At 26.9% G+C, this 57,671-nt stretch carries 49 protein-coding genes, 1 tRNA gene, 4 pseudogenes and 1 other annotated feature (1 of these 55 running past the window's edge); of the genes and pseudogenes, 51 read left to right on the top strand and 3 right to left on the bottom strand.

Annotation, left to right across the window (positions count from 1 at the left end; translation table 11 throughout):
- The 14 genes and pseudogenes from CSGHG_RS03225 to CSGHG_RS03170 all read left to right on the top strand — a co-directional run.
- Window positions 1-715 carry the final stretch of a TIGR03960 family B12-binding radical SAM protein gene (locus CSGHG_RS03225; RefSeq protein ID WP_010292670.1) on the top strand. It extends 1,145 nt beyond the left edge of the window, so the window shows 715 of its 1,860 coding nt (coding positions 1,146-1,860); the start codon falls outside the window, past its left edge; the stop codon is at window positions 713-715.
- Complete coding sequence (locus CSGHG_RS03220) at window positions 684-1,388, top strand: TIGR03936 family radical SAM-associated protein (RefSeq protein ID WP_010292668.1); 705 nt, start codon at window positions 684-686, stop codon at window positions 1,386-1,388. Before CSGHG_RS03225 ends, CSGHG_RS03220 begins: the two co-directional genes overlap by 32 nt.
- Window positions 1,389-1,409: 21 nt before the next feature.
- On the top strand, window positions 1,410-2,297 hold the full coding sequence (locus CSGHG_RS24055; protein ID WP_010292665.1) for a ribonuclease E/G: 888 nt from the start codon (window positions 1,410-1,412) through the stop codon (window positions 2,295-2,297).
- Window positions 2,278-2,856: a ribonuclease E/G gene (locus tag CSGHG_RS24050; RefSeq protein WP_010292662.1), complete on the top strand. Its 579-nt coding sequence runs from the start codon at window positions 2,278-2,280 to the stop codon at window positions 2,854-2,856. The genes CSGHG_RS24055 and CSGHG_RS24050 overlap by 20 nt, the downstream gene beginning before the upstream one ends.
- 141 nt (window positions 2,857-2,997) lie before the next feature.
- Window positions 2,998-3,063 (top strand) — a sequence feature (ribosomal protein L21 leader region).
- A gap of 11 nt (window positions 3,064-3,074) precedes the next feature.
- Window positions 3,075-3,386, top strand: a complete 312-nt coding sequence (gene rplU, locus CSGHG_RS03210; protein WP_010292661.1) for a 50S ribosomal protein L21 — start codon at window positions 3,075-3,077, stop codon at window positions 3,384-3,386.
- Window positions 3,387-3,388: 2 nt separating this feature from the next.
- Complete coding sequence (locus CSGHG_RS03205) at window positions 3,389-3,736, top strand: ribosomal-processing cysteine protease Prp (RefSeq protein WP_010292659.1); 348 nt, start codon at window positions 3,389-3,391, stop codon at window positions 3,734-3,736.
- A 1-nt stretch (window position 3,737) separates the two neighbouring features.
- Entirely contained in the window at window positions 3,738-4,040 is a 303-nt protein-coding gene (rpmA, locus tag CSGHG_RS03200; RefSeq protein ID WP_010292658.1) for a 50S ribosomal protein L27, read from the top strand.
- Between the two features lie 412 nt (window positions 4,041-4,452).
- A complete protein-coding gene (gene obgE, locus CSGHG_RS03195) occupies window positions 4,453-5,730 on the top strand; it encodes a GTPase ObgE (RefSeq protein WP_010292657.1) in 1,278 nt (425 codons plus the stop codon).
- Between the two features lie 9 nt (window positions 5,731-5,739).
- Window positions 5,740-6,033 carry a ribosome assembly RNA-binding protein YhbY gene (yhbY, locus tag CSGHG_RS03190; protein ID WP_010292656.1) on the top strand — a complete coding sequence of 98 codons (294 nt, stop codon included), beginning with the start codon at window positions 5,740-5,742 and terminating at the stop codon, window positions 6,031-6,033.
- Window positions 6,034-6,160: 127 nt separating this feature from the next.
- Window positions 6,161-6,754, top strand: a pseudogene (gene nadD / locus CSGHG_RS19755) (nicotinate-nucleotide adenylyltransferase); the annotation flags it as partial.
- 18 nt (window positions 6,755-6,772) lie between these two features.
- Window positions 6,773-7,339 carry a bis(5'-nucleosyl)-tetraphosphatase (symmetrical) YqeK gene (gene yqeK / locus CSGHG_RS22450; RefSeq protein WP_081496266.1) on the top strand — a complete coding sequence of 189 codons (567 nt, stop codon included), beginning with the start codon at window positions 6,773-6,775 and terminating at the stop codon, window positions 7,337-7,339.
- Window positions 7,340-7,465: 126 nt separating this feature from the next.
- Entirely contained in the window at window positions 7,466-8,617 is a 1,152-nt protein-coding gene (locus CSGHG_RS03180; protein ID WP_010292652.1) for an LCP family protein, read from the top strand.
- 71 nt (window positions 8,618-8,688) lie between these two features.
- Complete coding sequence (locus CSGHG_RS03175; protein WP_010292649.1) at window positions 8,689-9,072, top strand: RidA family protein; 384 nt, start codon at window positions 8,689-8,691, stop codon at window positions 9,070-9,072.
- A gap of 275 nt (window positions 9,073-9,347) precedes the next feature.
- Window positions 9,348-10,256 carry an RluA family pseudouridine synthase gene (locus tag CSGHG_RS03170; protein ID WP_010292648.1) on the top strand — a complete coding sequence of 303 codons (909 nt, stop codon included), beginning with the start codon at window positions 9,348-9,350 and terminating at the stop codon, window positions 10,254-10,256.
- Window positions 10,257-10,271: 15 nt separating this feature from the next.
- Here the strand turns inward: CSGHG_RS03170 and CSGHG_RS19750 are convergent, their stop codons facing one another.
- Window positions 10,272-11,549 (bottom strand): serine hydrolase, encoded by a 1,278-nt coding sequence (locus tag CSGHG_RS19750; RefSeq protein WP_010292647.1) that lies wholly within the window; start codon window positions 11,547-11,549, stop codon window positions 10,272-10,274.
- Window positions 11,550-11,895: 346 nt separating this feature from the next.
- Between CSGHG_RS19750 and CSGHG_RS03160 the strand changes: the two genes are divergently transcribed.
- The 8 genes from CSGHG_RS03160 to holA all read left to right on the top strand — a co-directional run bounded on the left by CSGHG_RS03160 (window position 11,896) and on the right by holA (window position 21,573).
- The gene (locus tag CSGHG_RS03160; protein WP_010292645.1) at window positions 11,896-12,570 is read left to right on the top strand and encodes a helix-hairpin-helix domain-containing protein; all 675 of its coding nucleotides are present in this window, start codon (window positions 11,896-11,898) and stop codon (window positions 12,568-12,570) included.
- Window positions 12,571-12,697: 127 nt separating this feature from the next.
- Entirely contained in the window at window positions 12,698-13,726 is a 1,029-nt protein-coding gene (gene selD, locus CSGHG_RS03155) for a selenide, water dikinase SelD (RefSeq protein ID WP_081496219.1), read from the top strand.
- A gap of 66 nt (window positions 13,727-13,792) precedes the next feature.
- The gene (gene selA / locus CSGHG_RS03150) at window positions 13,793-15,178 is read left to right on the top strand and encodes an L-seryl-tRNA(Sec) selenium transferase (protein ID WP_010292643.1); all 1,386 of its coding nucleotides are present in this window, start codon (window positions 13,793-13,795) and stop codon (window positions 15,176-15,178) included.
- 95 nt (window positions 15,179-15,273) lie between these two features.
- Window positions 15,274-17,181 (top strand): selenocysteine-specific translation elongation factor, encoded by a 1,908-nt coding sequence (gene selB / locus CSGHG_RS03145; RefSeq protein ID WP_010292642.1) that lies wholly within the window; start codon window positions 15,274-15,276, stop codon window positions 17,179-17,181.
- Between the two features lie 111 nt (window positions 17,182-17,292).
- Window positions 17,293-17,389, top strand: a tRNA-Sec gene (locus CSGHG_RS23015).
- 852 nt (window positions 17,390-18,241) lie between these two features.
- Window positions 18,242-18,439: a PspC domain-containing protein gene (locus CSGHG_RS03135; protein ID WP_010292641.1), complete on the top strand. Its 198-nt coding sequence runs from the start codon at window positions 18,242-18,244 to the stop codon at window positions 18,437-18,439.
- Window positions 18,440-18,817: 378 nt separating this feature from the next.
- Window positions 18,818-20,359, top strand: coding sequence for a ComEC/Rec2 family competence protein (locus tag CSGHG_RS03125; protein ID WP_147582080.1), 1,542 nt, complete (start codon window positions 18,818-18,820; stop codon window positions 20,357-20,359).
- Between the two features lie 167 nt (window positions 20,360-20,526).
- Window positions 20,527-21,573, top strand: a complete 1,047-nt coding sequence (gene holA, locus CSGHG_RS03120; RefSeq protein WP_052314786.1) for a DNA polymerase III subunit delta — start codon at window positions 20,527-20,529, stop codon at window positions 21,571-21,573.
- 75 nt (window positions 21,574-21,648) lie between these two features.
- Here the strand turns inward: holA and rpsT are convergent, their stop codons facing one another.
- Entirely contained in the window at window positions 21,649-21,915 is a 267-nt protein-coding gene (gene rpsT, locus CSGHG_RS03115) for a 30S ribosomal protein S20 (protein ID WP_010292636.1), read from the bottom strand.
- Between the two features lie 400 nt (window positions 21,916-22,315).
- On the opposite strand from rpsT, the gene gpr reads away from it, so the two are divergent.
- The 26 genes and pseudogenes from gpr (at window position 22,316) to ppdK (ending at window position 50,951) form a co-directional block, all read left to right on the top strand.
- Window positions 22,316-23,296, top strand: a complete 981-nt coding sequence (gene gpr, locus CSGHG_RS03110; protein WP_010292633.1) for a GPR endopeptidase — start codon at window positions 22,316-22,318, stop codon at window positions 23,294-23,296.
- Between the two features lie 306 nt (window positions 23,297-23,602).
- Window positions 23,603-24,682 (top strand): stage II sporulation protein P, encoded by a 1,080-nt coding sequence (locus tag CSGHG_RS21695; RefSeq protein ID WP_010292631.1) that lies wholly within the window; start codon window positions 23,603-23,605, stop codon window positions 24,680-24,682.
- 148 nt (window positions 24,683-24,830) lie between these two features.
- A complete protein-coding gene (locus CSGHG_RS03100; RefSeq protein ID WP_010292628.1) occupies window positions 24,831-25,046 on the top strand; it encodes a hypothetical protein in 216 nt (71 codons plus the stop codon).
- A gap of 252 nt (window positions 25,047-25,298) precedes the next feature.
- Window positions 25,299-27,107 (top strand): translation elongation factor 4, encoded by a 1,809-nt coding sequence (gene lepA, locus CSGHG_RS03095; protein ID WP_010292625.1) that lies wholly within the window; start codon window positions 25,299-25,301, stop codon window positions 27,105-27,107.
- 31 nt (window positions 27,108-27,138) lie between these two features.
- A pseudogene (gene hemW / locus CSGHG_RS19740) lies at window positions 27,139-28,268 on the top strand (radical SAM family heme chaperone HemW).
- A gap of 98 nt (window positions 28,269-28,366) precedes the next feature.
- Complete coding sequence (gene hrcA, locus CSGHG_RS03085; protein ID WP_026022203.1) at window positions 28,367-29,401, top strand: heat-inducible transcriptional repressor HrcA; 1,035 nt, start codon at window positions 28,367-28,369, stop codon at window positions 29,399-29,401.
- A 6-nt stretch (window positions 29,402-29,407) separates the two neighbouring features.
- Window positions 29,408-30,010, top strand: coding sequence for a nucleotide exchange factor GrpE (gene grpE / locus CSGHG_RS03080; RefSeq protein ID WP_026022202.1), 603 nt, complete (start codon window positions 29,408-29,410; stop codon window positions 30,008-30,010).
- A 20-nt stretch (window positions 30,011-30,030) separates the two neighbouring features.
- Entirely contained in the window at window positions 30,031-31,857 is a 1,827-nt protein-coding gene (gene dnaK, locus CSGHG_RS03075) for a molecular chaperone DnaK (RefSeq protein ID WP_010292613.1), read from the top strand.
- 424 nt (window positions 31,858-32,281) lie between these two features.
- Window positions 32,282-33,406, top strand: a complete 1,125-nt coding sequence (gene dnaJ / locus CSGHG_RS03070; RefSeq protein WP_010292612.1) for a molecular chaperone DnaJ — start codon at window positions 32,282-32,284, stop codon at window positions 33,404-33,406.
- A gap of 255 nt (window positions 33,407-33,661) precedes the next feature.
- Window positions 33,662-34,599, top strand: a pseudogene (gene prmA, locus CSGHG_RS19735) (50S ribosomal protein L11 methyltransferase).
- Between the two features lie 357 nt (window positions 34,600-34,956).
- Window positions 34,957-35,706 carry a 16S rRNA (uracil(1498)-N(3))-methyltransferase gene (locus CSGHG_RS03060; protein WP_010292607.1) on the top strand — a complete coding sequence of 250 codons (750 nt, stop codon included), beginning with the start codon at window positions 34,957-34,959 and terminating at the stop codon, window positions 35,704-35,706.
- Window positions 35,706-37,010, top strand: a complete 1,305-nt coding sequence (mtaB, locus tag CSGHG_RS03055) for a tRNA (N(6)-L-threonylcarbamoyladenosine(37)-C(2))-methylthiotransferase MtaB (RefSeq protein ID WP_010292606.1) — start codon at window positions 35,706-35,708, stop codon at window positions 37,008-37,010. Before CSGHG_RS03060 ends, mtaB begins: the two co-directional genes overlap by 1 nt.
- Window positions 37,011-37,162: 152 nt before the next feature.
- Window positions 37,163-37,507, top strand: coding sequence for a histidine triad nucleotide-binding protein (locus tag CSGHG_RS03050; protein ID WP_010292603.1), 345 nt, complete (start codon window positions 37,163-37,165; stop codon window positions 37,505-37,507).
- Between the two features lie 125 nt (window positions 37,508-37,632).
- On the top strand, window positions 37,633-37,809 hold the full coding sequence (gene rpsU / locus CSGHG_RS03045; protein ID WP_010292600.1) for a 30S ribosomal protein S21: 177 nt from the start codon (window positions 37,633-37,635) through the stop codon (window positions 37,807-37,809).
- Between the two features lie 23 nt (window positions 37,810-37,832).
- The gene (locus tag CSGHG_RS03040) at window positions 37,833-38,279 is read left to right on the top strand and encodes a GatB/YqeY domain-containing protein (protein WP_010292598.1); all 447 of its coding nucleotides are present in this window, start codon (window positions 37,833-37,835) and stop codon (window positions 38,277-38,279) included.
- A gap of 350 nt (window positions 38,280-38,629) precedes the next feature.
- Complete coding sequence (yqfC, locus tag CSGHG_RS03035; protein WP_010292594.1) at window positions 38,630-38,914, top strand: sporulation protein YqfC; 285 nt, start codon at window positions 38,630-38,632, stop codon at window positions 38,912-38,914.
- Complete coding sequence (gene yqfD / locus CSGHG_RS03030) at window positions 38,874-40,079, top strand: sporulation protein YqfD (RefSeq protein WP_010292592.1); 1,206 nt, start codon at window positions 38,874-38,876, stop codon at window positions 40,077-40,079. The genes yqfC and yqfD overlap by 41 nt, the downstream gene beginning before the upstream one ends.
- A 53-nt stretch (window positions 40,080-40,132) precedes the next feature.
- Window positions 40,133-42,256, top strand: a complete 2,124-nt coding sequence (locus tag CSGHG_RS03025) for an HD family phosphohydrolase (protein ID WP_010292590.1) — start codon at window positions 40,133-40,135, stop codon at window positions 42,254-42,256.
- Window positions 42,228-42,729, top strand: a pseudogene (ybeY, locus tag CSGHG_RS19730) (rRNA maturation RNase YbeY). Before CSGHG_RS03025 ends, ybeY begins: the two are co-directional and overlap by 29 nt.
- 139 nt (window positions 42,730-42,868) lie before the next feature.
- Window positions 42,869-43,567, top strand: a complete 699-nt coding sequence (locus CSGHG_RS03015) for a diacylglycerol kinase (RefSeq protein WP_010292584.1) — start codon at window positions 42,869-42,871, stop codon at window positions 43,565-43,567.
- A 193-nt stretch (window positions 43,568-43,760) separates the two neighbouring features.
- A complete protein-coding gene (locus tag CSGHG_RS03010; protein ID WP_010292582.1) occupies window positions 43,761-44,159 on the top strand; it encodes a cytidine deaminase in 399 nt (132 codons plus the stop codon).
- Between the two features lie 15 nt (window positions 44,160-44,174).
- Window positions 44,175-45,059, top strand: coding sequence for a GTPase Era (era, locus tag CSGHG_RS03005; protein ID WP_010292578.1), 885 nt, complete (start codon window positions 44,175-44,177; stop codon window positions 45,057-45,059).
- 11 nt (window positions 45,060-45,070) lie between these two features.
- Window positions 45,071-45,814: a DNA repair protein RecO gene (gene recO, locus CSGHG_RS03000; RefSeq protein ID WP_010292575.1), complete on the top strand. Its 744-nt coding sequence runs from the start codon at window positions 45,071-45,073 to the stop codon at window positions 45,812-45,814.
- Window positions 45,815-45,868: 54 nt separating this feature from the next.
- Window positions 45,869-46,441 carry a DUF4342 domain-containing protein gene (locus CSGHG_RS19725; protein ID WP_010292573.1) on the top strand — a complete coding sequence of 191 codons (573 nt, stop codon included), beginning with the start codon at window positions 45,869-45,871 and terminating at the stop codon, window positions 46,439-46,441.
- Between the two features lie 1,174 nt (window positions 46,442-47,615).
- On the top strand, window positions 47,616-48,248 hold the full coding sequence (locus CSGHG_RS02990; protein WP_026022200.1) for a helix-turn-helix transcriptional regulator: 633 nt from the start codon (window positions 47,616-47,618) through the stop codon (window positions 48,246-48,248).
- 66 nt (window positions 48,249-48,314) lie between these two features.
- Window positions 48,315-50,951: a pyruvate, phosphate dikinase gene (gene ppdK / locus CSGHG_RS02985; RefSeq protein WP_010292570.1), complete on the top strand. Its 2,637-nt coding sequence runs from the start codon at window positions 48,315-48,317 to the stop codon at window positions 50,949-50,951.
- Window positions 50,952-51,004: 53 nt separating this feature from the next.
- Here the strand turns inward: ppdK and CSGHG_RS02980 are convergent, their stop codons facing one another.
- A complete protein-coding gene (locus CSGHG_RS02980; RefSeq protein ID WP_010292568.1) occupies window positions 51,005-52,072 on the bottom strand; it encodes a CotS family spore coat protein in 1,068 nt (355 codons plus the stop codon).
- Window positions 52,073-52,612: 540 nt separating this feature from the next.
- Here CSGHG_RS02980 and CSGHG_RS02975 point away from each other — a divergent pair.
- The 3 genes from CSGHG_RS02975 to rpoD all read left to right on the top strand — a co-directional run bounded on the left by CSGHG_RS02975 (window position 52,613) and on the right by rpoD (window position 56,836).
- On the top strand, window positions 52,613-53,647 hold the full coding sequence (locus CSGHG_RS02975; RefSeq protein ID WP_010292566.1) for a deoxyguanosinetriphosphate triphosphohydrolase: 1,035 nt from the start codon (window positions 52,613-52,615) through the stop codon (window positions 53,645-53,647).
- 338 nt (window positions 53,648-53,985) lie between these two features.
- A complete protein-coding gene (dnaG, locus tag CSGHG_RS02970) occupies window positions 53,986-55,752 on the top strand; it encodes a DNA primase (RefSeq protein ID WP_010292565.1) in 1,767 nt (588 codons plus the stop codon).
- A gap of 19 nt (window positions 55,753-55,771) precedes the next feature.
- Complete coding sequence (gene rpoD, locus CSGHG_RS02965) at window positions 55,772-56,836, top strand: RNA polymerase sigma factor RpoD (protein ID WP_010292564.1); 1,065 nt, start codon at window positions 55,772-55,774, stop codon at window positions 56,834-56,836.
- Window positions 56,837-57,671: the final 835 nt, after the last annotated feature.

Genomic DNA, 57,671 nt, shown 5'->3' with positions numbered 1-57,671 from the left:
TGAAGAAAATTTATTAAACTCTAGTAGAAGTGCTTTTGAAGCTGGATGGTCAACATTAAAGTTATACTTTATGATAGGGCTTCCTTATGAAACTATGGATGATGTTATAGGAATTGGAACTCTTGGAGAAAAAGTTGTAGAAGAATATTTTAAGGTTCCTAAAAATGTAAGAAAAAGAGGACTTAGAGTGACTTTAAGCACATCTATTTTTGTTCCTAAGGCATTCACTCCATTCCAATGGGCACCAATGGATACAATGGAAAGTGTTAAAGGTAAGATTGGAAGTTTAAGAGATTCTATAAAAAGTAAAGCTATAGTTTATAATTGGCATGAATCACCAGTAAGTTATATGGAAGCAGTATTTGCAAGAGGTGATAGAAGATTATGTGATGTCTTAATTAAAGCTTTTGAAAAAGGAGCAAGATTTGATGGTTGGGGTGAATACTTTAGCTTTGAAACTTGGCAGGAAGCGTTGCATGAATGTGGAGTAGATGGAGATTTCTATACATATAGAGAAAGAAGTTATGATGAGATACTTCCATGGGATTTTATCAATATAGGTGTTACAAAAGAATACTTGATAAAAGAAAATGAAAATGCAAAAAAAGCAAGCTTAACTCCAGATTGTAGAGAAAGATGTACTGGGTGTGGAGTAAATGTAAACTTTAAGGAGGGGAAGTGCTTTGAAGGTGCGTTATTTAATAAAATACACTAAAGAAAGTGAAATAAAATTTATATCACATTTAGATTTAATGAGAACAATACAAAGAACAATAAGAAGAGCAGATTTACCAATTGAATATTCAAAAGGATTTAATCCTCATATGACCATATCTATAGCCCAACCACTTTCGGTAGGCGTATATTCTAGTGGGGAATATATGGATGTTGTATTTAAAGAGGAGATGCCTTCAGAGGAAATAGTAAAATTATTAAATACAAATGCCCCAATTGGCATTAAATTTTTAGATGCTAAAAAAGTTGAAAAAGAAGAAAACACTAAATCTCCACAAGCAATGGCTATAATAGACGAAGCTAAATATAAAATAAAATTAAAAACTAATAATTTAGAAGAAGCTTTAGAAGGAATAAAAAAATTAAATAATATAAAAGAATGGAATACTATTAAAAAAAGTAAAAAAGGTGAAAAAGAGGTTAATATTAAACCTTTAATAAAAAAGATATCTTTTTCTAAAGAAGATAATTATATAGTATTAAATTCTACATTGGCATGTGGTAGTAGAGCAAATCTTTCTGCAAGTTTATTAGCTGACTTTATAAAAGAAAATGTATATGCTATAGAAAAAGATGCTTTTGTAGATATAGAGAGAATAGATATGTATGCATTAAAAGGGAAAAAGATGCTTCCACTTAATGAATATTTTTAAAGTAGTTTGGAGTGTTTCTAATTGAAAGAAATATTTATTGAAAGACATGAGAAAATTGTTAGAATAGCGGTAAAAACTAATGGACAATTATCAGAATGTTATATAGAAGAAGAGAATAATGAACCTAAGGTTTCTAATATATATAAGGGAGTGGTGCAAAATATAGTGCCATCCATAAAATCTGCATTTATAGATATAGGCACAAAAAAGAATGCTTATATGTATTTAAAAGGAGATTTAAATACTTTAAAAAAGGGCCAAGAGGTTCTAGTAGAGGTTATAAAAGAACAAAGTGGTAAAAAAGGTGCTAAGGTAACAGAAAATGTAAATTTCCCAGGAAATTATGTTGTTTTATCAAATGGTCATAAAGAAATAAGATTTTCACCAAAAATAAGAGATGACAAATTTAAAGAAAATGCTATGATAAACATACATAAACCTGAAAATATAGGGGTTGTCATAAGAACCAGTGCGTATGGGATTCAAATTGATGAGATAAACAGGGAAATTCAAACTATTTATTCTATTTATGAAAATGTTGCTAAAAAGTTTACTTATTCTAAAAATATAGGTCTATTATATGATAATGATGGAATAATAGGAAATATATTAAAAGGATTAAAACATGAAAATTATAAAGTGATAGTAAATAATTTGAAAGACTTCAATTTTTGTAAAGAAATTTTAGAATATAAATTTGAAAAAGTTAATTTAGAAATATATGAAGATGCTATAAGTCTATTTAATTATTTTGGTATAGAAAAAGAAATTTTAAGTTTGAGAAATAATAAAGTAAATTTACCAAGTGGAGGGAATATAGTTATAGAAAAAACAGAAGCAATGCATGTTATAGATGTAAATTCTGCTAAAAATACTAAAAAATTCCTCTATGAAAAAAACTGTGTTTGAAACTAATTTAGAAGCGGCTGAAATTATTGCAGATCAGATAAAACTTAGAAACATAAGTGGAATCGTAGTTGTAGATTTCATAGATATGAAGGAAATAGAAGAGAAAAAAACAATAATAGAAGAGTTAAAAAAACATTTTAAAAATGACAAAAACAAAGTAAGTATATATGACTTTACTGAATTAAATCTTGTGCAAATAGCAAGACGAAGAAGTGGAAAGTCTATTTTTGAATACATATTTGAAAATTGTACTTCTTGCAATGGTAAGGGAGTTAAAGTAAAACTTTCGTATATAGAAACAATGATTCAAAATAATATAGAACGTTTAAAAGTAGAACAAGATGTAAAGAATATATATATAGAAATAAATGATATCTATAAAAATGAAATAAAAAGTGATATATTATCTTTTGTGAAAAACATTCATGGTCTAGATAAAAATATATATATTAATTATGTGCATGGTATAGATACATTTAAAATAGAGCCACTTATTTTTAATAGTCAAATAAAAAATCTACATATATATAAGGTTTATCCTGAAGAGTATATTGATTAAAGTATATTTAATTAAATAATAGATTAAAATATACTGTATAATTACGGTAGATTATTTTATTTTACATGAGTAATTAAAAATAATTTTTAACAATAAAAATCTTTACAAAGATATTTTTATGTGCTAAAATGGCTTTTGTAGACCGCACGGAAAAGGTGTTAAAACTTATTTAATTAAGTACCTTAAAAGGCGAGACTGGATTGAGGAGGTGTATTTACATGTACGCAGTATTACTTACTGGAGGAAAACAATATAGAGTTCAAGAGGGAGACGTTTTATTCGTTGAAAAACTTGAAGCTGAAGTTGATTCAACTGTAGAATTCGATCAAGTATTAGCAGTTGGAAAAGAGGAAGGTTTAGTAATTGGTAAGCCTGTAGTTGATGGAGCTAAAGTTGTTGCTAAAGTTGTAGCACAAGGAAAAGCTAAAAAGGTTATAGTATTCAAATATAAGCCTAAAAAAGACTACAGAAAGAAACAAGGACACAGACAACCTTTCACTAAAATCGTAATTGAGAAAATAGAGGCTTAATTGTGATTAATATAAATTTTACAAAAAAATCTAGTGAGTTAGTATCGTTTCGTGTAAATGGTCATGCTGAATATTATGATCGACAAGAAAAAGTAACTGTTTATGATGATGTAGTTTGTGGATGTGTATCAAATTTAGCACAGGTAACAATCTTAGGATTAGTAGAAGTGTTAAAGTTAAATGCAACTTATGTTGCAGATGAAGGTGATATACAATTAGATATATCAAACTTATTACATAGTGAAATAGAGAGTGCACAGGTTCTGCTTGAAACGATGTTACTAGGGTTGCAAAATTTAGAAATAAGTTATGGAAAATACCTTAAAGTATTAGTAGAGGAGGTGCAGTGATATGTTACTAATAAACCTTCAGTTATGTGCTCACAAAAAAGGAGTAGGTAGCTCAAAAAACGGAAGAGATAGTGAATCTAAGAGACTTGGTGTTAAGCGTGCAGATGGACAATTTGTACTTGCTGGAAACATCTTAGTTAGACAAAGAGGAACAAAAATCCATCCAGGAAATAACGTTGGAATAGGTGGAGATGATACTCTTTTCGCTAAAATAGATGGTGTTGTAAGATACGAGAGAATGGGTAAAGACAAGAAAAAAGCTAGTATTTATCCAGTTGATGTAGAAGTTGCAATAGCTGAATAGTTTAAAGGCACCCTTTATAGGGGTGCTTTTTTAATTAAGAATTAGGAATTAAGAATTAGAAAAATAGAATCGTCATTTAGTTATTATAATTAAAAAAAATAGAAACACTTAAAGTTTTATAACTAAGAATTTATCATCAATGGTTTTTATAATTTAAATTCTAAACTTATAAAAACTTATTGTGTATAAGGATATAAATGCGTATTATTAATTATATATGGGCAAAACTTTATAATATAAAGTGGAGACAAAGAATTAATACAAAATGATTCTTAATTCCTAATTCTTAAGGCATATGAAAGCAAATAACAGAAGAAAATATATGTGTATTACTTAAAAAGACACGTTGAATTTCATTTGTAATTTAATTAAGTATGACTAAATATAATTTTAGAAAGTAAGGTGAAGATATATGTTTATAGATACAGCGAAGATATTTGTTAAATCAGGAACTGGTGGTAATGGATGTATTTCATTTAGAAGAGAAAAATATGTTCCACTTGGAGGACCAGATGGTGGAGACGGTGGAAACGGTGGAAGTATAATATTAAAAGCTGACCGTAATATGACAACGCTATTAGATTTTTCATATAATAGAAAATTTATAGCAAATGATGGAGGAAAAGGTGAAGGTTCCAAATGTTATGGAAGAGATGGTGAAGACCTTATAATAAATGTTCCAATGGGTACAGTTATAAGAGATGCTGAAACAAATAAAATAATGTGTGATTTATCACATGCTGACGATACATATGTAGTTTGTAAAGGTGGAAAAGGCGGAAAAGGAAACTGTAAGTTCTGTACACCAACAAGACAGGCTCCAACTTTTGCAGAACCAGGGATGCCAGGAGAAGAAAGATTTATTAAATTAGAACTAAAATTACTTGCTGATGTTGGTCTTTTAGGATTCCCTAATGTAGGTAAATCAACATTACTTTCTGTTGTATCAAAGGCAAGACCTAAAATAGCAAACTACCATTTTACAACATTAAAGCCTAATTTAGGTGTTGTAAGTTTAAAAGGAATACAAAACTTTGTTATTGCTGATATACCAGGAATAATAGAAGGAGCATCTGAAGGTGTAGGATTAGGACTTGATTTCTTAAGACATATAGAAAGAACAAGACTTCTTATACATGTAATAGATATTTCAGGCCTAGAAGGTAGAGATCCTATTGATGATTTCAAAAGAATAAATGAAGAATTAAAAAAATATAGTATTAAATTATGGGATAGACCACAAATAATTGCTGCAAATAAATCTGATATGTTATTTGATGAAGAAGTTTTTGAAAACTTTAAAAAAGAATTGAATAAAATGGGATATGATAAAGTGTTTAAAATCTCTGCAGCTACTAATAAAGGTGTAGATGAACTGATGAAAGAAGCAGCTGAAATGTTAACACACATACCAGTAGAAGATCTTCAAATAAGTGATGATGAAAAATATATACCAGAAGAAAAAAGATTTACGTACACTATAAAAGAAGAAGAAGAAGGTATATTTGTAGTAGAAGGATCTTTTGTTGATAGACTACTTAACAGTGTAAATGTTAATGATCCAGATTCATTAAGATATTTCCATAAAGTATTAAGAAATAAGGGAGTATTTGATGATTTAAAAGAAATGGGAGTACAAGACGGAGATATTATAAGGCTTAATGATTTTGAATTTGAGTTTTTACTATAGGAGGAAAATATGATAACAACTAAACAAAGAGGATACTTAAGAAAATTAGCAAATGATATGAACCCTATATTTCAAGTGGGTAAAGGTGGAATAGAAGAAAATTTCTTAGCACAAGTAGATACTGCTTTAGAAGCACGAGAGTTAATAAAAATAAAAACTCTTAACAATAGTGGAATTACTTCAAGAGAAGCATCTGATTATATATGCGAGAAATTAAACTGTGAAGGAATTCAAGCTATAGGTAGTAAGCTTGTATTATATAGAAAGTCAAAGAAAAAACCTAAAATAGAATTACCAAAGTAATATAAAGCAAATAAAAGTATCTTTTAGTTAAATCAAAATAACTAAAAGGGTAAATGAAATTTTAAATTTGGTAAATATTATTTTATGTGATATTATATATAATAGATTAAAAAGAGAAGGTTTTACTATGAAAAAAGCTATATTTGGAGGAACTTTTGACCCAATACATAATGGTCATATGAATATTGCATATGAAGCATTATATAAGTTAAAGTTGGATAAAATAATTTTTGTACCAAGTGGAAATCCACCACATAAAGATAAAAGGAATGTGACTGATGGAAGAATAAGGTATGACATTGTTAATGCTGCTATAAATGGTGAAAAGTATTTTGAAATAGATGATTATGAAATAGTAAGAGATGAAGCTAGTTACACATATAAAACCTTAGAGCATTTTAAAAAAATAGAATCTAATACAGATTGGTATTTTATTGTTGGTGCAGACAGTTTACTTGAAATAGAAAAATGGAAAAATGTAAAAGGACTATTAAAACTATGTAATCTCATAGTTTTTAATAGGCCTGGTTATGATATTCAAGATGTTAAACAACAAAAAAAATATATAGAAAAAAAATATAAAACGAAAATAATGTTTTTAAACGTTCCGTTAGTAGATATTTCATCAACTAATATAAAAAAGAAAATTTTAAAAGGTGAAAATATTAAGTACCTTATTCCAAATGAAGTTTTTCATAAAATACTTGAACTAAAGTTATATTCAAGAGGATGTGGAGAAATGGTCAATGAGACTGAAATATATCAGTACATTAGAGGAGCTTTAAAGCCTAAAAGATATACTCATACTTTAGGTGTTTTAGAAACTGCTGAGAATTTATGTGAAATTCATGGTTGTGATAAATATAAAACACGAATAGCTGCACTTTTACATGATTGTGCTAAAAATATGAGTAATGATGAATTAATTAAAATAACTAAAGAAAATAACTTAATAGAAATAGATGAGGTTATAGAGCATTCGCCTATGTTATTGCATGGATTTGTAGGGGCATATATAGCAGGTGAAAAATTTAATATAACTGATGTAGATATTATTAATTCAATTAAGTATCATACAACTGGAAGACCTAATATGAGTATTTTAGAAAAAATAATATATATATCAGATGGAATAGAACCTTCAAGAAAATTTGAAGGAGTAGAAGATATTAGAGAAGTAGCAATAAAAGATTTAGATAAAGCTTTACTTATGATGTATAATCAAACTATAAAGTATATAATATCTAAAAATCAATTACTTTATCCAAAAACGATAGAGGCTAGAAATTACCTACTAATAAAATAATTGAGGTATTAATATGGGAGAAAATAATAAAAAAACAAAGAAAAAAAGAAATAAAAAGTCATCATCACTAAAAAAATATTAATAATATTTTCCTTTTTAATATTTATGGTGGTTGGCGGTGGATATATGTATTTATCCACATTTAGTAATAACTCTGTAGATATTACTGGTAATGACAAAGATAGGAATCAAACTAAAGATGTAGAATCAGCAAATTTTTTAGTTATGGGTGTAGATTTAGGGTCAGGAGATGAGAATGATAAAAATGATCCTAAAAGAACAGATACTATAATGTTGGTTCATTATAATAAAGTTGATAAAAAGTATGATGTAATTTCAATTCCAAGAGACACTTTAGTAGAGTTGGAAGAAGGAACTCAGAAAATAAATGCAGCACATGCTATTGGTGGAGTTCAATATTTAGTTGATACAGTGGAAGATTTGTTAAATGTAAACATAGATTACTATGTAAAATTGGATACAATAGCGTTTAGAGAAATAATAGATGCTATTGGTGGTGTGGATATAGTTATAGATCAAGACATGTACTATGATGACCCAGTTCAAGACTTGCATATAAATTTTACTGCTAGTACAAAGCCTCAGCATTTAGATGGAAAGAAAGCAGAAGAGTTCTTTAGATGGAGAAAAAACAATGATGGTACAGGACTTGTAGAAGGTGATATAGGAAGAATAAAACAGCAACAAAAATTTTATAATGCCTTGTTATCTAAAGTTCAGAGTCCATCAATAATAACTAAAGCTCCAAAAATATTAGGTGTTTTTCCTAAATATTTAGAGACTAATTTAAATGCTATGGAAATTATGGATTATGGATTAAATGTGATTTCAACACCTAAAAATAATATAGCATTCCATACATTAAGTGGAGAAGATGCATGGATTGATGAAACATCGTATTATATATATAAAGAAGAAATGAATAGTGATATTATATCCATATTAAAGAACGAAGATCCAAGTACTATTAATAAATCAAAACTTAGAGTTAGTATTTTAAATGGTACTAATCAAGGTGGATTAGCAGAAACTTTCGCAAATGGAATACTTGCAAAAGGATATGAAAATTGTATATATGGAAATTATGATCAATCTTTAAAACCAGTTAGCGTATCTGAAATTAGATTATATGGTCTAGAAGAAAAAGATAAAGCTAGTATAGAAAAAGATTTTGGTATAAGTAATATTAAAATAATGAAAGAAGTAAATCCTGATTGTGAGATAGAAGTAATTTTAGGAGAAGATAAGACACAGTAATTTAATTAGCTAATAGATTCATTATAAATTGAATTTATAAATATACACACAATTTCAAGGAGGAATTTAAAATGGAAAAGAAAATAATACACACAGAAAAAGCACCTGCAGCTTTAGGACCATACTCTCAAGCTGTTAAAGCAGGAAACATGGTTTACACTTCAGGACAATTAGCAATAAACTCTGCAACTGGAGAATTAGTAAATGATGATATAAGAAAAGCTACAGAGCAATCTTTAAATAACGTTAAAGCTATATTAGAAGAAGCTGGAACTTCAATGGATAAAGTAGTTAAAACATTAGTTTTATTAAAAGATATAAATGATTTTGCTGCTATGAATGAAGTATATGGAACATTCTTTACATCAAATCCACCAGCAAGATCTTGTTTCCAAGTTGGAGCATTACCAAAAGATGCTTTAGTTGAAATAGAAGTAGTAGCAATAGCTGAATAATAAATTGAAACTCCGGAATATATTCTGGAGTTTTTTTTGTGTGAAAAAAAGTTTTTTGGTATAATTAAAATATTAAGAGGAATTTTAATATATTTTTATGTGATTTTATGAATACTGTAAGAGGACACATATTTATCTTGTGTGCCAGTTAATCCATACATATATTAGGTAGAAAAATAAATAAAAAATTTTTATAATAGTTCACAAATCAATTTCTGGTTATAAGAAACTATATATAGAATTTTATATGAAAAATAATAATAGGTGGTGAAATCTTGGATAGCAATTTAATATATAAAGTTGAATCAAAAGGTGAAGGTATGAAGGTTAGAGACTACATGAAAGATGTTTTAGAGCTTTCAGGTAGATTCATAAAAAAGGTTGGGTTAAGCGATAGAATAAAAATAAATGGTAATGTTGTAAGGCTAAACCATAAGTTAACAGAAGGAGATATATTAATAATTCAAGTAGAGAAAAAAAATGAGAGTCAAAATATAATACCAGAAAAAATGGATATTGATGTTGTGTATGAGGATATGGATTTAATAATAGTAAATAAACCAGTGAATATGGTGGTTCATCCAACTAAAAGTTATCCTACAGGAACTCTTTCAAATGGAGTTCTAAATTATTTTAGAGAGAATGGTGAGAATTGCATAGTAAGATTAGTTAGTAGATTAGATATGGATACCTCAGGGTTAATAATGATTGCTAAAAACCAATTTGCCCATATGAATTTAGCTAAAAGTATGGAAAATAACCTTATAACTAAAAAGTATCTTGCTATATGTCATAACGGTATATTAGAAGATAGTGGTACTATAAATGCTAATATAGGAATAATGAAAGAAGACAGTATAAAAAGATCTGTAATGGACAGTGGACAAAGAAGTATAACACATTTTAAAGTATTAGAAAGATTCAAAAAAGGTAGTTTAATAGAATTAAAGTTAGAGACTGGGAGAACTCATCAAATAAGAGTTCATCTTAGTTACTTAAATTGTTCTATATATGGTGATTCCTTATATGGTAAAGAAGAAAAAGAATATATAAAAAGGCAAGCATTGCATGCATATAAATTAATACTTCCTCATCCACGAACTGGTAAAATTATTGAAGTTGAGAAGGAAATGCCACAAGACATGAAAAGACTTGTACATATTTTAAAAGAAGATGAAAAATAAAAGACATTAGTACATCTAATGTCTTTTATTTTTTAAGAAAAACATATTTTTTTGATTCCTTTTTTTTATTGTTAAAAGAATAAAAACAATTATAAGCCCTAAAAATAGTGCACAAATACCTGTTAAAATTAAAGTAAAGTTATTTGTGGAGTCAGTTATTGTATTATTTATATATTCGTAAGTACTTACAGTTTTTATTGGATAATAGTCCCTACCGCTTATAAGAGGAATGTCTTTTTCTATATTATTATATTTAAAATGAGCAACCCCTACCTTTTGACCAGCTAAAATAGCGCTAGTATCTAAGGTTGTTATATCATAAGTAATCTTAGGCTCATCTGTAACTGTTTTGTCTTTAGTATAGTAAAAACTTTCACCAGCAACTAAAGGTATTTCTACACCAGTTGTAGTGCATTTATAATCAGTGACTTTACTATTTTTTTCATACAATTTTACAGTTTCAAAGTTATTAAAGGCCCATTCGAAAATCTCCTTACTATCTTTAAAATATGTTTTATTTTGGTCTCTTAAAAGTGAAACTATGAAAGTTTCATTTCCTTTTTTAGCTGAAGCAACAAAAGAATGTAAAGCTTCGTCTGTAAATCCTGTTTTAGCAGCTAAACAAGGCTCATAATAATATTCAGAAGAAGGTTGTATAAGTCGATTGTCATTCCAAAGAGGTCTTTGTTCTTTGAATTTGTTTGTTGGTTCTAAAAATGTATTTTTAGTTTGAGATATTTCTAAATATGTAGAGTTTTTTAATAACTCTTTTTCCATTAAAGCTAAATCATAAGCTGTAGTTTTATGCTGTTTTTCATATAATCCATGAGGATTAGTAAAATTAGTATTTTTACAACCTAATTTTTGGGCACGTTGATTCATCATTGTAGCAAAGTTATCTATATTGCCACCAATATGTTCAGCTAAAGCAGTAGCAGAATCATTTGCAGATACCATTATTAAAGAGTATAAAAGTTCTCTAACTGTAAGAACTTCATCGGTATCTAGATATATTTTAGAGCCTTCTATAGTAGGTGGTAAGGTGCTAATTTTTACTTGTTCGTTTAAATCACAGTTTTCTAGTGTTAGCAAAGCAGTCATAAGTTTAGTTGGGGATGCTGGAGCATATTGAATATTTTCATTTTTACCATAAATAACTTCACCAGTTGAAGCATTTATAACAGCAACCCCCTCTGCACTAGCATTTGGAGCTGTTGTTGCTGCCATTACTAGATTTGTATTAAGCGTTATAAGCGTAAATGCACAAATTAAAAGTTTCTTTAATGTATTCATAATCATCTCCTAGTAATTTCAATTTAATATTAATGATTTTAACCAATAAACTTGCTTTGTAATCAAGTTTCATATTGATATTCTTTTATAGGATTACAAATGTTTTAAAATTAGATTACTAAAATTAAAAATAAATATTTTTGTTTTTTATTAATATATAATAAAAAGCAACTTTTCCCTTATAAAGTTAAAAATATTTTATTTAAAGCAGTATATGTTTTAAATTATATCAGAAAAATACAGAAAAAGAAAATTAATAAATTATATTTGGCAATAATATGGATATAATTAAAGATTTAGTCCTAAAATGTAAGTTATTTCAATTATATAAGGAGTTGATAATTTTATGAAGGAAAAAGAAAAAATAATAGGTTCAATTTGTATGGTAATAATGTCAATAATTTTTGTTTTAGGGGGTTATTTTATTTCAAAAGATAACAAATCAATTGAATGTGATGAAATTTTTTTAAAAGAAAAGTCTCAAAATAAAAATAAAATAACTGAAAAAGATGTTTTTAATGAAATAGAAAATGACGATAAAATTGAAAATGTATCAGAAAAAAGATATATTGTTGTTGATATAAAAGGTCCGGTAAAAAATCCTAGAGAGTATGTTTTGTTAGAAGGTAGTAGAGTAAGGGATATAATAAATGAAGCAGGAGGATTAACTAAAGAGGCCAATGAAAATTTAATACATTTTTCTAAAAAACTAAATGATGAAGATTGTATAGTCATTCCTAAAATAGGAGAAAAATTAGAAGAAAATGATGAAGTTAAGGATTTAGTTGAGACAGAAAAAGGTGTAAAAAATACAGGAAAAGAAAATAATAAAATAAATATAAATAAAGCATCTATAGAACAACTAAAAACATTATCAGGAATAGGAGATAGTAAAGCAGAGGCCATATTAGATTATCGAGAAAGTAATGGTGGATTTAAAAGTATAGATGAACTTTCTAATATAGATGGTATAGGAAGTAAGACTTTAGAGAAATTAAGAGATAAGGTGGACATTAGATAGTTAATATTATAAAATTATTAGGGTAAAACAATATTGAGTTTTTATGAATTAACTAGATATTACTAAAAGAATACATGTAATAATATTCAATATTGTTGTAGAATAATAAAATTTAAGGAGGCTTAACATGGATAAGAGACTTACAGAGCTTTCAAAAACGTCAGGTTGAGCAGCAAAAATAGGGCCGGAGACCCTTTCAAAAATATTAGGTAAATTACCTAAAATGGAAAATGAAAACTTGATAGTTGGAATAGAAACTTCAGATGATGCGGCTGTTTATAAAATAAATGATGATATAGCAACAATACAAACTTTAGATTTCTTTACGCCAGTAGTAGATGATCCATATACTTTTGGTCAAATAGCAGCAGCAAATTCATTGAGTGATGTATATGCTATGGGAGGAAAACCAACTGTAGCCATGAATATAGTATGTTTCCCTAATTGTCTTAATATAGATGTTTTAGGAGAAATATTAAAAGGTGGAGCAGATAAAGTTATAGAAGCAGGGGCAGTTATTATAGGTGGACACAGTGTTTCTGATGATGAGCCTAAATATGGGCTTTCCGTAATGGGATTAGTTCATCCAGAGAAAATATTAAAAAATTATGGATCTAAGGTTGGAGATATTTTAATTTTAACCAAGCCATTAGGAACTGGAATACTTACAACTGCTATAAAGGCAGAAATGGCATCTAAGGATGCTTATAATGAAGGCGTAAAAGTTATGAGTACTTTAAATAAATATGCAGGGGAAATTATAACCAAATATAATATAACGGCATGTACAGATGTTACAGGTTTTAGCTTAATGGGACATAGTTATGAGATGGCAAGTGCATCAGAGGTAACATTTAAAATATTTAAAGATAAATTGCCTATAATAAATTCTGTAGAAGAATATGCAAAGATGGGTTTAGTTCCAGCAGGAACTTATAATAACAGAAATTATTTAAATGGGAAATATGAATTAAATAATGTTGATGATTTTATTTGCGATATATTATTTGATCCTCAAACTTCAGGTGGTTTATTAATATCAATATCTAAAGAGGAAGGCATTACGCTTTTTGAGGAATTAGAAAAATTGGATTTAAAAACTGCTATAATAGGAGAAGTTATAGAATTTAATGATAAGCATATAATTGTAGAATAATTGTAGGTTTTAATCAATTGATTTTTAAAAAATTAAAATAATTTATTAGGGTTTAGGAGAAGGCTTATGAACAAGGAATTATTAAGAAAACTTCCAAAAATTGATGAGTTATTAAAGGAGCCATTAATTCAAAAAGAAATAGATGTTACATATAGAGTATTAGTAGTAGATTCTTTAAGAGAAGCTATAGATAAGTTTAGAAAAAATATATTGGAAAATAAAATTAATGATTTTGAAAGTGAAGATGTTTTAAATTATGCACTAGGAATTTTAACTAGAAAAAAACAGCATAATTTAAGAAGAGTTATAAATGCTACTGGAACAGTTATACATACAAATTTAGGACGTTCTCTATTAAGTAGCGATGCAGTTAAAAATGCTATGGAAGTGGCAAGTAGATATAATAATTTAGAATATGATATAAAAGAAGGAAAACGAGGTTCTAGATATAGTCATATTGAAGAGTTAATAATAAAAATAACCGGTGCGGAGGCGGCTATAGTAGTTAATAATAATGCAGCAGCCATAATGTTAGTTTTAGATACTTTATCTAAAAATAAGGAAATTATAGTATCAAGAGGTCAGCTTGTTGAAATTGGTGGATCTTTTAGAGTTCCAGAAGTTATGAAATTTAGTGGAGCTAAATTAATAGAGGTAGGTACAACTAATAGAACTCATTTATATGATTATGAAGACAATATAAATGAAAATACAGGTATATTATTAAAGGTTCATACATCTAATTTTAAAATTTGTGGATTTACTGAAGAAGTAGAACTTGATGAATTGGTAAAATTGGGAGAAAAAAAAGAAATACCTGTAGTAGAAGATATCGGAAGTGGAGTTTTGGTTGATTTTACAAAGTATGGATTTACTCATGAACCTACTGTTCAAGATAGTATAAAAAAAGGGGTAGATATAGTTACTTTTAGTGGAGATAAAATGCTAGGAGGACCTCAAGCTGGAATAATAGTTGGAAAGAAAAAATATATACATGCAATGAAAAAAAATCAATTAACTCGTGCACTTAGAATAGATAAAATGACTTTAGCAGGATTAGAAGGAACATTAAGGCATTATTTAGATGAAAAAGATGCTATAAAAAACATTCCAACTTTAAATATGATATTAGCATCTAAAGATGAAATGAAGAAAAAAGCTATAAGATTTAGAAAAAAGCTTAGAAATGCAGTTAAAGATTTTAAATTTGATATAGAAGAAGATTATTCTATGGTTGGTGGAGGATCTATGCCAACAGAGAAAATACCTACATATGTTATAAAGGTTAAAAATGAAAGTATATCGGTAGCAGAAATAGAAAAAAATTTAAGATTAAATGAGGTTCCTATCATAGGTAGAGTTTTTGATAATGAATTTATAATAGATGTAAGAACTGTTTTTGAAGAGGATATAAAAGAAATTATAAAGGCTTTAAAACACATGGAAAACTAAGTTTACAAAAATAATAGTTTAGGGTTTATTGGTCTATTTTATTAAATAAGGTAGGCCAATGTCTTTTTAAAATTTAATTTGAAAGGATGTTAGTTATGAAACATGTTATTATAGGAACTGCAGGTCATATAGACCATGGAAAAACAACACTGATTAAGGCGTTAACAGGAAGAGAAACCGACACTTTAAAAGAAGAAAAGGATAGAGGAATTTCTATTAATTTAGGTTTTACATATTTTGACTTACCATCAGGAAAAAGAGCAGGAATAATTGATGTTCCAGGCCATGAAAAATTTATAAAAAATATGTTAGCAGGAATAAGTAGCATAGATGTTGTTTTATTGGTTATAGCAGCAGATGAAGGAATTATGCCACAAACTAGAGAACATTTAGAAATACTACAACTTTTAAATGTAAAAAAAGGAATAATTGTACTTACTAAAGCGGATTTAGTTGATGATGAATGGATAGATATGATAAAAGGAGATATAAAAAAAGAATTTGAGGGTACATTCCTTGAAAATGCTCCAATCCATGAAGTATCATCTAAAACAAAATCAGGATTTGAAGCTCTTACTGAAGATATAGAAAAGCTTACTAGTGAAGTAAATCCAAAAGATACAGAAGGACATTTTAGATTACCAGTAGATAGAGTATTTACGATAAAAGGATTTGGTACTGTTGTTACAGGAACAGTAATAAGTGGACGTGTTAAAGTTGGGGATAGTATAGAAATATACCCATCTAAAATAATAACTAAGGTACGAGGTATAAGAATTCACGATGAACCATGTGAAATAGGTGAAGCGGGACAAAGATGTGCAATAAACCTTGCTAATATAAAATTAGAAGAAGTGTCAAGAGGAAATGTTATAGCAAAGGAAAATATAATGGAACCTTCTTACAATATAGATTGTAATTTATATTATTTAAAAAGTGCAGAAAAACCATTGGTAAATAGACAAAGAGTTAGACTTTACCATGGTACAGAAGAAGTACTTTGTAGAGTAATTATATTAGACAAAGATGAGCTTAAACCAGGTGAAAGTGGATATGTTCAATTGAGATTAGAAAAGCAAATAACTGCACAACGTAATGATAGGTACGTACTTAGAAGCTATTCTCCTATGTTTACAATAGCAGGTGGATCAATAATAGAGCCAGTAGCTAAAAAAGCTAAAAGATTTGATGAAAAGTATATAGAAGAATTAAAAATTAAAGAGAGTGGAAAATCAGAAAGCATATTAGAAAATGTCATAAATCAATTAAGCAACACATATCCTAATAAAGCTAATATATTAAAATCACTTGGAAAAAATTTAGAAAATATTGATGAAAAAATAGAAGAACTAGTTGAAAATAAAATTATAATAGAACTTAAAGCATCAGAAAATAATATATATGTTCATAAAGAATTCTTAAAAAATAAGATAAATATAATAGAAGAAAAATTAGTAGAGTTTCATAAAATTAATCCTTTAAAATTTGGAATGTCAAAAGAGGAAATAAAAAGTAAGGTTTTTGGTAAAGCTTTAAAACAAAAAAATTATGATGAAATTTTAAATCTTTTACAAGATAGAAATATAATAAAAGTAAATTCTAAATTTATATCTTTGTTTAATTTTAAAGTTGAATATAATAAAGAACAACAAAAAATTAAGGAAACATTGATAAAGTCATATAAAGAAACAAAATATAATTGTCCCAAATATAGTGATTTAGCTTTAAATGAAAAAGATAAAAGTAACTTTAAAATGGTCTTTGAATCTTTACTTGATCAAGAATTGTTGGTAAAACTCAATGAAGAGTGTATAATAGAAAAGGGAAATTATGATAAAGCAAAAATTATGCTAAAAGAATATATCGAAAAAAATGGATCTATAAGTGCATCGTCAACAAGAGATTTATTTGAAACTAATAGAAAATATGCAGTTGCTATGTTAGAACATTTTGATGGCATAAAATTCACTAAAAGGATAGAAAACGACAGAATTCTATATTAAAATTATAAAAAGACACATAAATTATTAGAAACATAAAAAAAGTGTTGAATTATGTGAAAAATTTGATATAATAATAGATGTGTCAATAATTATTTGAAAAACAAATATTCTGGGAGTAGATAGGTGCTGGTGTGCCTGCCGGTCTTCAAAACCGTGTTGCCGTGCTAAGACCACGACGGGTGGGTTCGATTCCCACATATTCCCGCCAAATAAGTATATACAGACTTATATAATCTTAAGGTTATATAAGTCTTTTTATATTTATTTTAATTTTAGAAGTATTAATTTCTTATGAGATAGCAGATTTAGAATGAATTGTTTTAAAACCTGAAAATATGTACAAAGATGAATTGTAATATAATAAAACAGTTAGGTTATATAATGTATAAATAATTTAAAAAATTCTATGATGTAATATATTAGTATATATTCAAAATGTAACTTATTTATTAAAATCTTAATATAAAAAAGGAACTGAATCATTAACTTTGAAATATATACTAAGGTAACATATTATTTTTTATAAATTAAAGTTTAATTTAATGTACTTAAATTTAAAATCAAATGAAAAGTATTTTTAGTATTATTAAAAAAGTATAAAGTAATTAACAAACTATTTACTAAAATTTTGCTAAAAATATTAAAAAGTATGATTTATAAAATAAGTATTAGGAGTTGAAATTTATGAAAAGATTATTTAAAGATATGGCTGTAGAAATTAAAACAATTTTTAACAGAGTATTCACAGATACAGAATTTATTTGTTATACTTTTAGATTTAGAATTTAGTAAGAATGTAGGAAAACAACAGAAGATTTGACTTATAAATTGAGTGAAAATATATAAATAGTAATATTTAAGTTAATGTATAAAATTTTATATAAAAGATAATCTAAAACCTTATGTTTATTATATAAGGTTTATTTTTATAAAAAATAATGTAGAGAATATTTAGGGTACAATAGAAGAATAAAATAGTATAATAAAAGTAAGTATAAAGTATATAACACTACATAAATAAGGAGAAATCTAGAATTATGTATAACTGGAGGTGAAGATAATGGAGTTTTTCAAAAAACCTATATATAAATCTAGGGAAAATAAAAAGATAGATGGGGTATGTGCAGGTATAGCAAATTCATTAGAGGTGGATGCTAGTTGGATTCGAATTTTGTTTGCATTAACTATTTTATTAGGGGGATCTGGAATTATTGTGTATTTAATATTAGATATAGCACTAGAGAAAGAACCAGAGTAAAAAACAAGCTTAAAAGATATGGATTTATGAAAATTTATATTTTTTAAGCTTATTATATGTTTAAAAAGCATTTATTTACTCTAAACTAATTTAAAATTCCATTATGCTTTCTTATATGTTCAATAGAATGGATAAAATATCAATTATATGGCTATAATTTCTATAAAAATGATAATAGGTGATTATATTGGAAAGACCATTAATATTTTATGCTATATGTATATTTATAGGTAATTTTTCAGCATTACTTTTGTTGCAAAATAATTATTTTATATTTTGTATATTATTAATTTTTTAGTAATATCTTATATTGAATTAGAAAAGCAGTATTTTTTCTTTGTACTAGCTTTTATTTTTATAGGATTTGTTTCATATAATATGTATTTTGCTGCAGAACTAGGACAATCTGTTCAAGGTAGAATTATTGAAAATAATAATGGCAAAGTTATAGCTAAGGTAGAAAGAAGAAAAATATTCTTAGAAGGTAATAACCTGGATAATTTTAAATTAGGACAATTATTTAATGCAAAAGGATATTATATAAAAGATTTAGATTATAAAAATGGTACTTTAGGAGTTTATAAAGTAAGAAAAGTAGAAAAAGAACAGGATATTGTAACAAAAATTTATAATATAAAAACTAATTGTTATAATAAAATTGCAGAATATGATAAAGATTTAGCATCAATTGTTATGGCTATATCTTTAGGTGATAAATCCTATTTAGAATATGAAAAGAAAAATAGTATGAATACTTTAGGAGTTGTACATATACTTACAGTTTCAGGATTTCATATTGCGTTGATATATAAATGTATGGAAAAACTATTAGGATATAAAATTTCTATAGTAATTACATTTATGTATATAACAGTTATAGGTTATACAGCTTCTACACTTAGAGCTTTTATAATGATTTGTATTTTTGTATTATCAAAAAAAGTTTATAGAAATTATGATGGGATAAATAGTTTAGCATTAGCGTTTATAATAGTTATAACAATGAATCCATATTATATTTTAAGTCCAGCCTTTAATTTATCATTTTTATCAGTATTAGGTATCTTTGTAATGAATAAAAAATTTGATGAAACATTATACTTTTTGCCTAAGCTATTAAGACAATCAATAGTTGTTACATTATCAGCCTCTACTTTTACAATGTTATATATTGCTTTTAATTTTGGTACATTAAATTTAAATGGTATAGTAGGGAATTGTTTGCTAATTCCATTTTATACAATTTTAATAATAGTAAGCAATATGTTTCTATTTGCTATTTATATTCCTAAAGTAAATACTTTATTTTTAAGTTTTTTAAAAGGATTATTATTATGTATAAATACATTTGAAGGATTTTTAATAAAAGATTTTAATCAAATATATAATGTAGGATATATTGCATCTTTAACTATTTTATCTATGTACTGCTCTTATATATTCTATAAAAGTGGTTATAAAAACAGTAAGTATATACCTGTTATAATGCTTATGATAACAATTATAAGCCAATACTCCGTTTATCCTAATATACACTATATAAAGACTAAAAATGGAACTACTATAAATATTAATTATAAAATGAAAAATGTTATTTTAAGCAACAAGTTAGTAAAACTTTCAAAAATAAAAGAACCAATAGATGTATATAGAATTTATGATGAAATAGATTGTGAGGAAAGTTTAAAATTAGATGAGAAATATAAAATAAAAGCTATAAATAATTATGGGTATTTAGACTTAATAATATCTTATAAAAATAAAAATATATTTATAACTGAGAAAGAAAATTATAGTAAAGATAATATAGATAAATATAATATTGTAGAATTAGTTGAAGATGATAAATATAAACCAAAGGGAACTATATATGGAAAGTATAAGATTATAAATGATGATATAGTAAAAATATATTATTAAAGTAAAGAGTTATTGTAAAATAAAAAATAAATTATAATATATAGTTATAATAGGAAACAAGTCTCTATTTAAATTTGTTTTATGTAAAATATAGTATTGAATTTGAAGTGAGTTGAAGCATGTTTCACTATTTTAGGTATTTAAGCTTTAATTTATACATTCTTTCTATGAAAGGTAAGGGAAAAACGGTGATTAATTTAGTTCAATTTGAAACAAATATAAAAAAAGGTGTGTTGAAAAATTTATATGTATTTTGTGGTTCTGACGAAAATTTAATAAAACAGTCTATAGAAAAAATATCAAAAAGTTTAGTTGGAGAAGATTTTAAAGAATTCAATTTTATAAGATTAGATGGAAGAAAAGTAGATAATGATATTATAGTAAATGCCTGTGAAACTATGCCTTTTATGGGTGAGCAAAAAGTTGTTGAAATTTTTAGAGCAAATTTTTTAGATGATGCTAAATCTGTAGATGATGAAAAGACAATAGATTTTAATAAGCTTTTAAAATATACACAAAATTTACCACCATATACAACATTAATAATGTATTATATATTCAAAAGTGATAGAGATAAACCTAGTAGTAAAGTTAAAAAACTTGAAAAAAATGGTGTATTAATTAAGGTGGATAAAGTAAAGGGAAATAACTTATATTTTAAGGTAAAGGAAGTTTTTGAGAGCAAAGGTAAAAAAATAGATAAATCTGAGTTGAGTTTTTTTTGTAGTTTAGTAGAAGGTAATATGAATATTATAAATAATGAGGTAGAAAAACTTTGTTGTTATTGTGAAGGAAGAAACATAACTAAAGAAGACATTTTATTATTAATGTCTCAAAAAAATGAAAATGACATCTTTAATTTAGTAGATTATATTTCTCAAAAGAATATAAAAAAATCCATAGATGTATTAAATGAATTGATTTATAAAGGACAAGAGGTAACGGCTATATTATATATGATACAAAGACAATTTAGATTACTGTTGTCTGTAAGGGTAAGCAGTGAAAAAGGAGAATCTATTGAAAATATATCTAGAAAATTTAGATTACATCCATATATAGCTGAAAAAATGATAGGTCAAAGCAAGAAGTTTACTTTGGAAAAACTTAAGAAAAATTTAGAATTGGCATTAGAAGTTGAAGGTAATATAAAAAGTTTAACAACTAATAATAGAATACAGTTAGAATTCTTTATTATAAATTCTATGATATAAAAATAACTAATCTTTAAGGATTAGTTATTTTTTATATCAAGTAAAATAAAAAACCGGTAAAAACCGGTTCGTTTATTAAGCTGATAAATTGTTTAATTTAGTAGCTAATCTAGATTTCTTTCTAGCTGCTTTATTTTTATGTAGTATTCCTTTTGATGCAGCCATATCTAAAGCTTTAGCAACTACAGTATAGTTAGCTTGAGCTTCTTCTACATTTTTGTTAGCAACTGCAACTTCAAACTTTTTAATTCTAGTTTTAAGTGCAGATTTTATCATTGTATTTTTAAGAGTTTTAGCTTTAGTAACTTTTATTCTCTTTTTTGCTGACTTAATGTTTGCCATTTCACTTCACCCCCTTGTATTTTTATCACGTCTCAGCAGCTTTGGGGAAGTCTGCGTATGAGTTCTTTTTATTCAACAAGTGATATTATATCACTAATTTTTTTACACTTCAAGTAAATTTTATAAGTTAATTAGAAAAAATTACTGATTTTATGTATAAATACCCCTAAATCTTATTATAACAGCATTGATAATAAAAATACATAAAATTTTTAAACTTTATATTAATTGTTAAAAAAATACATTGTAAATTTAAATTATTTAATTGTAATTAAGAAACATTAATTAAAGAATATTAATATTTTATTTGGAAAAAATAAAATAACATATGATTTTAGAATAATAGACTATAAATACTAACTTTACAATTAAAAGTTAAAAGGTTAAGGGAGGAATATCAGTGAATAATATTAGAACGGATTTAGCATTAGAAGCTAGGGAGTATTATACTGAACAGAATAGTGAAGAACGTGAAATAGATGGTGTGGAAGTTGAAGAATATATTGATAAACAAGTTATGGTTTCTCATGTTAAAGTTATAAATGAGAATGGAGAAAAAATAATTGGAAAACCTAAAGGAAGTTATGTAACTTTAGAATTTGCTGACTTTGTTTATTATGATGTAGAAGCAAAAGAAGATTTAAGTCAAAGTTTAGCAAAAGAACTTTCAAAATTAGTAAAAATAAATGATAAAACTACTGCATTAGTAGTCGGTTTAGGGAATTGGAATATTACACCAGATGCGTTAGGTCCTAAAGTTACATCAAAGTTAATGGTGACAAGACATTTAAAAGAATATGTACCTGATAGTATAGATGAAGGTATAATACCAGTTTCTGCTATAGCGCCAGGCGTTCTTGGAATTACAGGTGTAGAAACTAGTGAAATAGTAAAAGGTGTTGTAGATAGGGTTAAACCTAATGTAGTAATATGTATAGATGCTTTAGCGTCAAGAAAAACTCAAAGAGTTAATAGGACAATACAAATTGGAAATACAGGTATATCACCAGGTGCGGGAATAGGAAATAATAGAATGGCATTAAATGAAAAAGAATTAGGTGTTCCTGTAATAGCTATAGGTGTTCCTACAGTTGTAGATGCAGCAACATTAGCTAATGATACTATAGAATTAGTAATAGAAGATTTAATGAAAGAAGCTAAAAGTGGTAGTGAATTTTATAATAGTTTGAATTCATTAGATAGAGATGAAAAAGAAGTGTTAATAGGTCAAGTTTTAGGTGAAAAAATGGCGACTATGGTTGTTACACCTAAAGATATAGATATGGTAGTGGACTGTCTATCAAAAATTATAGCCAATGGTATAAATATAGCATTACAGCCAGCTTTAACATTAGAGGATATTGATAGATATTTAAATTAAAAATATTAAAAATCTGCTTTGAAATAAAAAGTAAATTTTATTCAAGGCAGATTTTTTATGCTGTTATATTTTAAAGAACTTAAACATATATTATAGTGATTGAAACAAAGAAGGAATGTTACTTAGGACAAGTTATGCGATTATAAAGGTTATCTAAATAAAATAATTTAATACAAAATATAATAATTATTTTAGATTTTTACGGAGTTGAAGTAGTTTTTTCAATTAAATAATTTGAAAACAAATTTAAATATTATAAAAGATAAGCTTTATATATAAATTTTATACAAATAACAGGAGGGTGAAATGAGATACAATAGGGAGAAATATAAAAGATATAATCCAAGGTATAACCCAAGATATAGTTCAAGATATGTTAGTAGCAAATCATATGGAAATGTGAAAAATGTTAAATTGAATTTTAAATATATGAAATTTATAATTATAATTTTAGTAGCTACATTACTGATAATTTTACCTAAAAGTTTTATTATATATGAGGGTCATGGTAGTGATGGTATAAAGACAACTTTATATTTTAAGGCTATAAATAATAGTATGGCAACCGTAAGTGTTTCATCTAATAATATGCTAAGAGAAGAGGATAAAGGTATATCATCTTTTAGTATTTTAGAACTTATTAAAGGAGAATTAGGCTTTTTTGATAAAAATCAAGTAAAACAGGTAAAAGCAGAAGACTATAAAATAAGCGCTTTTAATTTAGGTGAAGGTGATATAAATAAAAATGAAGTAAGTGCCGTTCCAAAAAATAACGCTGCCCAAAATGCAAATAAAAAAATACTAATATATCATAGCCATTCTTCTGAAGCCTATTCACCAGGAGAACAAAGTAAGAAGGATGCTAGTCAAAATATAATTGCTGTAGGTGAAGAACTTACAAAAAATTTACAAGCACAAGGATTTACTGTTATACATGATACAACTGCACATGACCTACCGGATTATAATGCTGCTTATTATAAATCACGTGAAACTATGAAAAAATATTTAAATGAGTATGGAAACTTTGATTTGATTATAGATTTGCATAGAGATTCAGGCGTAGATAAAAAATATGTTACAGGAAACATTAATGGTGAAGCAACAGCAAAGGTAATGTTTGTGCCAGCAATGGCTAATCCAAATTATGCAAGCCAATTAGAAATAATGAACAACATCGTAGGAGAATCTAAAACATTATACCCAGACTTATTTAGAGGAAGAGCTATATATGATGTTTATACAACAGGAATAACTTATTACAGTCAAGATTTAAGTAGTAATGCAGTATTGATTGAAGTCGGATCTACAACTAATACTCTTGATGAGGCAAAAGCTAGTATGAAATATTTGGCTCATTCCATTAGTGCAGGATTATCAAAATAAAAATAATATAAAATGCTCTATCAAAATAAAAGTTAAATTTATTTTGATAGAGCATTTTAAGTTTTAATTTTAAAATATGATTTTACATTTTGATGTTTGAATAAAAAACATACATAATGTAAATTATTATAATATTGGAGGTGCTATTTTGGGAAGAAAAGAAAAAAATATACTAATTTTATGTATGTTAGCTATTATTATTGGAACTATTATGATAAATAAAAATTCAAGTGATATAGTGAAAAAAAATAGTAATATAGAAATTTGTAATGAGGATAGGCCTAAAATAATATTAAAATTAAATGAAAAACAATTAGTGTTTAAAAGCGATTTTTTTATGATTTACAAAATGGCTTTGAATTAATATTTAATAATATAAAAGAAAATATAAATTAATTATATAAAATGATAGTGGAAAGAAAATTTATAAAATTTATAAAAAACTAAAGTTAAGGTTGTTTAACACATAGCATTGACAAGTTAAATAAGTTGTATGGTATAATTTAAACTGAATAATTATAATTTATTTATAAAAGTATGTTTAAAATTAAATGTAGTAAAAAATTTGATAATATAAAGTAAATTTATATATCCATTACAAACGGGGGTAAAATTCATGCAAAGTGACAGACAAAAGTATATAAGAAATTTTTCTATAGTTGCCCATATAGACCATGGTAAATCTACATTAGCTGATAGATTACTAGAGAAAACAGGTACATTAACACAAAGAGAAATGGAATCACAAGTACTTGATAATATGGAGTTAGAAAAAGAAAGAGGAATAACAATCAAAGCTCAAGCAGCTAGGCTTGTATATAAAAGAGAAGCAGATGGAAAAGAATACATATTAAATCTAATTGATACTCCAGGACATGTAGACTTTAATTATGAGGTTTCTAGAAGTTTAGCAGCTTGTGAAGGAGCAATTTTAATAGTAGATGCAACACAAGGTATTCAAGCTCAAACTCTTGCAAACTGTTATCTAGCATTAGATAATGATTTAGAAATAGATCCGGTAATAAATAAAATAGATTTAGCAAGTGCAAGGCCAGAAGAAGTAAAGCAAGAGATAGAAGATGTTATAGGTATAGAAGCACAAGATGCACCTTTAATATCAGCTAAAACAGGATTAAATATAGAAGATGTATTAGAATCAGTTGTAGAAAAAATACCTGCACCAACTGGTGATGATGAAGCGCCATTGAAAGCATTAATTTTTGATTCTTATTATGACAGTTATAAAGGTGTTGTTACATATATAAGAGTTTTTGATGGAAGTGTTAAAGTAGGTACAAAAATAAAATTAATGAATACTAATAAAACTTGTGAAGTTACAGAAGTTGGAGTATTTACTCCAGCACCAATGCCAGTTAAAGAATTAAGAGCTGGAGAAGTTGGGTATTTAAGTGCTGCTATAAAAAATGTAGGAGATGCAAGAGCAGGAGATACGATAACAGAAGCAAATAGACCTACTAAAGAACCAATGAAGGGCTATAGGCCAGCAATACCAATGGTGTTTAGTGGAATATATCCAGCAGATGGTTCAAAATATGAAGCATTAAAAGAAGCTTTAGAAAAATTACAGTTAAATGATGCTGCACTATCGTTTGAACCGGAAACATCTATTGCATTAGGTTTTGGATTTAGATGTGGTTTCTTAGGATTATTACATATGGAAATAATTCAAGAAAGAATAGAAAGAGAATTTAATTTAGATATAATTACAACGGCTCCATCAGTTATTTATAAAGTTACAAAAACAAATGGTGAACTTTTAGAGATTACTAATCCTACAAATTTACCAGAGGTATCAGAAATAAGTTATATGGAAGAGCCTATGGTGAAAGCGTCTATAATAGCACCTTCAGATTATGTAGGAGCTATTATGGAATTATGTCAAGAAAAAAGAGGGGTATTTATAGATATGCAATACCTTGATCAAACAAGGGTTATGATAAATTATGATATGCCTTTAAATGAGATAGTATATGATTTCTTTGATGCACTAAAATCAAGAACTAAAGGATATGCATCTTTTGACTATGAATTAAAAGGATATAAAGAAACTAAACTAGTGAAACTTGATATAATGTTAAATGGAGATGTTGTAGATGCTTTATCAATGATAGTTCCAGAAGAAAGAGCTTATCATAGAGGCAGAAATATGGCGGAAAAATTAAAAGAAATTATTCCAAGACAGTTATTTGAAATTCCAATTCAAGCAGCTGTAGGTTCAAAAATTATAGCAAGAGAAACTGTAAAAGCTATGAGAAAAGATGTTCTTGCCAAATGTTATGGTGGAGACATATCAAGAAAGAAAAAACTATTAGAAAAACAAAAACAAGGAAAGAAAAGAATGAGACAAGTTGGAAGTGTAGAAGTTCCACAAGAAGCATTCATGGCAGTGCTTAAAATAGATTAATTTTAATAAAAGCTATAAGGAGGAATGCAAAATGAAAGATGTATCATTATATATTCATATACCATTTTGTAAAAATAAGTGCTTTTATTGTGATTTTCCTTCTTTTAGTGGATGTGACGGGAAAATGCTAGAGTATTCTAAAGCTTTAGGAATGGAAATAGATAAAATAGATAAAGATTACATTATAAAAACAGTATTTATAGGTGGGGGAACTCCCACCTATTTATCTTTAGATGGATTAAAATATATAAAAGAAAGTATAGAAAAATTAAATTTAGCTCTTGATGTTGAGTTCACAGTAGAAGGAAATCCGGGTACATTCACAAAAGAAAAATTAGAATTATTTAAAAGTATGGGTGTTAATAGATTAAGTATAGGTCTTCAGGCTTATCAAGATAATCTTTTAAAAAGTATAGGAAGAATACATTCGGTAGAAGATTTTGAAAAAAGTTATAAATTAGCACGAGAATGTGGATATAAAAATATAAATATAGATTTAATTTTTGGACTTCCCAATCAAGATATTGAAAATTGGGAATATACACTGAAAAAAGTTATAAAACTTAACCCAGAACATTTGTCTTGCTATAGTTTAATAATAGAAGAGGATACTAAATTTTATAGTTTATTTGAAGATGATAAATTGAGACTGCCATGTGAAGAAGATGAAAGGGAAATGTATTTAAAAACTTTAGAGATACTAAAAGAAAACGGTTATAATCATTATGAAATTTCAAATTTCTGTAAACCTAATAAAGAATGTAGACATAATTTAGTGTATTGGGAATTAAAACCTTACATTGGTTGTGGAAGTTCTTCGCATTCTTATGTAGATGGAAGAAGATATTATAATGAAAGTGATATAGAAAAATACATTAAAAAAATTAATAAAAATGGAAGTGCAATAATAGAAAGTAAAAAAATAAAATAGAAGATGACATTGAAGAATATATGTTTTTAGGATTGAGAAAAATAGATGGTATTAACAAAAAGCAGTTTCAGCGTAAATTTTCTAAGGATATATATGAAATTTATGGGGAAATTATTAATAGATTTAAAGATTTAAAAATGATAAATGATGATGGAAATAAAATATACCTCACAGAAAAAGGAATAGAAGTGTCAAATAGTATAATGTGTGAATTTATATTAGAAAAGTAAAAAAGGTATTGACAAATTAATATTAAAATGATATGTTAAGAATGTAGTAATTAGCACTCCTTGTTAATGAGTGCTAATAAAGAGGTGATAATATGAAAATGGATGATAGAAAAATTTATATACTACAAGCTATTATCCATGATTACATTACTTGTGGTGAGCCTGTAGGATCTAGAACTATTGCTAAAAAATATGATTTAGGAATTAGTTCTGCAACTATTAGAAATGAGATGGCAGATTTAGAAGATATGGGATATTTAGAACAACTTCACACGTCTTCAGGAAGAAAGCCCTCTGATAAAGGTTATAGACTTTATGTAGATAATTTAATGAAAATATCTAATTTAACATCACAAGAAAAAGCTATAATTAAAGAATCTATAATTGATATGGCTTGTGGTGAAATAGATAGAATTATAATGAACGCTACTGAAATTTTATCAGACCTTACAAAACTTACATCTATAGTAAAGGCTCCGTCTCTTAGAAAAAGTACATTAAGACATGTTCAACTGTCTTTAGTTGATAATAATAATGTCTTAGCTACTATGATAACTAATAGTGGTGTCATTAGAAACAATATTATTAAAATTACAAAATCAATAGATAGCAGTGCTCTTTTAAAGTTAAATAATATTTTAAATGAAAAACTAAGAGATATAAACATTGAAGATATTTCTTTGGAGTTTCTTTTAAATATTAAAAGAGAATTAAAAGGAAATGAAGAAATTTTAGATGCTATCATTCCTATACTATATGGGACTTTAATAAATGAAGAAAATAGTAAAATATATATAAAAGGCTCAACAAATATATTTAATTATCAAGAATATAATGATATAGAAAAAGCTAGAGATTTTTTGAATTTTTTAAATAATAATGAGTTTGTCAAGAATTTATTAGATCAAAATAAGGAAAATGGATTAGCGATAAGTATAGGAAAAGAAAATTTTAATGAATATACCAAGCAATGTAGTATTATAACAGCTACTTATAATTACAATGGGATACCACTTGGGACTATAGGAGTTATAGGTCCAACAAGAATTCCGTATGGCAAAGTAGTAGGAATTTTAAATACATTAGTAGATGAGCTTAACTTTAATATAGAAGAAATATATAAGAAGTTTTAAAAAGCTATGGAATGGAGGAGTGCAAAGTTGAATAAGAATAATATAGATGAAAATCTAGATGAAATTAAAGATGAACATACGAATGAAACAAATGAATGTTCAGAAAATCAATGTGAATGTGATACAAAAGAAAAAGAAACTACTTTTGAACCAGTAGATGTAAAAAAAATAAAAGAAGAAAATGAAAAGTTAAAGAAAGAAGTAGAAGAGTTAAAAGAAAGACAATTAAGAATTTCTGCTGAATACGATAATTATAGAAAAAGAACAATAAAAGAAAAGCAAGATGTATATTTAAATGCATATGAAGATGTTTTAAAGGAAATGTTTGAAGTCTTAGATAATTTAGAACGTGCTTTATCATGTGATTCTAACTTAGAGGATTTAAGAAAAGGAATCGAAATGACGGTTAAACAGTTTAATACTTCTTTAGAAAAATTAGAAGTTGAAGAAATAGATACAAATGGAGAATTTGATCCTAACTATCATAATGCAGTAATGCATGAAGAAAATGATAGTGTTGGAGCAAATCAAATAGTAGAAGTATTCTTAAAAGGATACAAAAAAGGTGAAAAAGTACTAAGATATAGTATGGTAAAAGTAGCAAACTAACAATTAGGAGGTAATTTATAATGGGAAAAGTAATTGGTATTGATTTAGGAACAACAAATTCATGTGTAGCAGTTATGGAAGGTGGAGAACCAGTTGTTATAGCAAATGCTGAGGGAGCTAGAACTACACCATCAGTTGTATCTTTTATGAAAGATGGAGAAAGATTAGTAGGTCAGGTTGCTAAAAGACAAGCGATAACTAATCCAGATAAAACTATAATATCAATAAAAAGACATATGGGAACAGGTCATAAAGTTAATATAGATGGAAAAGATTTAACACCACAAGAAATATCTGCAATGGTACTTCAAAAATTAAAAGCTGATGCAGAAGCATATCTAGGTGAAAAAGTAACTGAAGCAGTTATAACAGTTCCAGCATACTTTAATGATAGTGAAAGACAAGCAACAAAAGACGCAGGAAGAATAGCTGGTTTAGATGTTAAAAGAATAATCAATGAGCCAACAGCTGCATCACTTGCATATGGTCTAGATAAAATGGATACAAATCAAAAAATATTTGTATATGACTTAGGTGGCGGTACTTTCGACGTATCAATACTAGAACTTGGAGACGGAGTATTTGAAGTTTTATCAACAACAGGTGATACTAAATTAGGTGGAGATGACTTCGACGAAAAAATAATGAACTATATAGCTGAAAGTTTTAAAGCTGAAAATGGTATTGATTTAAGAAATGATAAAATGGCACTTCAAAGATTAAAAGAAGCTGCAGAAAAAGCTAAAATAGAATTATCATCTTCAATGCAAACAAATATTAACTTACCATTTATAACAGCAGATGCTACAGGTCCAAAACATATAGACCTAAACTTAACAAGAGCTAAATTCAATGAATTAACTCATGACTTAGTTCAAAGAACAATTGAGCCAATGAAAAAATCACTTGCAGATGCTAAATTATCAATAACTGATATAGACAAAATACTTTTAGTTGGAGGTTCTACAAGAATACCAGCAGTTCAAGAAGCTGTTAAAAACTTTACAGGAAAAGAACCATCAAAAGGAGTTAACCCAGATGAATGTGTTGCAGTTGGAGCAGCAATTCAAGCAGGAGTATTAACAGGAGATGTTGAAGGATTACTATTATTAGATGTTACTCCATTAACATTAGGAATAGAAACATTAGGTGGAGTTGCAACTCCATTAATAGAAAGAAATACAACAATACCAACTAAGAAGAGCCAAGTATTCTCTACAGCTCAAGATGGTCAAACATCTGTTGAAATTCATGTTGTTCAAGGTGAAAGACAAATGGCTGCAGATAATAAAACATTAGGTAGATTTACTTTATCAGGAATAGCACCAGCACCAAGAGGAATTCCACAAATAGAAGTTACATTTGATATAGATGCTAATGGTATTGTAAATGTAACAGCTAAAGATAAAGGAACAGGAAAAGAAGCTAATATTACAATAACAGCATCTACAAACTTAAATGAAGATGAAATTAAAAAAGCTGTAGATGAAGCAGAACAATTCGCAGCTCAAGATAAAGAAAGAAAAGAAGCTATAGAGGTTAAAAATAATGCTGACCAAATGGTTTATCAAACAGAAAAAACATTAGGTGAGCTAGGAGACAAAGTTTCAGCAGAAGATAAATCAGAGATAACTACTAAAATAGATGCATTAAAAGCTGTTAAAGATGGAGAAGATATAGAAGCAATTAAAAAAGCTACAGAAGAGCTAACACAAGCATTCTATGCAGTATCTTCTAAAATGTATCAAGGAGAAGCAGGAGCACAAGGAGAAGCTCAAGCTGAACCACAACAAAATAGTGGGAATGCAGATGAAAATGTAGTTGATACAGATTTTAAAGTAGACTAATTAACAAATTTATTTTAAAAGATTAAAAAGTAAAGGTTGATAGTTATGAGTGTGTATAGTCAAATAATTAAATAGTATTTAATTATAAATACCATAACTATCAACTTTTTTAAAATTTATTAAAAAAATTAGCTTAATACTACTCAAAAAAGGGGGATGAGCATAAGAGCTCTTCCCTCAATTTGAGTAATATGTATTAATTATAAACATTAATTTGATTTTTATTTAATAAAATATACTTAAATTGGTAACAGCTTTGATTAAGTTTTAATAAAATAGATATATATATAATAATTTAAAATTGATAAAAAGCACTACATACTAATGCGGTTAAAGTGGAATTTTATTATATTAGTGTTGAAATAATAGGTAATATAATTTATATTATAAAGGTTAGAGTATAATAGGTGGTGAAATTAATATAATGGCAAATAAAGATTACTATGAAATTTTAGGTGTAGATAAAAGTGCAACTGAAGAAGAAATAAAAAGGGCTTTTAAGAAATCTGCATTAAAATATCACCCAGACAGGAATCCAGGTGATAAAGAGGCAGAAGAAAAGTTTAAAGAGTTAAACGAAGCATACCAAGTGCTTTCAGATAGCGAAAAAAGACAAAGATATGATCAATTTGGAACAGCTGATTTTAATGGTCAAGGATTTGGTGGATTTGAAGGCGGATTTGGTGGATTCGACTTTGGAGACATATTTGGCGATATATTCGGAGGTTTTGGTGGATTTGGTGGAAGTTCATCAAGAAGAAATGGACCGAGAAAAGGTGCAGATCTTGAGTACAATATAAATCTTACTTTTGAAGAAGCTGTATTTGGCGTAGAAAAAGAAGTGAAAATAAGCAGAAAAGAAAAGTGTGAAAGTTGTAATGGATCAGGGGCTAGTAATGGATCAGCTCCAAAAACATGCTCTAAATGTAATGGTACTGGACAAGTAAGAGTACAAAGACAGACACCAATAGGGGTTATAGCTACATCTTCAACTTGTGATGTTTGTGGAGGAAAGGGTCAAGTAATAGATAGTCCTTGCTCAACTTGCAGAGGTACAGGTAAAGAAACTAAAAGAAGAAACATAACTATAAATATACCAGCAGGTGTAGATAATGGAAATGTTATGCCATTAAGAGGGCAAGGCGAAGCTGGGGAAAATGGTGGTCCAGCAGGAGATTTATATATAAATATTAGGGTTCAATCTCACAAAATATTTGTAAGAAAAGGGTTTGATATTTATATAGAAACACATGTAAGTTTTGCTCAAGCTGCATTAGGAGCAGAAATAAAAGTTCCTACAGTTGACGGAGATGTTAAATACGTTGTGCCAGCTGGTACACAACCGGGAACAACATTTAGATTAAAAGGTAAGGGAGTTCCAAGAGTTAATTCAGCAGGACGTGGAGATCAGTATGTTAAAGTTATAGTAGATGTTCCAAAAGAGCTAAATGAAAAACAAAGGGAAGCTCTTAATATGTTTATGGAAGCTAGTGAAGAATCTAGTGAAGGAATACAACATCATACTAAAAGAAAATGGTTTGGAAAATAGATTGAAAGAGAAACTTCAAGTAAGAAGTTTCTTTTTGCTTTTTAGTAAATAATTAAATTGATAATAAGTTAATTGATATTGAAGATATAAATATAATGGATGATTTTAGGGTTAATTTATTTAAAAAAGGTTAAAATTTATGATAGTATATATAGATAAAGATATTTAATTAAAAATATAATTTAAATAATATATAAATAACATTAATTTATACAGGTTTTAATGTAATATAATTAATATTGGAGGAAAAGTTTTATGAGTAAAGAATGGATTGAAATAACAGTTGTAACAAGCTGTGAAGCTGTAGAAGCAGTAACAGGAATATTTTATGGTACAGAGGTTGAAGGTGTGTCTATAATAGATTCTGAAGATGTAGAGTTTAAGAAAAAAATCCTGGTGATTGGGATTATTTTGATGAAAAAATATTAAACATAAAAAAAGGTGCTGTAGTAAAAGGATATTATAAACAAGATGAAAACCTTGAAAAATATATAAAATACATAAAAGAAAATGTAGAAAAATTATCTGAATATGGTTTTGATAAAGGTGAAGGAACTGTTGATGTGGTAAAAGTAAATGAAGAGGATTGGGAAAATAATTGGAAAAAATATTATAAGCCTACTAAAATAGGAAATAAAATTGTTGTAAAGCCAATATGGGAAGATTATAATGCAAAAGATAATGAGTTAATTGTAGAGTTAGATCCTGGTATGGCATTTGGTACAGGAACACATGAAACAACTAGAATGTGTATAAAATCTTTAGAAAAGTATGTTGAAAGTAATAGCAGAGTATTTGATATAGGAACAGGATCAGGAATACTTGCTATAGCTGCTGCAAAACTTGGAGCGAAAGAAGTTATAGCAGTAGATTTAGATCCAGTAGCAGTGGATTCAGCAAAAAATAATGTTGGATTTAATGATATTGAAAATGTAAAAGTCTTACACGGAGATTTAATGGAAGTTGTGGAAGGAAAAGCTGATATTATTGTAGCTAATATAATAGCAGATGTAATAATATTTTTAACAGAAGGTATTAAAAAGTTTATAAATAAGAATGGGTATTTTATAACTTCAGGAATAATATTAGATAAACAACAAGAAGTTCAAAATAAAATGAAAGAATGTGGATTTGAAGTTGTAGAAGTTATTAATGATGGAGAATGGGCTTGTGTAATAGCTAAAAATATATAAGTTGCATTTTAACACTTAATTAGATATTATATTTTTTATATAGATAATTATCAATGATAATTTAATAGTGCTACAAGGCTATAAGTTAAATTTAAAGATTATTAGTTTAAAAGTTAGATATTTGAACTAATAAAATATAATGATCAATGTTTTAAATTCAAAATTATATTTTATATGAAACATTTTTAAATTATTCAATAAATTTAAATGGGAGCTTGTTTCCCTGTATAATTCTTTAAAGTTTAACTATACTTTTATACCTTGTATTTTTATTTGTATCATTGGAATTATATGAAAGTATTATTTATATATAAGTGAAAAACATATTATTTAAAGTTAATCAACGGTGGTGAAAAAATGCATAAGTTTTTTGTAGATAAAGAAAATATATGTTGTGATTTATGTAAAATAGATGGTGAAGATGTAAAACATATATATAAAGTTTTAAGATTAAAAATTGGAGATAAAATAAATATAAATAATTGTGAAGGTAAAGAATATTTGGCTGTAATTGAAGAGATTAATAAAAAAGAAGTTACAGCAAAAATACTTGAACAGTGTGAGCTAAATAATGAGAGTGATGTAAGAGTGCACTTGTTTCAAGGGTTGCCAAAGTCAACTAAAATGGACTTAATAGTTCAAAAAAATACAGAATTAGGAATAGCATCTATAACACCAGTAATAATGGAAAGAGTAGTTGTTAAAAATGACTCAGAATTTAAAAAAGTTGATAGATGGAATAGAATAGCATTGGAAGCCTGCAAACAAAGTAAAAGAAGTTTAATTCCAAGTATAAATAAACCAATAGAATTTGAGAAACTTATAGAAAAGATAGAGGATATGGATTTAATTATAGTTCCCTATGAAAATCAAAAGGGATATGGAATAAAAAGGCTTACAAATAATTTAGATAAAAATTCTATAAAAAATGTAGCTATTGTAATTGGACCGGAAGGTGGCTTTGAAGAAGAAGAAATTGAAAAATTAAAAGCTAATGGTGCTAATATAGTTACATTAGGGCCAAGAATATTAAGAACAGAAACAGCAGGATTTACAGCTTTAAGTCTTATAATGTACGAATTAGCTGATTTAGGAGGAGTTTTATAATGAAAGTTGCTTTTGCTACTTTAGGGTGTAGAGTTAATGTTTATGAGTCAGAAGCTATGACGGAAAAATTTATAAAAGAGGGATATGAAACTGCAACTTTTGAAGCAGCAGCAGATGTTTATGTAATAAATACATGTACAGTTACTAATATGGGAGATAAAAAATCTCGTCAAATGATTTCTCGAGCAAGAAGAAAAAATCCAGAGGCAATAATAGCAGTTGTTGGTTGTTATTCTCAAATTGCTTCAGAGGAAATTTCTAAAATAGAAGGTGTAGACGTAGTTTTAGGCACAAAAAATAAAGGGGACATTGTTTATTATGTAAATAGAGCTAGAGCTGAAAAAAAACAATTTGTAGAAGTAAATGATGTATTAAAAAATAAAAAATTTGAAGAATTAAAAATAGAAGAATATCAGGATAAAACCCGTGCATTTTTAAAAATTCAAGATGGATGTAATCAGTTTTGTTCATACTGTTTAATTCCTTTTGCTAGGGGAGCTGTATGTAGTAAAAATCCAGATTTGATTTTAGAAGAAGTAAGACAACTGGCTTCAAATGGATTTAAAGAAATTATTTTATCAGGAATTCATATTGCATCATATGGTGTGGATTTAGACAATGATTGGTCCTTAGTTAAAGTTTTAGAAGAGATAAATAAAATAGAAGGTATAGAAAGAATAAGGATAGGTTCCATTGATCCAACATTTTTTACAGATGGAGTTATTGAAAAAATAACTTCTTTAGAAAAACTTTGTCCTCATTTTCATTTATCACTTCAAAGTGGATCAAATGCTACATTAAAAAGAATGAATAGACATTATAATGCTGAAGATTATAAGCATGTTGTAAATAATCTAAGAAAGTACATAGAAAATGTTTCTATAACTACTGATGTAATTGTTGGTTTTCCAGGAGAAAGTGAAAAAGAATTTGAAGAGACTTATAAATTCTTGCAAGATATAAAATTATCTAAAATACATGTATTTAAGTATAGTCCAAGAAGTGGAACTAAGGCTGCAAAGATGATGCTTCAAGTAGATGGTAATATCAAAGAACAAAGAAGTGAAAACCTTATAGAATTAAATTTAAATCTTGAAAAAGATTTTATGGAAAAGTTTAAGGGCAAGAGTATGAAAGTCTTATTCGAAGAAGAAATGAAAAATAAAAAAAATCATTATATAGGATATACGCCTAATTATATGAAAGTTATAGTAAAAAGTGCAGAAAAGTTAGATGGTAAAATATTAGAAGTTAAACTTTTAGAAGTAGAAAAAGAAAATATGGTAGGTATGCTAGAAAAATAGTAAATTCTAATAAAAAAACTAGAATAGTGCACAATAAGATATTATAATTAATTTTGTATTTTGATTATTTATATATTTTAATATAAATAAAATTTATATTAAGGAGGGTAGAGTTTATTTTAACATTATATGGTTAATCTAAACGGAACATTATGAGTGATTGTATTTTTTGTAAAATAGCTAAAGGTGAAATACCTAGTCAAAAAGTTTATGAAGACGATAAAGTTCTAGTTTTTAATGATATAAATCCAGAAGCTCCAGTGCATGTTCTTGTTATTCCTAAAGAACATATAGTAAGTGCTAATGAAATAACTGAAGAAAATTCTGACATAATATCTCATATATTTGTGGTAATTAATAAAATTGCAAAAGAATTGAAAATAGCAGAAGATGGATTTAGAATTGTTAATAACATAGGAAAAAACGGTGGCCAAACTGTTGAACACATGCATTTTCATGTCTTAGGTGGTAGAAATTTAGCATGGCCACCAGGCTAAATAAAAAAATGAAATTGTTGACAGAATATGAAAATGTATTGTATAATTAACAATGTGCTATTTATGTCCCGCATGGCTATTTGAAATTAAAAATTTGAATTGAGCTAGCGGAGGGAGGGATAATAATGTCAGAAATTAAAGTTGGAGAAAACGAATCATTAGAAAATGCTTTAAGAAGATTTAAGAAGAAATGTGCTAGAGCTGGTGTTCTTTCAGAAGTAAGAAAGAGAGAGCATTACGAAAAGCCAAGCGTTAAAAGAAAGAAAAAATCAGAAGCTGCAAGAAAGAGAAAATTCAAATAGAATTTTTGAAAGAAGGTAAAGCTATGTCCCTTAAAGATAGATTACAGCAAGACTGGAAAAATGCTTTAAAGGAAAGAAATAAATTTAAAGCTAGTGTTATAAGTATGGCAAAGGCTGCAATTTTACTTATAGAGAAAAATGGCAGTGGAAGTCTTAATGATGATCAAGTCATTGAGGTTTTAGCTAAGGAAGTTAAACAAAGAAGAGATTCTTTAGAAGAATTTAAAAATGGAAATAGACAAGATTTAGTTGATAGCACTAATGCTGAAATAGAAATCTTGTTGAATTACCTTCCTCAGCAGTTAACTGAAGATGAAATTCGAAAAATTGTTGTAAAGTCTGCGGAAGAAATTGGCGCAAATAGCATAAAGGATATGGGCAAATTAATGTCTATTGTTCGACCTAAAACAAATGGTAGAGCGGACGGAAAAATAGTAAGTCAAATAGTTAAAGAATATTTGAATAAATAAGAACTCAGTTTACTGAGTTCTTTTTTCGTTTATATATAAAAAAATCTCTTTAACCTTAAAACAAGTAATTTATTTTGTTAGACAATCATAAAATAAAACATGTAATTATATAGTAAATAAAAAAGCTATATATAAGTAATATAGTGAAACAAGCTCGAGTTTTAACTTATTCATAACTTACAAAAATATTTTAGTCTAACTGTAATTATGTATTTGAGTGATTTCCGAGCATGTAATCACTCTTTTAGGAATGTAAATACTCATGGTGTGAATAAAGAGTAATTTTAAATTCCTATAAAAATACTATTTAATTATAGTAATTTAAAATACAGGTTAAAGAGGTGGGTACTTTGAAAAATACGATAAAAAAGAAAGCAGAGCTAATTGTTGAAAAATTGGACATACCTAGAGATACTGTATTAGATTTACCTAAAATAACGGTAATATCTAATTCGGAAATTACAATAGAAAACCATAAAGGAATAACTACATTCGAAAGTAATGAGATAAAAGTAAAAACTTCTATTGGTGTGTTGGAAATATTAGGTGAAAATTTTGAAATATCTTTTGTAGGAGGAACAACAATAGTTTTAAATGGAAGTTTTAATGCTATTGGATATAAGAAAAATGAGTAAAGATTTAAATTATAAAAAAGGATTATTAGTAGTAGAAATTGAAACAGTAAATTTAGAAAAGCTTATAAATTTCTTGTGGAGAAGAGATGTAAAAGTAAGGAACTTAAAAAGAAATAGCCTAACCAATTGCACTATGGAAATTGAATTCATTGATTATGAAATTTTATTAGAAGGAGTGAAGAAAACCAATAGTAAATTAAAAGTTCTTAATAGAAAAGGTATTATGTTTAAAATTTTAAAATTGAAAAGGAGAAGAACTTTGCTTGTTACAGTACTTATTTTTGTGGGAGTATTATATTATTTAAGTAGTTTTATTTGGAAGATAGAAGTGGTTACTGAAAATTATATAGCACCTTTTGAAATAAGGGAATTATTAAGATCATATGGCATAGAAAAAGGAACTTATAAAAATAGTTTTGATGTTCATAGAATAGAAGAGAGAATAATAGATGATAATGATGAAGTTATGTGGGTGAAAGCCAGAATAGATGGATCAAAATTGAAAGTTGAGGTAATAGAAAGGCAAGCACCACCAAAAATAAAAGAGGAAAAATTGACAGGAAATATTGTTGCGAAAAGAGATGGAGAAATACAAAGGATTTTTTCGCAGAGTGGGACTGTTATGGTAGAAAGAGGAAAGATTGTCAAAAAAGGCGACTTGTTAATAAAGGGAGAACAAGGAAAAGAAGGTAAGGAATATGATGTTAAGGCAGAAGGAAATGTGTTTGCAAAAACATTTTATGAAGAAAAAAAAGAAATTCCTAAAAATAAAGTAGTGAGAAAAAAAACAGGGGAAAAAGCTAGAAGCTATTATATAAAAATAGGGGGAAAAAAAGTTTATATTAAAAATGCCTTAAATGCATTTGAGAATTATGATAAAATAGAGAATAACAAATGGTTTATAGGTGAGGAAATTTATGAGGAAGTGCTAGAAGAAAATGTTGAGGCAAATACTGATTTGGTTGTTAAAGAACTTAGTAATAATATCTTACTTAACTTAGACAAATTTGTTAAAGTACTAGAAGTAAAGCCTGAAATAAAAGATAAAGGTGATAATTTTTTAATTACAGTACTTGTAATAGCTGAAGAAGACATATCTTTAGAAGAAGCAAAGAGCGACATTGTAGAGGAGAATATAGAGGGAAAAGCTGAAAAAAATGAATAAACAATCTTAGAGTAGGTTAGATATAAACTAGAGAAAAGAAAGTTGGGATGTTTATGAAAGGGTTTAAAATAGGTAAAAAAAAGAAAATGCCTAAATTATCAGCAAGATTAATATTTATTATTACTACTGCTATTATATACTTTTTAACTTCAACTTCTATAATTACAGAAACTTATGATTTAGAGGTTGGGGATATAGCTAAGGTTGATATTAAAGCTCCTAAGGATATTGAAAATCAGTTTGCTACAGAACAGGCAAAGGATGATGCTATAAAACATATAGCAGATGTATATAGTTATAATAGTGAGGTTAGTGTTACTGCAATTAAGACAATAGAAGAGTTTTTTGATACAGTAATAGCAATAAATAAAAAGTATGAGAATTCAACGTCTCAAGAAGATGAAAAACAAAAAAAGATAGAAGAATTAAAAAAGTCATCTAAAATTGCTAATTTATCGGATGAAGCTTATAATACATTGGCAGTATCAGATGTAAAAGACTTAGAAGAATTAAAGACGTTTATGTTAAATTCTATGGAGAAGCTATTTGATGAAGTTAAAATTCATGAAGACAAACCTGAGGAAATAGTTTTGGCTCAAGGAATAATAACAACATTATTTAATAATTCTAGATTTTCTAAGAACTTAAAAGATGTTGGTATGGCAGTAGGATATTCACAAGTAAAACCAAGCTTTTTTGTTGATTATGAAAAAACTCAAAAGCAGAAAGATGAAGCTCAAAAGGCTGTAAAACCTGTAGTTATAAAAAAAGATCAAATAATTGTTAAAGAAGGGGAACCTGTAAGTCAAATCGAAATAGAAATTTTAAAGGAGTTAGGTCTTTTAAATAAAGATAAGTCTCTTAGAATAAATTTGTATGCAACACTTCTAATATTAGTGTTAGGTGTAATGCTGATGCAGTGGTACTATCTAAAAACTATTAGATGGGAGATATATAAACAGTATAATAAAACTGTAGTTATAAATATTTTAACTGTAATAGCTGTTATATTAAGTGCAACTCTAAATATGATTTCGCCATATTTAATACCATTTGCATGTGTACCTATATTAATGAGTATACTTGTGGATGAAAAAGTTTCTATGACTATAAATATATTGAATGTATTAATTATAAGCATAATTATAAATTTTAATCCAAGCGTTATGCTTATAGCTCTTTTAAATGCAGTATATGCACCAATTGTATTAAAAAAAATACAACAAAGAAATGATATATTGCAATCTTGTTTATACTTAGCAGTATTAAATTTTGTTTTTACATTTGCAATAGGTTATGTTCTTAGTAACCATGTTGTAGGTATAATAACTCAAGCTGCATTTGCAGCCACTGCAAGTTTAATATCAGGAATTTTAGCTATAGGTATGTTACCTTTTTTAGAAAATATTTTTGATATAGTGACAAACATAAAATTGTTAGAAATGGCAAATCCTAATAGCCCGCTTTTAAAAAGGTTATCCATGGAGGCACCAGGAACATATAATCATAGTGTGTTAGTTGCAAATTTAGCTGAAATAGCCGCTGAAGCTGTAGGTGCTAATGCTGTCTTAGCTAGGGTGGCATCTTATTATCATGATGTAGGAAAAATAGAGAGATCTTATTATTTTAAAGAAAATCAATTTAGTGGAGAGAATCCTCATGATAAAATATCACCTAAGTTGAGTTCATTAATAATAACTTCTCATGTTACTGATGGTATTGAACTTGCTAAAAAATATGGTATACCAACTGTTATACAGGATATAATAGGCCAACACCATGGGGATTCTTTGGTAAAATACTTTTATATTACAATGAAAAATAATTCGGAAAATCCCGATGACATAAATGAAGAAGATTATAAATACAAAGGACCAGCGCCTTTCACGAAAGAAGCAGGTATTATAATGTTAGCAGATAGTGTTGAAGCGGCAGTTAGGTCTATACAAAACCCAACTAAAGAAAAAATAGAAAATATGGTAGATAACATCTTTAAAGGAAAGTTATCAGAAAATCAATTGGATAATTGTGAATTAACTTTTAGGGATCTTAAGATTATAAAAGATTCTTTTCTGAAAGTATTAAAGGGGATATATCATGAAAGAATAGAGTACCCTATGGATAGATTGGAGAATAAGGAGAAAAATAATGATACTAATAGACAACAGGCAAAGTAAAATTGAAGTAACAGAAGAATTAGAAGATAAAATGAAAGAAATAATAGAATATAGTTTAAAAGAAGAATGTGTAAATGTACCTTATGAGATTAGCATAATATTTGTTGATAATAAAGAAATAAAAGAAATTAACAATGATATGAGAGGAATAGACAATGCTACGGATGTGTTATCTTTTCCTATGTTAGAATTTGAAAAGGATAAATATTTTAAAGATATATATGTAAATTATGAATTTATGCCTTATGAACTAAATGAAGGGCGATTAGTTTTAGGTGATATGGCTTTATCTCTTGAAAGGGCAAAAGAACAATCTATAGAATATGGACACTCTTTTATAAGGGAAGTTATGTATCTAGTAGTACATTCTATATTACACCTTCTAGGTTATGATCATATGGAAGATGATGATAAGAAAATAAATGAGAAAAAGAGAAGAAGACATAATGCAAAAATTTAATATAACAAGATAATAGAATTCACAATCTAAATTAAATTAGTTATAAAATATTTTGAACACATAAGATAAATTTAAAAAATATGAGCAAAATATGAGTGACTATATAAAAGTTAGATTGTGAATTTTTTACTACAAATAAGGGGCTAGTATTTATGAAAGTTAAGAAAATTTTAGATAGTTTTAACTATGCTATAGAGGGAATAATATATTCTATAAGGACTCAAAGAAATATGAGAATACATGTTTTAGCAGCGATAATGGTTTTAACTTTATGCTTTTTTTATGATTTAAGTAAAGTTGAGTTACTTATTACCACTATAACGATAACTATGGTAATTGTTGCTGAAATGATAAATACGGCTGTAGAGGCTGCAATTGACGCAACTACTAATTATTATCATCCTCTTGCTAAAATATCAAAAAATGTTGCTGCTGGGGCTGTACTAATAACTGCGGTTAATGCAGTAATAGTAGCATATGTGATATTTTGGGATAGAATAAGACCTTTTTCCATTAATGTACTTAGTAAAATTAGAAATTGTGATCCACATATGATATTTCTTATATTAGTTATAGTTAGCATACTTACTTTAGTTGTAAAAGCAATATTTGGAGAGGGAACACCATTAAGAGGTGGGATGCCAAGTGGACATAGTGTAATATCTTTTTCTATTGCAACAACTATAACTTTAATTAGTAATGATTCTGTAATAATGGTGTTAGCTTATTTTTTGGCATTAATTGTAGCGCAAAGTAGAGTTGATGCTAAAATACATTCTGTATTAGAGGTTGCTGTTGGTGCAATGTTTGGAATATTGATAACTTTGCTTTTGTATAATTTTTTCTCTTAAATACTTAAAAAACATTGAATTAAAATTATTTAGTGGTATAATTTACGTACACTTTATATGTATAAAAATAGTAAAGAATCAAATAAAATTTTAATGAATATATATAAGAAATGTTTATAAAAAAATAGTATGATTTATAAGATGCATGATTAGTTTATTATTTGTTAAAAGTTTGTATTTAGGAGGAATAGATATGGATTATAAAAAATTAGTAAAAGAAGCTATAGAAGCAAGAAAGAATGCATATGTTCCATATTCCAATTTTAAGGTTGGAGCGGCGGTAATCACAGAAGATGGAAGTATATATGGAGGATGTAATATAGAAAATGCATCTTATGGTGCTGCTAATTGTGCTGAAAGAACAGCTATATTTAAAGCAATTTCTGAAGGACATAATGCTATAAAGGCTATAGCTGTTGTAGGAGACCAATCTACATACACAGCTCCTTGTGGAATATGCAGGCAAGTAATATCAGAGTTCTTAGAAGAAGATGGAAAAATAATATTGGTTAAAAATGAAGATGATTATAAAATAAAAACTTTAGAAGAAATTTTACCAGAAGCATTTACAAAGAAAGACTTAATAAAGTAAGTATTGGAGGATAAAATGTTTAAATCAGGATTTATAACAATAATAGGAAGACCTAATGTAGGAAAATCTACATTATTAAATTATATCATGGGAGAAAAGGTATCTATAGTTTCTAGTAGACCACAGACTACAAGAGATAATATACAGACTATAAAAACAACTGAAGATTATCAGATGATATTTGTAGATACTCCAGGAATGCATAAGCCAAGACACAAACTGGGAGAATATATGGTTAATGTAGCAAAGGATTCATTAAAAGAAGTAGATTTAGTGTTATTTATAACAACACCAGAAGATGAAATGCATAGAGGAGATGAACATATATTAAATCAGCTTAAAGAAGCTGGAGTTCCAACATTTTTATTAGTAAATAAAATTGATGAAAATCCTGCAGAAAGAGTTGCTAAAGCTATAGATACATATTCTAAAACTATGAACTTTGAAGAAGTTGTTCCTTTATCTGCAATTAATGGAAAAAATGTAGAAACATTAATGAAACTTATAGTTGAAAATTTACCAGAAGGGCCAAAGTATTATCCAGAGGATATGATTATAGATAAACAAGAAAGATTTATAGTTACAGAAAGTATTAGAGAAAAAGCCTTAAGGTTATTATCTAAAGAAGTTCCTCATGGAATAGCGGTAGAGATAATATTAATGAAAAAAAATGAAAAAGGTGTATATAAAATAGAGGCTAATTTATTATGCGAAAAAGATTCTCATAAAGGTATAATAATAGGCAAAAATGGAAGTATGCTTAAAAAGATATCTACATATGCAAGACAAGATTTAGAAAAGTTTTTTGGAAGCAAAGTAAATCTTAAACTTTGGGTTAAAGTGAAAAAGGACTGGAGAGATAGTCCTACAATGCTTAAAGAACTTGGATATAAAAAATAGGAGTTTAAGATTTGAATCTAATAAAAACTAGGGGGATAGTTTTAAAAACTCAAGATTACAAAGAGAATGATAAACTGGTATGGCTTTTTACAGAAAAATTAGGAAAAGTTTCATTAATAGCTAAAGGTTCTAGAAAAGGAAAAAGTAAACTTATGTCAATTACACTTCCATTTTGTTATGGCGAATTTGTACTTTATAAAGGTAGAAGTATGTATATATTAAATGAAGGAAAAATAATAGAATCATTTCAAGATTTACTAGAGGATTTTGAATACTTAATATATGGTTCGTATTTAAATGAATTGGTTGACATATGTTGCGAAGATGAACAAAAAGAATTCTTTATATTCAAAGATTTGATTACAGCTTTTTATTTGATGAAGAATAAAGTTGTAGATTTAGATATTTTAGCAAGAGCCTTTGAATTGAAAATTTTATCGCATACTGGTTATGGTATAAATTTAGAAGAGTGTTGTATATGTGGAAATAAAATAAATACTTCAAATTATTTATCTATGCAATATTACGGTATGATTTGTAATGATTGTGAGAAAAGATATGTAACACAAATATCAACAATAGCTTATAATATATTAAAATTCCTTAATAAATCTGAATTGGAAAAAGTTCCAAGGATAAAGGTACCACAAAATGCAAAAAAAGAAATAGAACAAATATTAAGTAATATTATAAGTGCAAATTATACTAAAAGACCTAAGAGTCTTGATATGTTAAAATATTTCAAGGTAGAATAGAATTTTTATTTGTAGAACTTTTAAAATAAAGTTTTAAAGTGTGGGGGTGTAAAAATGGGTGAAATAACTTTAGAAAAAATAGATATATTAAGAAACAGATTTAATATTAGTTATAGTGAAGCAAAAAAAGTTTTGGAAAAATGTGATGGTGATTTAGTAGAAGCATTGATTTATTTAGAATCAAGCGAATCATATAAAAAGAAAAATGAACTTTTTGATAAAGATGAAATAATTGGTTATATAAAAAGATTAATTGAAAAAGGGAATGTAACTAGAATAAGAGTAAAAAAAGATGATGAGATAATAATTGACGTACCCTTAAATGGTGTTATAGTAACGGGAGCAATATCTGCATTATATCCTAAATTTCTAGTATTACTTACTGCAACATTAACAGCAACTGCTGTTGTTACTAAGATTACTATAGAAGTAAGCAAGGAAGATGGAACAGTAGAAGTAATTAATAAATATATAGAAAATGGCAAAAAGGTTGTAAAAGCTACAACTTCAGATGTAATGGAGAAAGTATCAGATGTAACATCTACAATAAAATTAAAATTAAATAATTTATCAGATAAAGAGGATAATTTAAAGGAAAATTCATTTTCTTATAAAGTTAATTTGTAAAAGATATAGGGAAACAAGCTCCAATTTAAATTTATTTAATAACTTTAAAATATTTTTATATAAGATATAGTTTTGAATTCTAAGTGATTCGGAGCATGTCTCACTAATTTGGGTATCCAAGTTTTGAAATGGATAATTTTAAAAATCAATTTGGAACCCTATATAGGGAAATGAGCTTCAACTTAAATTTATAAATTAAATTTTTGTTATCAGTTAAGAAAAATAAGTATAAATATAGTTAGTTAAGAATTATGAATTTTGGATGAAAGTGGCAACCACTTTCTGAAAATGATTTTAAAAAATCTATCAATATAATTTGCTTTGCAAATTTATAAAAAGATATGTTGAGAATTACTAGGAACGAAGTGAGTAGTAATAACCATAACTGTTAACTATTCACTCTTAACTTTTAACTAAAATAATCTGTTAGTTATTGAAAAAATATTAATTTGAGTTTTCTCATTTAATAAATGAATAAGTTTAAAATTTAATTTGGAATTCTATAGCCCTTAAATATAATATTTATTTAGGGGTTTATTTTAATTAAATAACTTTTAAAATTAAAAAATGGAGAAATATAAGGAAATATACGAAAAAATATACTTTATTAATGTTATATTTATAACAAGCAAGAAATAAAATGAAAACTTGTATATTCAGCTTAAAATAGATATAATAAAAACTTGTTAATCATATATGTATTTTGAAATATTTAATAAAAAGGTGTATAATAAAAAGTAAAGTAGCATAAAAAATATACAATATCAAATTTAAAGTATAACAGATATAATGCGAAAAACCTAAATAAAATACATTTTCCATTGTTTTTTTAAAAAATTAAATTTTATTTAAAATTGAATGTATTAAACATTAAATCATGTAAATATTTAAAATAATTTGAAATTTAAATGTTATCCTTCATAATTTGCATGATATATCCCTGTATGGTAAAATATAGAGGAAAATATACTAGTTTATAATATTTTATAAAATAAGATATTATAAAAAAGATTAATATTTGTTAAAATAAATAAAATCATAATAAAAGCTAAATTAAAGTAATATTTAGTTTATTTTTGATTGATAGGTATTTTACACATCAAAATTGTAAAATTTTGTTTTATAAAAAAAGAGGATAGCATTAAAAAATTTAAACTGAAAGAGGGCGAAGACAATAGAATTCTCACCAAGGCAAGAAGAAATTATAAAACTTGTAAAAGAAAATGCACCAATTACTAGTGAAGCATTAGCTGCAAAATTAGGGTTGACCCGTTCAGCTTTAAGAGCAGATTTATCAATTTTAACTATGATTGGTATATTAGAAGCAAGACCTAAAGTCGGATATATTTACTCGAAAAATTCATCAATAGGCTTTAGTAGTGATTATATAAGAAGTATTAAAGTAAAAGATGTAATGTCAAAGCCTATAGTAGTACAAGAAGAAACTACTGTATATAATGCTATTTTAGATTTGTTTTTAAGTGATGTAGGTACTTTGTTTGTAGTGAATAATGATAATTTAGTTGGTATTGTTTCTAGAAAAGATTTTATTAAAACTGCTATGGGTACTGCAGATATACACAAAGTTCCAGTAGGCATAATTATGTCAAGAATGCCAAATATAGTTTTAGTAGAAGAAGAAGATTCAGTATATGATGCTGCAAAAAAAATAATTGAACATGAAGTTGATTGCTTACCGGTCATAGATAAAGAAATTGAAGATGGCAGAGAGGTTTTTAAGATAAAGGGGAAAGTTTCAAAAACTAGCATAACTAATATATTTGTTAAACTGGGTGAAGATAGATAAATTGAAAAATTTATCTATTTAGCTATATATTTCTAATATTATTTTGTAATTAAGGGGTTGTTTAACATGGAAGAGAAAAAATATGTGTACCTATTTAAAGAAGGAAATGGTGATATGCGTGATTTGCTTGGGGGCAAAGGTGCAAATCTAGCAGAAATGACCAACATAGGAATACCTGTACCTATGGGATTTACGGTAACAACAGAGGCATGTAATAAATATTATGAAGATGATGAAATTATATGTGATGAAATTGTAAATCAAATTTATAATAAATTGGAACAATTAGAAAAAGAAACAGGTAAACAATTTGGGGGGCTTCAAAATCCATTGCTAGTTTCAGTAAGGTCAGGAGCAAGAGCTTCTATGCCGGGCATGATGGATACAATATTAAATTTAGGATTAAATGATGATACTGTAGAAGTAATGGCTAAAAAAACATCAAATCCAAGGTTTGCATATGACTCTTATAGAAGATTTATTCAAATGTTTTCAGATGTAGTAATGGGAATAGATAAAAAACTTTTTGAGAACATAATGGATGAAAAGAAAAATGAAAAATCAGTTAAATTAGACACAGAATTAAATGCGGATGACTTAAAAGAATTAGTAATAAAATTCAAAGAACTTTATAAAAAGGAAATAAATGAAGAATTTCCTATAGAACCTAAAAAGCAATTAATACAGTCTATAACAGCAGTATTTAGGTCTTGGAATAATCCAAGAGCTATAGTATATAGAAGGCTTAATGATATTCCATCTAGTTGGGGTACTGCTGTTAATGTTCAAGAAATGGTATTTGGAAATAAAGGTAATACATCAGGAACAGGTGTTGGTTTTACAAGAAATCCGGCAACAGGAGAAAATAAAATATTTGCAGAATACTTAATGAATGCTCAAGGCGAAGATGTTGTTGCAGGAATAAGAACACCACAACCAATTTCAAAATTAAAAGAGGATATGCCTAAAATATATGAAGAATTTATATCCATAGCAGATACTTTAGAAAAACATTATAAAGATATGCAAGATATGGAGTTTACTATAGAAGAAGGCAAATTATATTTTCTTCAAACAAGAAATGGAAAAAGAACAGCTCAAGCTGCATTAAAGGTTGCAGTAGATTTAGTAGAAGAAGGTATGATTTCTAAAGAAGAAGCAGTGTTGAAGGTTGACCCAAAACAATTGGATACTTTGTTGCATCCAAATTTTGACAACAAAGAAATAGAAAAAAGTACTCCTATAGCAAGTGGACTTCCAGCTTCACCAGGTGCAGCTTGTGGTAAAATATACTTTACAGCAGAAGCTGCAAAACAAGCTCATGAAGGTAGAGGAGAGAAAGTTGTTTTAGTTAGGCTTGAAACATCACCAGAGGATATAGAGGGAATGGTAGCCGCAGAAGGAATACTTACAGTAAGAGGTGGTATGACATCCCATGCTGCAGTTGTTGCAAGAGGTATGGGGACTTGTTGTGTAGCTGGATGCGGTGAAATAAGGGTTAATGAAGAAGAAAAAACTTTAATAGCTAACAACGTAATATACAAAGAAGGAGATTATATATCACTAGATGGAAGTACTGGTAATGTATATGCAGGTGAAATTAAAACTGTTGAACCAGCTATAAGCGGATATTTTGAAACACTTATGGGTTGGGCAGATAATATAAGAGCTCTAAAAATAAGAACTAATGCAGATACACCAAAAGATACTGCACAAGGTATTAGATTTGGTGCTGAAGGTATTGGTCTTTGTAGAACAGAGCATATGTTCTTTGCAGCAGATAGAATAATGGCTGTTAGAGAAATGATAGTTGCAAAAAATGAAGAAGAAAGAAAGAAAGCTTTAAACAAAATACTCCCAATTCAAAGACAAGATTTTATAGAAATCTATGAAGAGTTAAAAGGAAAACCTGCAACTATAAGATTTTTAGATCCACCGCTACATGAATTCTTACCATCAGATGAAGAAGATATAAAGGAATTGGCAGAAGACTTAGATATAACTGTAGCAGATTTAAAATCTACAATTCAATCATTGCATGAATTTAATCCAATGATGGGACATAGAGGTTGTAGGCTTGCAGTATCTTATCCAGAAATAGCAGAAATGCAAGCAAGAGCTGTAATAGAAGCAGCTATAGATGTAAAAAGAAGAAAAGGATATGATATAGTTCCAGAAATAATGATTCCGTTAGTTGGAGAAGTAAAAGAGTTAAAATGCATAAAAGATGTTGTGGATAAAGTTGCAAAAGAAATTATATCACAAAGTGATGTTAAGTTTGAATATCTTGTAGGAACTATGATAGAAGTTCCTAGAGCAGCTCTTACTGCAGATAAAATAGCGGAGGAAGCTGAATTCTTCTCATTTGGAACCAATGATTTAACACAAATGACATTTGGTTTCTCAAGAGATGATGCAGGAAACTTCTTAAAACATTATTATGATAAAAGAGTTTATGAATTTGATCCTTTCCAAAAACTAGATCAAGATGGTGTTGGAAAGTTAGTTGAAATGGCTGCTAAGTTAGGCAGAGGATCTAGACCAAACTTAAAAGTTGGAATTTGTGGAGAACATGGTGGAGATCCATCTTCAGTTGAATTTTTCCATAGTGTAGGATTAAACTATGTTTCATGTTCACCATTTAGAGTTCCAGTAGCTAGATTGGCAGCAGCTCAAGCGCAAGTTAAGAATCCACGAAAATAATATTTACAAATATAAACCGCTACACATATGTGTAGCGGTTTTAACATTAAAAACTAAAGTCTTGTGTTAAATTTTTGTTCTATATAACCTTTAAATTTTAAAGAGAAATCATATTGATAATAGCAGTCTTTTGTTGCTTTTTTTAGCATTTTACAAAAGACTTTTTTATTACATTTATTTATATTACCAAAATAATCTCTTGATAATTTCCAATATTTTTGAGGAAATGACAAATATGATAAAAGATACTTATAATCATCTAAAGTAAGTTGTGAACTTAGTTCATACTCTTCAAAAAAACTCATGGCTACAGTAAAATTCCAATTTATTTTTTCCTTACGTAAAACTCTTCTTAAACAATAACCAATATCAAGGGCACAATAATCAATTTTACATTTATCAAAATCTATTACCCATACATTATCATCTATGTCTAAAATTAAATTTTTACTAACGTAATCATTATGGCAAATGGACTTAGATAAATATGATTCATCTATTAGAGAAGCTATATAATTAGATAATTGAGCTGATTTTATATTGATTTCAAAACTTTTTAAATATATTTTAGAATAATTATCATTAAATCTACAAGCTAAGTTAAAGTAAACTAATAAATTATTAAAGTGTTTGTTTATGGATTTATAAAGATTACTACAACCAACCTTAATTTTACTTTCGCTTATAGGTTGAAATAATTTAGAATAACTATGAATTTTGCCTAGGGTTTCTGCAGCTAGTAGTATTTCATATTGAGAATTAAAATTGCATTTAAGTCCATCAATCCAAGGAGTTAAAATAAATAGCATATCATTATAGTTTACAAATCTACCATGATTTTTTGTAGGTAAAATTCTAGGAACATGTATATTATGTCTATAAATCCACTCTATAGCAGAATATACAAACATAAGTTCTTCTGCAGGATAATAAACTTTCTTAAGACAATATGTATTATCCGGTGTAACAATCTTATAAACAGCTCTTTGTTTATCAGTATTTTTAAACTTAATTTGCTCTATAGTAAAATCATTTAAATCATAATGTGGAATAACATAAGTTTTTACGTTATTTATAGTTAAAAAGTTAGAATTATTTTTAGAAACATCTAATGTACTCATTAATAATACTCCTTTAAAAAGATTACATTATAAACATATTAATAAAAAAACGCTAATATACATGAATGATAAAAATACTTTATTAAAATTAGAATAATAATAAAAATATTAGAATAAACTTAAATGGATTCATATGAAAAATGAACTTAAATCTTAATTTATTCATAAGTTGTAGAAAATTTATTGCATATTCAAAATTATATTTTAAATGAAGATATTAGATATAATCAGATTTGGAAATAAAACTATGTTTAAGGGAACAATTTTTAATTCTCGAAGTACTAAACATATTTAAATATTTTATTAATGTAAAAGTTATATTTAAATTTAAAATTAGAAATTTACAAATAATAGATTTGACTTTAAGTTATTTTAGTTATATGATTTATAATTGCTAAAGTATTATAAAAATATAACTAAATTTTTATAATACTTTAGTGTTTCTAAAGAAAATATATAGTATAATTTAATTTTAATAAAGGAATTTCAATAATATTGATAGAATAAGTAAGTAACATATAAAGGTTAGGAGGATTTTTGATGAATATAAGAGAAAAAATAGAAAAAAATGAAAAGCTTATATTAAATCCTTTTGCAACTTATTCAATAAATACAAAGGGTAGAAAAATATTAGAGAAAGATGATGACTTTAGAACTTGTTACATGATAGATAGAGATAGAATAATTCATTCTAAATCTTTTAGAAGATTAAAAGTTAAAAGTCAAGTATATATTAAAACATTAAATGATCATTATAGAACAAGACTCACACATACTTTAGAGGTTTGTCAAGTAGCTAGAACTATAGGAAAAGCTATAGGATTAAATGAGGATTTAATAGAAGCAATAGCATTAGGGCATGATATCGGACATGGACCATTTGCTCATACTGGTGAAGAAGTATTAAATGAACTTTTGCCTGGTGGTTTTATGCACAATAAAAATAGTATAAGGGTTTTAACTAAAATAGAAAATGATGGGAAAGGACTAAATTTGACGACTGAAGTGCTAAATGGCATACTTTATCATAGCGGTTTTGGATTAAATGTGAGTAATCCAATGACCTTAGAAGGACAAGTTGTTAAATATAGTGATAAGATAGCCTATGTAAATCATGATATTGATGATTCTATAAGAGCAGGTTTATTAAAAGAAAAAGACCTTCCTATGGATATTATAAAGATTTTAGGAGAAAATCATAATAAACGAATAAATAATTTAATAATAGATTGCATTAATAAAACTCTTGAAAATATAAGTAAAAATATAGTTAAAGTTGAGTTATCATTAGAAATTGAAGAAGCTTTAAGTAATTTAAGGAGATTTATGTTTAAAAAAATCTATAAAGGAAATATTTTAAAACTAGAGAGAGATAAGGCAAAATTTATTTTACGACATGTTTATGAATATTTTTATAATAAACCAGAGCAGCTACCAGATTTCTATAAAAATATTGTTTTAAAAGAAGGATTACATCAGGGGGTAGCGGATTATATAGCAGGTATGAGTGATGAATATTGTTTAAGAGTGTTTAATGACATATATGTGCCTAAATGCAGTACATATATTATATAAAATATGTCAATAATGTATTTAGAAGAATTTGATATATAAAAATTTAAAATTACATTTTAAATTATATTACCTAAAAAATGAAATTGATTTTTAAAATAGATTAAATTCAAGGAGATATTTAGGAAAAAATTTTCTATAATTTATGAATAAATTAAAATATGAACTTGTTTAGCTATAAAATGTTATAAAAATTTAACTTTTTGAAGGAGATTTCTACTTTATAAAGAATATATAAAAAGTGAAATATAAATTTCGATAAAAAAATTAAAAATAAAGAAGGAATTTTAAAATTTTTGTCGAATTTCAAGAAGATAAATAAAAAAGGTGGGATTTAGTTAGTGATTTCAGAAGAAGTCATTCAAAGAATTAAAGATGAAGCAGATATAGTAGATATTATATCTGAAAAAATTTCCTTGAAAAGAGCAGGAAGAAACTTTATTGGAAGATGCCCATTTCATAATGAGAATACTCCATCCTTTACTGTATCTCCAGATAAGCAAATTTATAAGTGCTTTGGTTGTGGAGAAGCTGGTAATGTTTTTAGTTTTGTCATGAAAACAGAGAATCTGACTTTCCCAGAAGTAATAAAAAAATTAGGAGAAAAGTTAGGGATAGAAGTAGAAGAAAAAGGGGTTATAAATAAAGAAAAAAAAGATAAACTTGAAAGAATGAAAAAGTTGAATGTAGATGCAGCTAAATTCTTTTTTGCTAACTTAAGAAAAAGTGAAAAATCCATGAATTACCTAAGAAATAGAAAAATTACAGATAAGACAATGAATAGGTTCGGACTAGGTTTTGCATTGGACAATTGGCAAGATTTAAGAAATTATCTTAAAAATAAAGGATATTCCGATAAAGAAATGGAACAGTTAGGATTAATAATAAAAAGTCCTAAAAATAATTATTATAATAGATTTAGGAATAGGATAATATTTCCAGTGTTTAATCATAGAGGTACAGTTATAGGTTTTGGAGGAAGAGTTTTAGATGATAGCAAACCTAAATATTTAAACTCTCCTGAAACACCGTTATTTTATAAAGGCACTAATTTATATGGGTTAAATTTTGCAATAAAAGAAGACTTTAAAAAGACGATAGTTATGGTAGAAGGATATATGGATTGTATAGCTTTATATCAAGAGGGAATAAAAGGGGTCGTAGCTACTTTAGGAACTGCTTTAACAGAAGATCAAGCTAAACTTTTAAAAAGATATGCAGATAAGGTTATAATTGCTTATGATGCAGACAATGCAGGGCAAAAGGCAACTGCAAGAGGATTAGAAATATTGAAGAAAGTTGGACTAGAGGTTAGAGTACTTTCAATACCTAAAGGTAAAGATCCAGATGATTTTATAAAAAGATATGGTAAAAGCGCTTTTGAAAAACTTATGGATGATGCATTACCACTTATAGAGTATAGATTAAAAAAGGCAGAAGAAGGAATAAATTTCTCAGATAATGAAATGATAATAAAGTATAAGAATTTAGCAATGAAAATACTACAAGATGTAGGTGAATTTGAAAGAAACATCTATATAAAACAAATTGCTGAGAAATTAAATGTAAAAGATGAAATATTAAATGATGAATTTAATAGAATAAATAAAAAAATACAATCTAATAATGTAATTGATTTTGACAAATTTAATAAGACCTCATATATTGAGCCAGCAATTGTTAAAGCAGAAAGAATTTTATTAAAGTATATGTTAGAAGAAAAAGAATACTTTAATAAAACAAAAGAATTGTTGGAAAATATAGGGTTTTCATCTGAAGCACATAAGAGAATTTATGAGTTGATAATTAAATTTTCCAATTTAGATTATAACAATAAAATACAATCTATTGAAAATAATTGTAATGATAGTGAAACAACTAAACAATTTATTAACTTATTGCAGTGCTCTATTGATAAGGAAAGTTGTAATATAGATAAAATGATAGAAGATTGTATAAAAAATATAAAAAAATATAAGTTAGAGGAGTCAGAAAAAGAAATTATGAATAAAATTAAACATTATGAAGCACAAGGAAATGTGGAAGAAACATTAAAATATACTCAGCAGTTTATAGAAATACAAAAGACTTTAAAAAACTTACAATAGCATGAAAGGAGGTAACACAATGAAAGACAAGAACTCAAAGGTTGCAGTAGTAAAGAAACTTATAGAAAAAGGAAAAAAGCAAGGATCTTTAACTTATAAAGAAATTGTAGAAGAATTAGATGATGTAGAACTAAATCCAGAGCAAATAGAAAAAATATACGAAGCATTAGAAGCAATGGAAATTGATGTAGTTGGGGAAATTCAGGAAGAAGAAGAAGAAGAGGAAGAGATAGATATATCTATACCGGAAGGTATTTCAATAGATGATCCAGTAAGAATGTACTTAAAGGAAATAGGAAAGGTGCCTTTATTATCTTCAGAAGAAGAAATAGACTTAGCACAAAGAATAGAAGAAGGTGAAGAGTATGCTAAGAAAAAATTAGCAGAAGCAAACCTTAGACTTGTTGTAAGTATAGCTAAGAGATATGTTGGAAGAGGTATGTTATTTTTAGATTTAATACAAGAGGGAAATTTAGGACTTATAAAAGCTGTTGAAAAGTTTGATTATAGAAAAGGATATAAATTCTCAACATATGCAACTTGGTGGATAAGACAGGCAATAACAAGGGCTATAGCAGATCAAGCTAGAACTATTAGAATACCAGTTCATATGGTCGAAACTATAAATAAGTTAATAAGGGTTTCAAGACAGTTACTTCAAGAGCTAGGAAGAGAGCCGCTACCAGAAGAAATTGCAAAACAAATGGATATGTCTGTAGATAAAGTTAGAGAAATAATGAAAATAGCTCAAGAGCCAGTATCATTAGAAACTCCTATAGGTGAAGAAGAAGATAGTCATTTAGGTGATTTTATACCAGATGATGAAGCTCCAGCACCAGCAGAAGCAGCTGCATTTACTATGCTTAAAGAACAATTAATTAATCAACTTCAAACTTTAACACCAAGAGAGGAAAAGGTATTAAGATTAAGGTTTGGATTAGATGATGGTAGAGCTAGAACATTAGAAGAAGTAGGTAAGGAATTTAATGTTACTAGAGAAAGAATTAGACAGATTGAAGCAAAAGCATTAAGAAAGCTAAGACACCCAAGTAGAAGTAAGAAATTAAAAGATTATTTAGATTAAAATGAAGTTTAATAATTTTATAAACTGGATTTAAAATATACAAATATAAAGCTAAAGGTACGTCTACCTTTAGCTTATTTTAAATTATAGGGCTTTAATTTTACTTTTAAAACAATTTATTTTAAAATTTCTATACTTTAAATAGTAATGCATTATAGAAAACATTTAAAATTAAAGGAAAGGTTTTATATAAAAAGATTTTAAAGTTATGGAATAAGTTTAAATAGAATATTATTTTATTATAAAAAACAATAAAAAATATAGTTTAAATTTAATTTTACGGTAATTTTATTTTATGATATAATTAGTCCATATTCAGTTTAAGTAATAGTTCAAATTACTAATTTATTTTGTGAAATTTTATGTTGATAGAACTTTAATAAATCTATTATTAGGGTTTGTTTTTCTTGAATTTGATAAAATGTATGTTGTAATTCTGGTCTATTATTTTCTTTAATATTACTTTATGTAAAGGTAAAACATATTAAAAATGAAAAAGAAATTTAGAATAAATGGTTTTAAATTAAATATAGTTTATAATATATAAATTTTATTGAAAAGAGGTGATAATGTGCTATTTAATTCAAGAAAAGAAAAAGAAATAGGATTGGTTTTTTATTTGTAATATTATTTAATATAGCAGTAATTTTTCTTATGAAATATATGAATTCTTATATAATAATAAGTTTATTAAAATTATTATTAATTTCATATAATATATATTATTTTTATTATATAGGTTTATGGATAACGTTAAAGTATGAAATTAATGAAAAAGAAATTTTAATTATTGGTTTTAACGGATTAAAAAGATTAGAATTTCAATAGATGAAAT

This window comes from Clostridium senegalense JC122, assembly GCF_000285575.1.
Classification (GTDB): domain Bacteria; phylum Bacillota; class Clostridia; order Clostridiales; family Clostridiaceae; genus Clostridium_J; species Clostridium_J senegalense.
The sequence above is the reverse complement of the archived record's forward strand: the minus strand, read 5'-3'. Positions and strand labels throughout refer to the sequence as shown.

Excerpts from the sequence above, each read along its gene's own strand:
- CSGHG_RS03050 (WP_010292603.1), top strand. The coding sequence starts at position 37,163 with ATGAGTGATTGTATTTTTTGTAAAATAGCTAAAGGTGAAATACCTAGT.
- yqeK (WP_081496266.1), top strand. The coding sequence starts at position 6,773 with ATGGTCAATGAGACTGAAATATATCAGTACATTAGAGGAGCTTTAAAG.
- rpoD (WP_010292564.1), top strand. The coding sequence starts at position 55,772 with ATGAAAGACAAGAACTCAAAGGTTGCAGTAGTAAAGAAACTTATAGAA.
- ppdK (WP_010292570.1), top strand. The coding sequence starts at position 48,315 with ATGGAAGAGAAAAAATATGTGTACCTATTTAAAGAAGGAAATGGTGAT.
- obgE (WP_010292657.1), top strand. The coding sequence starts at position 4,453 with ATGTTTATAGATACAGCGAAGATATTTGTTAAATCAGGAACTGGTGGT.
- CSGHG_RS21695 (WP_010292631.1), top strand. The coding sequence starts at position 23,603 with ATGAGATACAATAGGGAGAAATATAAAAGATATAATCCAAGGTATAAC.
- dnaK (WP_010292613.1), top strand. The coding sequence starts at position 30,031 with ATGGGAAAAGTAATTGGTATTGATTTAGGAACAACAAATTCATGTGTA.
- CSGHG_RS03040 (WP_010292598.1), top strand. The coding sequence starts at position 37,833 with ATGTCCCTTAAAGATAGATTACAGCAAGACTGGAAAAATGCTTTAAAG.
- lepA (WP_010292625.1), top strand. The coding sequence starts at position 25,299 with ATGCAAAGTGACAGACAAAAGTATATAAGAAATTTTTCTATAGTTGCC.
- CSGHG_RS03180 (WP_010292652.1), top strand. The coding sequence starts at position 7,466 with ATGTATTTATCCACATTTAGTAATAACTCTGTAGATATTACTGGTAAT.
- selA (WP_010292643.1), top strand. The coding sequence starts at position 13,793 with ATGAACAAGGAATTATTAAGAAAACTTCCAAAAATTGATGAGTTATTA.
- yqfD (WP_010292592.1), top strand. The coding sequence starts at position 38,874 with ATGGAAGTTTTAATGCTATTGGATATAAGAAAAATGAGTAAAGATTTA.
- hrcA (WP_026022203.1), top strand. The coding sequence starts at position 28,367 with ATGGATGATAGAAAAATTTATATACTACAAGCTATTATCCATGATTAC.
- CSGHG_RS03160 (WP_010292645.1), top strand. The coding sequence starts at position 11,896 with ATGAAGGAAAAAGAAAAAATAATAGGTTCAATTTGTATGGTAATAATG.
- CSGHG_RS03175 (WP_010292649.1), top strand. The coding sequence starts at position 8,689 with ATGGAAAAGAAAATAATACACACAGAAAAAGCACCTGCAGCTTTAGGA.
- CSGHG_RS03125 (WP_147582080.1), top strand. The coding sequence starts at position 18,818 with ATGTATTTTGCTGCAGAACTAGGACAATCTGTTCAAGGTAGAATTATT.
- CSGHG_RS03135 (WP_010292641.1), top strand. The coding sequence starts at position 18,242 with ATGGAGTTTTTCAAAAAACCTATATATAAATCTAGGGAAAATAAAAAG.
- yhbY (WP_010292656.1), top strand. The coding sequence starts at position 5,740 with ATGATAACAACTAAACAAAGAGGATACTTAAGAAAATTAGCAAATGAT.
- rplU (WP_010292661.1), top strand. The coding sequence starts at position 3,075 with ATGTACGCAGTATTACTTACTGGAGGAAAACAATATAGAGTTCAAGAG.
- rpsT (WP_010292636.1), bottom strand. The coding sequence starts at position 21,915 with ATGGCAAACATTAAGTCAGCAAAAAAGAGAATAAAAGTTACTAAAGCT.
- grpE (WP_026022202.1), top strand. The coding sequence starts at position 29,408 with ATGGAATGGAGGAGTGCAAAGTTGAATAAGAATAATATAGATGAAAAT.
- rpsU (WP_010292600.1), top strand. The coding sequence starts at position 37,633 with ATGTCAGAAATTAAAGTTGGAGAAAACGAATCATTAGAAAATGCTTTA.
- CSGHG_RS02980 (WP_010292568.1), bottom strand. The coding sequence starts at position 52,072 with ATGAGTACATTAGATGTTTCTAAAAATAATTCTAACTTTTTAACTATA.
- CSGHG_RS03015 (WP_010292584.1), top strand. The coding sequence starts at position 42,869 with ATGAAAGTTAAGAAAATTTTAGATAGTTTTAACTATGCTATAGAGGGA.
- rpmA (WP_010292658.1), top strand. The coding sequence starts at position 3,738 with ATGTTACTAATAAACCTTCAGTTATGTGCTCACAAAAAAGGAGTAGGT.
- dnaJ (WP_010292612.1), top strand. The coding sequence starts at position 32,282 with ATGGCAAATAAAGATTACTATGAAATTTTAGGTGTAGATAAAAGTGCA.
- CSGHG_RS02975 (WP_010292566.1), top strand. The coding sequence starts at position 52,613 with ATGAATATAAGAGAAAAAATAGAAAAAAATGAAAAGCTTATATTAAAT.
- holA (WP_052314786.1), top strand. The coding sequence starts at position 20,527 with ATGAAAGGTAAGGGAAAAACGGTGATTAATTTAGTTCAATTTGAAACA.
- CSGHG_RS03010 (WP_010292582.1), top strand. The coding sequence starts at position 43,761 with ATGGATTATAAAAAATTAGTAAAAGAAGCTATAGAAGCAAGAAAGAAT.
- selB (WP_010292642.1), top strand. The coding sequence starts at position 15,274 with ATGAAACATGTTATTATAGGAACTGCAGGTCATATAGACCATGGAAAA.
- CSGHG_RS03025 (WP_010292590.1), top strand. The coding sequence starts at position 40,133 with ATGAAAGGGTTTAAAATAGGTAAAAAAAAGAAAATGCCTAAATTATCA.
- CSGHG_RS19750 (WP_010292647.1), bottom strand. The coding sequence starts at position 11,549 with ATGAATACATTAAAGAAACTTTTAATTTGTGCATTTACGCTTATAACG.
- mtaB (WP_010292606.1), top strand. The coding sequence starts at position 35,706 with ATGAAAGTTGCTTTTGCTACTTTAGGGTGTAGAGTTAATGTTTATGAG.
- CSGHG_RS24050 (WP_010292662.1), top strand. The coding sequence starts at position 2,278 with ATGAAAAAAACTGTGTTTGAAACTAATTTAGAAGCGGCTGAAATTATT.
- CSGHG_RS03060 (WP_010292607.1), top strand. The coding sequence starts at position 34,957 with ATGCATAAGTTTTTTGTAGATAAAGAAAATATATGTTGTGATTTATGT.
- era (WP_010292578.1), top strand. The coding sequence starts at position 44,175 with ATGTTTAAATCAGGATTTATAACAATAATAGGAAGACCTAATGTAGGA.
- CSGHG_RS19725 (WP_010292573.1), top strand. The coding sequence starts at position 45,869 with ATGGGTGAAATAACTTTAGAAAAAATAGATATATTAAGAAACAGATTT.